At 70.7% G+C, this 57,671-nt stretch carries 43 protein-coding genes and 1 pseudogene (1 of these 44 cut by a window edge); 24 read left to right on the top strand and 20 right to left on the bottom strand.

Annotation, left to right across the window (positions count from 1 at the left end):
- Both AB0N89_RS19730 and AB0N89_RS19725 read left to right on the top strand, forming a co-directional pair.
- A protein-coding gene (locus AB0N89_RS19730) for a cysteine synthase family protein (protein WP_364206368.1) crosses the window boundary here: on the top strand, nt 1-317 show its final stretch. The gene continues 736 nt to the left of window position 1, outside the view; only the last 317 of its 1,053 coding nucleotides appear in the window; the start codon falls outside the window, past its left edge; the stop codon is at nt 315-317.
- On the top strand, nt 314-1,696 hold the full coding sequence (locus AB0N89_RS19725) for an MATE family efflux transporter (protein WP_364206366.1): 1,383 nt from the start codon (nt 314-316) through the stop codon (nt 1,694-1,696). The genes AB0N89_RS19730 and AB0N89_RS19725 overlap by 4 nt, the downstream gene beginning before the upstream one ends.
- On the opposite strand, the gene AB0N89_RS19720 is transcribed toward AB0N89_RS19725, so the two are convergent.
- On the bottom strand, nt 1,579-2,634 hold the full coding sequence (locus AB0N89_RS19720; RefSeq protein WP_364206364.1) for a hypothetical protein: 1,056 nt from the start codon (nt 2,632-2,634) through the stop codon (nt 1,579-1,581). The genes AB0N89_RS19725 and AB0N89_RS19720 overlap by 118 nt on opposite strands.
- A 138-nt stretch (nt 2,635-2,772) precedes the next feature.
- On the opposite strand from AB0N89_RS19720, the gene AB0N89_RS19715 reads away from it, so the two are divergent.
- Nucleotides 2,773-3,198: a Fur family transcriptional regulator gene (locus AB0N89_RS19715; RefSeq protein WP_364206362.1), complete on the top strand. Its 426-nt coding sequence runs from the start codon at nt 2,773-2,775 to the stop codon at nt 3,196-3,198.
- A 162-nt stretch (nt 3,199-3,360) separates the two neighbouring features.
- Nucleotides 3,361-3,723, top strand: a pseudogene (locus AB0N89_RS19710) (catalase-peroxidase); the annotation flags it as partial.
- A 30-nt stretch (nt 3,724-3,753) separates the two neighbouring features.
- On the opposite strand, the gene AB0N89_RS19705 reads toward AB0N89_RS19710, so the two are convergent.
- Both AB0N89_RS19705 and AB0N89_RS19700 read right to left on the bottom strand, forming a co-directional pair.
- Nucleotides 3,754-4,536, bottom strand: a complete 783-nt coding sequence (locus tag AB0N89_RS19705) for a GAF and ANTAR domain-containing protein (RefSeq protein WP_364206360.1) — start codon at nt 4,534-4,536, stop codon at nt 3,754-3,756.
- A 74-nt stretch (nt 4,537-4,610) separates the two neighbouring features.
- Nucleotides 4,611-4,988 (bottom strand): VOC family protein, encoded by a 378-nt coding sequence (locus AB0N89_RS19700; RefSeq protein ID WP_364206358.1) that lies wholly within the window; start codon nt 4,986-4,988, stop codon nt 4,611-4,613.
- 118 nt (nt 4,989-5,106) lie between these two features.
- Between AB0N89_RS19700 and AB0N89_RS19695 the strand changes: the two genes are divergently transcribed.
- Nucleotides 5,107-5,892: a SigB/SigF/SigG family RNA polymerase sigma factor gene (locus AB0N89_RS19695; RefSeq protein ID WP_364206356.1), complete on the top strand. Its 786-nt coding sequence runs from the start codon at nt 5,107-5,109 to the stop codon at nt 5,890-5,892.
- Here AB0N89_RS19695 and AB0N89_RS19690 read toward each other — a convergent pair.
- Nucleotides 5,882-6,640 carry a decarboxylase gene (locus tag AB0N89_RS19690; RefSeq protein WP_364206354.1) on the bottom strand — a complete coding sequence of 253 codons (759 nt, stop codon included), beginning with the start codon at nt 6,638-6,640 and terminating at the stop codon, nt 5,882-5,884. The genes AB0N89_RS19695 and AB0N89_RS19690 overlap by 11 nt on opposite strands.
- A gap of 140 nt (nt 6,641-6,780) precedes the next feature.
- Here AB0N89_RS19690 and AB0N89_RS19685 point away from each other — a divergent pair, with 140 nt between their 5' ends.
- Nucleotides 6,781-6,984, top strand: a complete 204-nt coding sequence (locus tag AB0N89_RS19685) for a DUF3072 domain-containing protein (RefSeq protein ID WP_364206352.1) — start codon at nt 6,781-6,783, stop codon at nt 6,982-6,984.
- Between the two features lie 52 nt (nt 6,985-7,036).
- Here AB0N89_RS19685 and AB0N89_RS19680 read toward each other — a convergent pair whose 3' ends face one another.
- The 5 genes from AB0N89_RS19680 to AB0N89_RS19660 all read right to left on the bottom strand — a co-directional run bounded on the left by AB0N89_RS19680 (nt 7,037) and on the right by AB0N89_RS19660 (nt 12,073).
- The gene (locus tag AB0N89_RS19680) at nt 7,037-7,162 is read right to left on the bottom strand and encodes a hypothetical protein (protein ID WP_005159680.1); all 126 of its coding nucleotides are present in this window, start codon (nt 7,160-7,162) and stop codon (nt 7,037-7,039) included.
- An 84-nt stretch (nt 7,163-7,246) separates the two neighbouring features.
- Entirely contained in the window at nt 7,247-7,678 is a 432-nt protein-coding gene (locus AB0N89_RS19675) for a pyridoxamine 5'-phosphate oxidase family protein (protein WP_364206350.1), read from the bottom strand.
- 64 nt (nt 7,679-7,742) lie between these two features.
- Nucleotides 7,743-8,504: a nucleotidyltransferase domain-containing protein gene (locus AB0N89_RS19670; RefSeq protein ID WP_364206348.1), complete on the bottom strand. Its 762-nt coding sequence runs from the start codon at nt 8,502-8,504 to the stop codon at nt 7,743-7,745.
- A 60-nt stretch (nt 8,505-8,564) separates the two neighbouring features.
- Nucleotides 8,565-8,909 (bottom strand): hypothetical protein, encoded by a 345-nt coding sequence (locus AB0N89_RS19665; RefSeq protein ID WP_364206346.1) that lies wholly within the window; start codon nt 8,907-8,909, stop codon nt 8,565-8,567.
- A 353-nt stretch (nt 8,910-9,262) separates the two neighbouring features.
- Nucleotides 9,263-12,073, bottom strand: a complete 2,811-nt coding sequence (locus tag AB0N89_RS19660) for a tetratricopeptide repeat protein (RefSeq protein ID WP_364206344.1) — start codon at nt 12,071-12,073, stop codon at nt 9,263-9,265.
- A gap of 500 nt (nt 12,074-12,573) precedes the next feature.
- Between AB0N89_RS19660 and AB0N89_RS19655 the strand changes: the two genes are divergently transcribed.
- Both AB0N89_RS19655 and AB0N89_RS19650 read left to right on the top strand, forming a co-directional pair.
- Nucleotides 12,574-13,779 (top strand): hypothetical protein, encoded by a 1,206-nt coding sequence (locus AB0N89_RS19655; protein ID WP_364206342.1) that lies wholly within the window; start codon nt 12,574-12,576, stop codon nt 13,777-13,779.
- Nucleotides 13,776-14,180: a hypothetical protein gene (locus AB0N89_RS19650; protein WP_364206340.1), complete on the top strand. Its 405-nt coding sequence runs from the start codon at nt 13,776-13,778 to the stop codon at nt 14,178-14,180. Before AB0N89_RS19655 ends, AB0N89_RS19650 begins: the two co-directional genes overlap by 4 nt.
- On the opposite strand, the gene AB0N89_RS19645 is transcribed toward AB0N89_RS19650, so the two are convergent.
- The gene (locus tag AB0N89_RS19645) at nt 14,081-16,195 is read right to left on the bottom strand and encodes a tetratricopeptide repeat protein (RefSeq protein WP_364206338.1); all 2,115 of its coding nucleotides are present in this window, start codon (nt 16,193-16,195) and stop codon (nt 14,081-14,083) included. The two genes, AB0N89_RS19650 and AB0N89_RS19645, sit on opposite strands and share 100 nt — an antisense overlap.
- A 276-nt stretch (nt 16,196-16,471) precedes the next feature.
- Here AB0N89_RS19645 and AB0N89_RS19640 point away from each other — a divergent pair, with 276 nt between their 5' ends.
- The gene (locus AB0N89_RS19640; protein ID WP_364206336.1) at nt 16,472-16,948 is read left to right on the top strand and encodes a TspO/MBR family protein; all 477 of its coding nucleotides are present in this window, start codon (nt 16,472-16,474) and stop codon (nt 16,946-16,948) included.
- On the opposite strand, the gene AB0N89_RS19635 is transcribed toward AB0N89_RS19640, so the two are convergent.
- Complete coding sequence (locus AB0N89_RS19635; protein ID WP_364206333.1) at nt 16,941-18,257, bottom strand: type VII secretion protein EccE; 1,317 nt, start codon at nt 18,255-18,257, stop codon at nt 16,941-16,943. The genes AB0N89_RS19640 and AB0N89_RS19635 overlap by 8 nt on opposite strands.
- 116 nt (nt 18,258-18,373) lie before the next feature.
- Here AB0N89_RS19635 and AB0N89_RS19630 point away from each other — a divergent pair, with 116 nt between their 5' ends.
- The 4 genes from AB0N89_RS19630 to AB0N89_RS19615 are packed head-to-tail and all read left to right on the top strand — an operon-like array spanning nt 18,374 to nt 24,776.
- Nucleotides 18,374-20,524 carry a fibronectin type III domain-containing protein gene (locus AB0N89_RS19630; RefSeq protein WP_364206330.1) on the top strand — a complete coding sequence of 717 codons (2,151 nt, stop codon included), beginning with the start codon at nt 18,374-18,376 and terminating at the stop codon, nt 20,522-20,524.
- Nucleotides 20,521-21,474: a MoxR family ATPase gene (locus AB0N89_RS19625; RefSeq protein ID WP_364206327.1), complete on the top strand. Its 954-nt coding sequence runs from the start codon at nt 20,521-20,523 to the stop codon at nt 21,472-21,474. Before AB0N89_RS19630 ends, AB0N89_RS19625 begins: the two co-directional genes overlap by 4 nt.
- Nucleotides 21,475-21,477: 3 nt before the next feature.
- Complete coding sequence (locus AB0N89_RS19620; RefSeq protein ID WP_364206324.1) at nt 21,478-22,605, top strand: DUF58 domain-containing protein; 1,128 nt, start codon at nt 21,478-21,480, stop codon at nt 22,603-22,605.
- Complete coding sequence (locus tag AB0N89_RS19615) at nt 22,602-24,776, top strand: transglutaminaseTgpA domain-containing protein (RefSeq protein WP_364206321.1); 2,175 nt, start codon at nt 22,602-22,604, stop codon at nt 24,774-24,776. Before AB0N89_RS19620 ends, AB0N89_RS19615 begins: the two co-directional genes overlap by 4 nt.
- Before the next feature lie 365 nt (nt 24,777-25,141).
- Here the strand turns inward: AB0N89_RS19615 and AB0N89_RS19610 are convergent, their stop codons facing one another.
- Nucleotides 25,142-26,557, bottom strand: a complete 1,416-nt coding sequence (locus tag AB0N89_RS19610) for a protein kinase (RefSeq protein ID WP_364206319.1) — start codon at nt 26,555-26,557, stop codon at nt 25,142-25,144.
- Between the two features lie 102 nt (nt 26,558-26,659).
- On the opposite strand from AB0N89_RS19610, the gene eccD reads away from it, so the two are divergent.
- Nucleotides 26,660-28,042 (top strand): type VII secretion integral membrane protein EccD, encoded by a 1,383-nt coding sequence (eccD, locus tag AB0N89_RS19605; RefSeq protein WP_364206316.1) that lies wholly within the window; start codon nt 26,660-26,662, stop codon nt 28,040-28,042.
- 4 nt (nt 28,043-28,046) lie between these two features.
- Nucleotides 28,047-29,477 carry a type VII secretion protein EccB gene (gene eccB / locus AB0N89_RS19600; RefSeq protein ID WP_364206313.1) on the top strand — a complete coding sequence of 477 codons (1,431 nt, stop codon included), beginning with the start codon at nt 28,047-28,049 and terminating at the stop codon, nt 29,475-29,477.
- Between the two features lie 92 nt (nt 29,478-29,569).
- Here eccB and mycP read toward each other — a convergent pair whose 3' ends face one another.
- From mycP to eccCa, 6 genes are all read right to left on the bottom strand, one after another.
- The gene (gene mycP, locus AB0N89_RS19595; protein ID WP_364206310.1) at nt 29,570-30,856 is read right to left on the bottom strand and encodes a type VII secretion-associated serine protease mycosin; all 1,287 of its coding nucleotides are present in this window, start codon (nt 30,854-30,856) and stop codon (nt 29,570-29,572) included.
- A 142-nt stretch (nt 30,857-30,998) separates the two neighbouring features.
- Nucleotides 30,999-32,228: a hypothetical protein gene (locus AB0N89_RS19590; RefSeq protein ID WP_364206307.1), complete on the bottom strand. Its 1,230-nt coding sequence runs from the start codon at nt 32,226-32,228 to the stop codon at nt 30,999-31,001.
- 10 nt (nt 32,229-32,238) lie between these two features.
- Nucleotides 32,239-32,673 (bottom strand): hypothetical protein, encoded by a 435-nt coding sequence (locus AB0N89_RS19585; RefSeq protein ID WP_364206304.1) that lies wholly within the window; start codon nt 32,671-32,673, stop codon nt 32,239-32,241.
- 9 nt (nt 32,674-32,682) lie between these two features.
- Nucleotides 32,683-34,053: a hypothetical protein gene (locus tag AB0N89_RS19580; protein WP_364206302.1), complete on the bottom strand. Its 1,371-nt coding sequence runs from the start codon at nt 34,051-34,053 to the stop codon at nt 32,683-32,685.
- A 40-nt stretch (nt 34,054-34,093) separates the two neighbouring features.
- Nucleotides 34,094-34,474, bottom strand: a complete 381-nt coding sequence (locus tag AB0N89_RS19575) for a hypothetical protein (protein ID WP_364206299.1) — start codon at nt 34,472-34,474, stop codon at nt 34,094-34,096.
- A gap of 98 nt (nt 34,475-34,572) precedes the next feature.
- On the bottom strand, nt 34,573-38,535 hold the full coding sequence (gene eccCa / locus AB0N89_RS19570) for a type VII secretion protein EccCa (RefSeq protein WP_364206296.1): 3,963 nt from the start codon (nt 38,533-38,535) through the stop codon (nt 34,573-34,575).
- A gap of 131 nt (nt 38,536-38,666) precedes the next feature.
- Between eccCa and AB0N89_RS19565 the strand changes: the two genes are divergently transcribed.
- The 6 genes from AB0N89_RS19565 to AB0N89_RS19540 all read left to right on the top strand — a co-directional run bounded on the left by AB0N89_RS19565 (nt 38,667) and on the right by AB0N89_RS19540 (nt 52,512).
- On the top strand, nt 38,667-38,990 hold the full coding sequence (locus tag AB0N89_RS19565) for a hypothetical protein (protein WP_364206293.1): 324 nt from the start codon (nt 38,667-38,669) through the stop codon (nt 38,988-38,990).
- 15 nt (nt 38,991-39,005) lie between these two features.
- Complete coding sequence (locus AB0N89_RS19560; RefSeq protein WP_364206291.1) at nt 39,006-39,308, top strand: hypothetical protein; 303 nt, start codon at nt 39,006-39,008, stop codon at nt 39,306-39,308.
- Between the two features lie 126 nt (nt 39,309-39,434).
- Nucleotides 39,435-39,803 carry a YbaB/EbfC family nucleoid-associated protein gene (locus AB0N89_RS19555; protein WP_364206288.1) on the top strand — a complete coding sequence of 123 codons (369 nt, stop codon included), beginning with the start codon at nt 39,435-39,437 and terminating at the stop codon, nt 39,801-39,803.
- Nucleotides 39,804-39,808: 5 nt separating this feature from the next.
- Nucleotides 39,809-40,126, top strand: a complete 318-nt coding sequence (locus tag AB0N89_RS19550) for a hypothetical protein (RefSeq protein ID WP_364206285.1) — start codon at nt 39,809-39,811, stop codon at nt 40,124-40,126.
- Nucleotides 40,127-40,141: 15 nt separating this feature from the next.
- On the top strand, nt 40,142-51,919 hold the full coding sequence (locus tag AB0N89_RS19545) for a hypothetical protein (RefSeq protein WP_364206282.1): 11,778 nt from the start codon (nt 40,142-40,144) through the stop codon (nt 51,917-51,919).
- A gap of 20 nt (nt 51,920-51,939) precedes the next feature.
- Nucleotides 51,940-52,512, top strand: coding sequence for a hypothetical protein (locus AB0N89_RS19540; RefSeq protein ID WP_364206279.1), 573 nt, complete (start codon nt 51,940-51,942; stop codon nt 52,510-52,512).
- Between the two features lie 17 nt (nt 52,513-52,529).
- Here AB0N89_RS19540 and AB0N89_RS19535 read toward each other — a convergent pair whose 3' ends face one another.
- Nucleotides 52,530-53,783, bottom strand: coding sequence for a HAMP domain-containing sensor histidine kinase (locus AB0N89_RS19535; protein ID WP_364206276.1), 1,254 nt, complete (start codon nt 53,781-53,783; stop codon nt 52,530-52,532).
- Nucleotides 53,780-54,445 carry a response regulator transcription factor gene (locus AB0N89_RS19530; protein ID WP_364206273.1) on the bottom strand — a complete coding sequence of 222 codons (666 nt, stop codon included), beginning with the start codon at nt 54,443-54,445 and terminating at the stop codon, nt 53,780-53,782. The genes AB0N89_RS19535 and AB0N89_RS19530 overlap by 4 nt, the downstream gene beginning before the upstream one ends.
- 159 nt (nt 54,446-54,604) lie before the next feature.
- Between AB0N89_RS19530 and AB0N89_RS19525 the strand changes: the two genes are divergently transcribed.
- Genes AB0N89_RS19525 through AB0N89_RS19515 form a run of 3 tightly spaced genes read left to right on the top strand, consistent with a single transcriptional unit; the run spans nt 54,605 to nt 57,579 of the window.
- The gene (locus tag AB0N89_RS19525) at nt 54,605-55,258 is read left to right on the top strand and encodes a helix-turn-helix transcriptional regulator (RefSeq protein WP_364206271.1); all 654 of its coding nucleotides are present in this window, start codon (nt 54,605-54,607) and stop codon (nt 55,256-55,258) included.
- Nucleotides 55,258-56,907: a right-handed parallel beta-helix repeat-containing protein gene (locus AB0N89_RS19520; protein ID WP_364206268.1), complete on the top strand. Its 1,650-nt coding sequence runs from the start codon at nt 55,258-55,260 to the stop codon at nt 56,905-56,907. The genes AB0N89_RS19525 and AB0N89_RS19520 overlap by 1 nt, the downstream gene beginning before the upstream one ends.
- Nucleotides 56,908-56,916: 9 nt before the next feature.
- The gene (locus AB0N89_RS19515) at nt 56,917-57,579 is read left to right on the top strand and encodes a response regulator transcription factor (protein WP_364206265.1); all 663 of its coding nucleotides are present in this window, start codon (nt 56,917-56,919) and stop codon (nt 57,577-57,579) included.
- Nucleotides 57,580-57,671: the final 92 nt, after the last annotated feature.

Genomic DNA, 57,671 nt, shown 5'->3' with positions numbered 1-57,671 from the left:
ACAGCGACGCCTTCGCCGGGGCCCGCGTCGTCGCCCGGCGCACCGGCGTGCTGGTCGGCGGCACCACCGGCGGCGCGATCCATGTCGCGCTCCGGCGGCTCTACGCGTATCCGGCCGGAAGTCTCGTCGTGGTGCTGTGCAACGACGCCGGGGAGAAGTATCTCGACTCGGTCTACGACGACGAGTGGCTGCGCGCCAGGGGAGTGCTCGACGAGCTGGCCCACCGCCGGGTGGACCGCTGGTTCACCACCTACGCCGAGTCCGTGCGCGTCGCCACGCGCGACAGGACGGCCCACGCGATGGCGGTGGGCGCGTGAGCACGGCGGTGGAGACCCGCGGCTACCGGGCGCTCGTCGCGCTGGCCTCGCCGATCGCGGGCATCCAGCTCGCGCAGGTCGCGCTCACCAGCGTCGACCTGGCCATGCTCGGACTGCTCGGCGTGACCGCGGTAGCGGCCGGTGGCCTGGCGATCCTGCTCTACAACCAGATCCGCACGATGTGCGTCGGCATGGTCACCGGCGTCGGGAACCTCGTGGCCGCGGCGGCCGGGGCGGGGGAACTCCGCACCGGGACGGACGGGCTCGACGAGCGCGCGCGGGACGAGATCCGGTCGCTTTCGCGGTCGGCGCTGCTCGTCGCGACCCTGACCGCGGCGATCGGCGCGGTCATCCTTTGTGGACTCGCGATGGCGTTGCCGGTGCTGGGCCAGAAACCGGAGATCGTCTCGCTCGCCAGGGCGATGATGTTCGCGCTGGCGGGCGGGCTGTTCCCGATGGTGTGGCTGAACGTGCTGCGGCAGTTCGCCGTGGGGCTGCGGCGCCCGGGGTCGCTGCTCGCGGTGACCCTCGTGTCGATCGCGGTCAACGCCGCGCTCGACGCGGCCTTCATCCACGGCTGGGCGGGCCTGCCCGAACTCGGCGTCACCGGGATCGGCCTGGCGACGACGCTGGTCCAGTTCTTCACCCTCGCCGTGTTCGCCTCGGCCGTCCGCCGGGACCCGCTGCTCCGGCCCATGGTGTCGCTCGCGCTCTGGCGCGCGGATCCCGCGGTGGTGCGGCGCGTCGTCCGTCACGGGACGCCGATCTGTTTCACCTACGGGTCGGAGGCCGCGATCACGTCGATCGCGACGATGCTGATGGGCGCCTTCGGCCCGGCGATGCTCGCCGCGTCGAACGTCGCGAACCAGCTCGCCTACATCGTCTACCAGGTCAACATCGGGCTGTCGCAGGGATCGTCCATTTTGGTCAGTCGCGCGGTCGCCCACGGCGAACGGCGTCAGGCCCCGGTGATCGCCCGGCAGGCGTTCACGCTTTCGTGGTCGTTCATGGCGGTGGTGAGCCTGGGCTACCTGGTGGTGCCCGGGTTCCTGGTGTGGCCGTTCCTGCACGACGAGACCGACGCCGTGGTGCTCGGGACCGCGTCGACCCTGTTGCTGTTCGCCGTCGCGCAGCAGTACAGCAAGGGGACCCAGAACATCCTCGTCGGCTTGCTGCGCGGGCTCGGCGACACCGTCTCCGGGCTCCGCTGCACGCTCGTCGGGTACTGGGCGGTCGGGGTGCCCGCCATGGTGCTGTGCGCTTATGTGTTCTCTTGGGGCGGGTGGGGTGTTTGGGCCGGTCTGTGCCTCGGTTTCGCGGCGACCGCCGTACTGCTCGGACGGCGGTTCGCGGGATCCGCGACCGGTGCGGCGCGATAGCAGTCGATCCGGTCGAGCAGGTCGCGCGACCCGGAATCGGTCGCGTGTCCGCGCAGCAGCCCCGCCAGCGGGGCGAGCCGGTCCTTCGTCCGGCTGGAACCGAGGCCGCGCGCCAGGTCCACGGCCTCGGTCCCGGTGCGGACGGCCTCGTCGAAATCGCCTTGGAGCGCGTGGTTCTGCGCGAGCATGATGAGGGTGAGCGCCAGGCTGCGGGACATTTCCGCGCCGTAGCCGTCGGTGGCGTCGCGGAGCCGGGAGATCGCCTCGCCGCTGTGCCGGGAGGCGACCGTCCGGGCCAGTTCGGTCAGGACGGTGCCGCGCATCGCGGCCATGTCCGTGGTGCCGAAGAAGGCTTCCCAGGGGCGCGCGGCCGTCCAGGTGTCGGCTCCTTCGAACTGGCTTTCCGCCCGCGCGAGGCTCGCGAGGGCGGCGCCTTCGTCACCGGCCATGGCGAGCGCCCACGCTTCGTTGACCGTCAGGATCGCCTGCGCCCGCCGGGAACCGGACCGGTGGGCGGCGGCCTGTCCGCGGCGGAGATGGCTCAGGCCGCCTTCGACGTCGTGATGGTGCAAAGCCAGCCGCGCGAGGCGGTAGCAGATATTGGCCACGAGATTGTCGTTCCCGGCTTCGGCGGCGAGATCGAGCGCGCGGTCGAACCGGATTCGCGCCGGTATCCGGCGGCCGATGTCGAATTCGGTCCAGCCGAGCAGATTGTGCAGATCGGCGAGCACGGTCAGCAACCGGGCGCGGAGCATACCCGGGACGGCGCCCCAATGGAGCAGGAGACTGACCGTTTTCACGACGTGCACCGCGTCCCGGCTGAAGGCGCCGCCTTGTCGGTAGTCCAAGGCGCGCAGCACGTCGACGGCGTTTTCGAGGCACTCGACGTCGGCCGTCCCGACTCGGCGCGGCGACCCGCCGTTTCCGGTGTTCGTCATGAATCCACCCCGCGCGAAGTCGTGCCCCACCGGTTGAATTACCCGAAGTTGATCCTTTTCAAACAGGCGGACCCGGCCGCGGGATTCGCGCCTGCTGTGATTTGACCGAGTCCAGACACGCTCCTATCGTTTTCGGTGATGTCCGACTTCGAGGCTCGGCTGCGGGCGGTTTCGTTGCGCGTGACGCGGCCTCGGCTGGCCGTGCTCGCGGTGCTGCGCGATCATCCGCACGTCGACACCGAAACGGTGATAACGCTGGTGCGTGCCGACCTCCCCACGGTCTCGCACCAGGCGGTCTACGACGTCCTGAAGGCGCTCACCGAAACCGGTCTGATCCGGCGCATCCAGCCCGCCGGCGCGCTCGCCCGCTACGAGACCCGGGTGGGGGACAACCATCACCATGTCGTGTGCCGTTCCTGCGGCGCGATCGCGGACGTCGACTGCGCCGTCGGCCACACCCCCTGTCTCACCGCCTCCGCCGATCACGGATTCGCGATCGACGAGGCGGAGGTCGTCTACTGGGGTGTCTGCCCCGGCTGCGTGGCCGAACCCGTTCAGCGATGATTTCGCCTGCCCGGAAGGAAGAAAATGAGTGACACACCGGAGAAGGGCTGCCCGGTGGCCCCGGACTCCGTGACAGCGCACGGAAGCGAGAGCGAGAACCCGGCGATCGACGCGCCCACCCCGAAATCGGGCGGCAGGCCGCGCCCCAACAAGGACTGGTGGCCCAACCAGCTCGTCCTCGCCGGTGGCCTGCGCTCCCTCGGGATCAACCACGGCGGCACCCGGCACGACGTCCTCACCGACCGGCCCGGCGTGCTCACCAACGACTTCTTCACCCACCTCCTCGCGCCCGGCACGCGATGGAAGGTGTCGGAGTCCGAGGAGAACGTGTACGAGATCCGCGACGTGGCGACGGACAAGGTGAAGTGGACCGCCACCGCGGTCGACCTCGTCTTCGGCTCCAACTCCCAGCTGCGGGCGCTTTCCGAGGTCTACGCGGGCCAGAGCGCGCGCGAGCGGTTCGCCGCCGACTTCGCCGCGGCCTGGACGAAGGTCATGGAACTCGACCGGTTCGACCTGGCCTGACCCTCGCGTTTCGACGGGGCCGTCACGCGCTCAGGGGACGTCGAGTTCGGTGTGCCGGTCGGCGAGGGTCTTGGCGAGCTCGGCGAGTTTGACGTTGAGGTCCTGGGAGGTACGGCGCAGCAGGTCGAAGGCCTCGTCGGCGGTCAGGCCGCGCCGTTGCATGAGGATCCCTTTCGCCTGCCCGATGACGTCGCGCGATTCGACGGCCCGACGGAGATGGTTCGCCTCCAGATCCGCCCGGCTGACGGCGCCGGTGCTCGCCAGGGCGAGCGAACCGTGCGTGGCCAGCAGCAGCGCGGTGTCCTGGGCGAGGACGTCGAAGGCGTCGGGGCGATGGCTGTAGATGTTCAGCGCGCCGGGCAGTTTCGGCGGCTTCGCGTCGGGCACCAGGACGGTGGAAAGGATCGCGGTGAAGCCGTGCCGGACGGCGGCGCGGGAGAAGTCCGGCCACCGCTTCTCCACGGCCAGATCGTCGCTGCGGACGTGACCGGGGCTGCCGCTGTCGGCGGCGTCGACGCACGGCCCGGTCCCGGCGCTGTACTGCACCTCGTCGAGCTCCAACGCGGCTTCGCCGGTCGACACGGGGGTGTGGAAGGTCCCGTCCGGGGACCGGAGGGTCACCGACACCAGATCCGCGCCCGGGACCACCCGATACGCGGCGTCGATGACCTGTTCGAGCACCTGGGCCGGGGTCGACGCGGCCAGCAGCAGGCGGGTGAGCTCGACGAACTGCTCGGACAGCGGGCCCGTCGGCACGTCACCGCCCGTGCCGAATTCGGCCTTGTCGCGCCGCCAGAGTCGTTCGTCCGCCATCAGTGACCACTTCAGTAGGGTTCAAGTGTTCGTCAGCGAATACCCCGGGCCGTCTTCCCCTAATCCGTGCGGAATCAGGGATCGACGCGCTTGCGCAGCAGGCAGAACACGTTCCCCTCGGGGTCGGCGAGGACGTGCCACGACTCCTCCCCGGTCTGGCCGACGTCGGCGGGGCGCGCGCCGGCGGCGAGCAGCCGCTCCAGCTCCGCGTCCTGCTCGCGATCGGTGGGGTTCACGTCGAGGTGCAGGGGGAGTTTGCCGGGCTTCGGGTCGTCGCTGCGGCTCAGGATCAGGGTCGGCTGCGGTCCGCCGAACCCGGTGCCGGGCGGGCCGATCTCGATGTCTTCGCCGTCTTTGCCGATTTCGACGTAGCCGAGCACTTCGCACCAGAACGCGGCCATCCGGACCGGGTCGGCGCAGTCGAGGATGAGTTCGGTGATGCGGCAGGCCATGCGGCGAGGATAACCGGGTTCATCCGCTTTCGATGTTTGCCCGGCCCCGCCCCCGGGTATTGCCGGAACAGACAACGGGAGCAGGGCCACCCAGGCGGAGGGACGGGATACAGCTTCGATGAACGCGCTGTCCCTGAGGGAAAAGCGACGGAGTGACGACTACTCGCACTGCCGTCCCCTGTTCGAGGAAATGGCCGCCTTGCCTGTCGGCCATCCGGAGCACGCCCGGCTGCGTGAACAGCTGGTTCTCGAGCTTCTGCCGATCGCGGAACACATCGCCGTCCGGTTCAGCGGCCGCGGCCAGCCGAGGGAGGACCTGATCCAGGTCGCCCGGATCGGGCTGCTGAAGGCCGTGGACCGCTTCGATCCCGCGCAGGGCGGCGAATTCCTGGCTTACGCGGTGCCGACCGTGATGGGCGAGGTCCGGCGCTTCTTCCGCGACACCGGCTGGGCGGTGCACGTCCCGCGCGGGATGCAGGAGCTGCGCACCCGGCTCTCCCGGGGGACCACGGAACTGACCCAGGTCCTCGGCCGCGCGCCGACCCCCACCGAACTCGCCGATCATCTGGACCTGGACGTCGACACCGTCCGTGAAGGCCTGCTCGCCGCGAACAGCTACCAGACGTCGTCCCTGGACAAACCGGTCAACGAGACCGAGGGCACGCTTCCCTTGTCCGACGTGGTGGGGGAACTGGATTCCCGGTTCGAGCTCATCGAGGACCGGCACACCGTGGTCCCGCTGCTCAAGGGGCTGTCGGAACGGGATCGGGCGATCATCGTGATGCGGTTCTTCGACGGCCTGACGCAGTCGCAGATCGCCGCGCGCCTGGAGATTTCGCAGATGCACGTGTCCCGCCTGCTCACGAAGATCCTCCAGGACCTGCGGGGCAGGCTCAACGCTTAGCGAACAGTTCGCCCAGCCGGGGCAGGCGCGGTGGCCCGCCCAGTGCTCGTGAGGCTTCCCAGAGGGTGACCGCCGTGGCCGTCAGGACGGGTTTGCCGACGGCGGTTTCGAGATCTTCGAGCAGCGGCGTCGTGTGCAGGGCGGTTTCCGGGATCAGCAGCGCTTCGGCGTCGGGGTGGTCGGCCGCGGTCGCGAGTCCGGTGACGCGCCGGCCGTCCCAGGCGGCGAGAGCGCGGTCCGAGGGGGCGTCGGCCGAAACCGAATGAACCGTGGTGACGCCGGCCTCGGCGAGAAAATCGGCGAAGCTCGCTGTCGTGTCGGGGTGATAGACCGAAGCGAGCGCGACCTTGCCGACGTCCAGGTGGGCGAGCGCGGTGAGGAAAGCCAAGGAGGTACTGCTCGCGGGCACGCCGAGCCGGTCGCCGAGCACGCGTGCTTGTTCACGCGCGCCTTCGAGTCCGTGGGTGAAGCTGCAACTGGAGCAGGCCCAGCTGACGACGTCCGGCCGCGTCGCGAACCGCGCGGCGGCCGAGAGCCGGTCCGGTTCCCCGAGTTCCCGGACGGCTTCGTGTTTTCCGGCTTGGTCGAGATCGTCGAGCCTGCCGATCTCCTCGCCCCATGGGACGTAGGCGAAGTCCACGACGAGACCAGGGTCGAGTCGTGCCGCCAGCGCGAGGAAGTCGTCCTCGCCGCAGTCTCGCGTGGGGTAGAGCAGTCCGATGTGGCGACTGTGGCGTCCGGGTCGCATGGCCACCGGGTACCCGGAGCGGCCCCGCTCACACCGACGGGTGGTGTGAGCACGCCACGGAGGGGGTATCAGGAGCCGTTCGCCGGTCCCGCCGATGGTGGCGGCCGACAGGCGAGTGAACTGACGGAAAGGAACACGTCGTGGTGGACAGCCCCCAGCCCAACCCCGAGAAGGACCCGGAGGAATGGACCACCGGCGACGAGCCGATGACCGGACCGCAACGGTCGTATCTGCGGACACTCGCGCAGGAGGCGGGTGAAGAGCCGCCCGGAGAGCTGACCAAGGCGGAAGCGTCGGAGAAGATCGACCAGCTCCAGCGCGAGACCGGCCGCGGTACGGACTGAGGCGGTGAGACGGTGATCCGGGTCCGTGCCGGATCACCGTCTCACGACCCGCTCACTGGCAGGCTTCGCAGTCCGGGTCGTCGATGCGGCAGGCGGCGCCGTCGGTGAGCGGGAAGTCGAAGTCGTCCAGCGCGGGGACGGCCAGCGTGGTCTCTTCCGGCGTGGCGGTAGCGGACATGTCACTCCCTGAGGTACGGAACGGGTCTCATCTCTCTGTAGCGCTGAAGATCGCCCGTCATTCCGTGACCCGCGCCACAACGGGTCAGACGGCCGCCAGCTCCTTGCCGGGCAGCAGTCCGTTGGGGATGTCGGTGACGCGCCAGGACTCCACGGTCAGCTGGACGGTCGCGATCGGGGTGTCCAGGAACGGCGCCACGTACGGCACCTTCGCCACGAGCAGGTCGCGGGCGGTCTGGGCCCGCTCTCCGTCCAGGATCTCGGCGCGGACCATCGCCTGGAGGAACGGGTCGGCGGGCGAGCCGGTGGAGACGATGACCGAGGCCACCGGGTTGCGCCGCAGCGCGGCGAGGGTGCGGCCCCGTTCCTCCAGCACGAGGACAAGGGTGAACAGGTCGGACTCGGCGAAGAAGACGCCGTTCACCCAGGGGCCGGATTCGCCGGCGGTGGCGAGGTACAGCGACTGGTGCGCAGCCAGTGTGGTCCGCGCGAGGGCGGAGACATCGGTCGTGGACATGGCGACAACTAGAACCCGGAGTGCCCGGTCGGCCAAATCGGACCATCCCATCGGGCGATGTTGGCTACTTAGTGGCGGAATCCGCCGCCTGGAACAGCGCCTCCGCCTCGTCGACGGCTCCGGCGAGGACGCCGGGATCCGCCCGCAGACCGGCGACGATCGCGTCGACTTCGCGCAGCCCTGCCCGCCGCAGGAGCTGTTTCTCGTTGGTGACCCACTCGCCGCGGGCGGCCAGGACCGCGTGCGCGGTCTCCATCGCGGCGGTGGCCAGCGCGCCCGCGACCTCCGTCGCCTGCCCGCGCGGGACGAAGGCGCCACGCGTGTAGCGCAGAGTCAGCTCCGCGCGACCCCGCCACATCGGCGGAGCCGTCTCCCGCAACGCTTCCGGGTACTCCGGCCGCGGCAGGTCACCGCGCAGCACCCGGTTGACGGCGAGCTCGGCGACCGGCAGATAGCTCGGGACGCCCGCGAGGTGGAACATCAACGGCTCCCAGTGGAACCGGCCTCGCCGAGCCTCGGCGAGCTGGTGTTCGACGGCGTCGAGGTCGCGGTAGTGGACGTCGACCGGCTTGCCGTCGATCGTGAGCCACGCCCCGCCGTTGAACACGCCGCCGCCCCAGGCGCCGAGCTCGGAGACCTCGCCGACCCAGCCGACCGCGCGCAGATCCGCGGGATCGAAGCCGCCGCGGTAGTAGACGGCGAAATCCCAGTCGCTGCCGGGACCGTGGGTGTTCTGGGCGCGTGATCCGCCGAGGGTGACGGCGTGCACGGCGGGCAGCGCGGCCAGGTTACCGGCCACGTGGGCAAGGAAGATCTCGTCGTTCATCGCGCGGACGATCTTAGTGACGCCCCCAGGGGAACGCGACGAGATTTCGCGCCAAGTGGATCAGAACGAGATGTTCCCGTGGACGTCACGGGCTTGGACGACCTTCCCCGACACCGTGCCGGAGACCGTGTTCACCACGCCGCCGGTCTCGGCCCGGTTGCCGCTCACCTGTTCCCATTCACGCCGAAGCCGTTGCGCGAACTCGGGATCTTCGGTCTCGGTCGCGGACAGCCGAGCCGCCAGTTCCCGGACCTCGGTGGAATCCTCCGCGGCGCCTTCGGCGGCTTCGAGGACCGCCGTGGCTTCCGGGTCGTCGGAGAACTTGTCCTTCACCAGCTTGTACAGACCGACCACCGAACGGGCCGCGAGGGCGGCGGCGAGGGAAATGAGGACCGGTTCAGGCATCGGAGCGCTCCCCGTCGGTTCCGGTCGGGCACGGTCGTCCTCACAGTACCGGGATCCGAGGGCTTGCGGGTGCCCGGACCGAGGTCCGGGCACCCGTCGTTTGTCAGCAGTTCCACCAGGTCGCGACGACCGCGAAAAGCGTAGGGATGTCAGGGAGCGCAGCGAGAATCGCAGGGATGGACAACGTACTCCTCGGGAAAGTGAAAATGCCGGGCGTTTATTGCCCGACGCGGCATGTTAGGCAGTAACCGCCCGCAACCGCAACACCGTGGACGTACGCAGAGTTGTTCGACCATTCGGGTAACACTCGTTCGACATGCACCTTTGGTGGAGAACGGGTTACAGAAGCCTTGCTACGACCGCAAGTGATCATCCTTTCGGGGAAAAAGTCTCCCGTTCGGGCGAGGAGGCGCCGGCAGTGCCACGGTGTCCTCGTCGCCCGACCTCGCCGACGGGACGACCGGATCCGGACCGTCGATCTCGGCGACGAGGCTGTCGAGTTTCACGGCCTTCCGTTCCCGGCCGGTGTCCCGGTAGAGCCCGGCCGCCTGCCGCCACACCCATCGGGCGTCTTCGCGATTCCCGCGATCGGCCAGAATCCGTCCCAGCGCGGCATAAGCCCTGGCCCGTCCGTTGACATGGTTCGCGCGTTCGGCCAGTTCAAGGGCGTGCTGGGCGTGCCGCATCGCGTCGCCGTCTTGTCTCCGGGCGTGCGCGAGTTCGGCCGTCACGGTGTAGAGCCGGGTCGCGGTCGTCAACCCGACCTGGTCCAGGAGTTCGTGGGCTGAGCGCTGATGCGAATCCGCGGCGTCCAGGTGCCCGAGCGTGGTGTACAGGTCGACCAGTGCCGTGTGGGTCGTCACCGTGCCCGCCACGTCGTTCGCCTCCCGGCGCAGGTCGAGCGCGAGCCGATAGTGGGGTAGCGCCTGGTGATGGAGGTCGAGCTCCACGAGCGCGTCGCCCAGTCGATGGGCGGCCACGGCGTGCCTTTCCCTGTCGCCGATGGATTCCGCGAGCCGCAGGCATTCCCGGAAGGTGGAAACCGCCTCGCGCAGCCGCCCGGAGTACTGATGACGGCGTGCCAGGTTCAGCATGACGGTCACTTCACCCACCGCGATCCCGAGCTGCCGGGACAATTCGAGCGCTCGGCCGAAATATCGGTCCGCGAGGTCGTAAGCGCCGGTGATCAGGTGGATCTCCCCGAGATCGTTCAAGGACGACGCCTCCGCCTGGACGTCGTGATCCGCGACGGCGGAGGAAATCGCGGTGGTCATCGTGCTGATGCCGTCTTCGTACAACCCGTAGCGCTTCAGCGTGTCGATCAGGCAATGCGGCAGCCGCCAGGCGTAGCCGTGCAGGCCTTCCTTGGCGGCGTGGTGCACCACGGACACGAGATTGGACCGCTCCAGGAGGCTCCAGCGCAGGGCTTCGGAGACGTCGTCGAAGCGGTGGGGAACGCAGCCCGGTTCGAGGGGCGGCATCGGCGGCGCCTGACGATGCGGGAACGCGGTCCGCCGCGCCGCGTCCGCGCTGTGCAGGTAGTAGGACAGCAAGCGCCGCCGGGCCGCGGCGAATTCGTGGTCGTCCCGGACGAGGATGGCCGCGTACCGGTGCAGGAGGTCGTGCGTTCGGTAGCGGTCGAGGTCGGCGGGCTGGAAGACGAGGTGAGCCGAAACCAGCGAGTCCAGGGCCCGCTGGGTTTCCCGGCGGGTGGTGGCGGCCATCGCGCTCAGCGTCTCGATGCCGATCTCGGTTCCGGGGTGGATGCCCAGCAGCCGGAAGACGCGGGCGCCTGCCGACGGTAGCGCCCGGTACACCAAGGAAAAGGCCGAGTCGAGGCTCGCGTCCGCACTGTCGCCGTCGTCGCCGATGTGCAGCAGCGTGTCGGGATCGCGCAGCTGGCCGACGAGGGTCGTCAGAGTGGTCCCGGCCTGGATGGCGGCGCGTTCGGCGATGAGGGTGAGCGCGAGCGGGAGCCCGTCCCCGATGTCCGCGAGTTGCGCCACGGCCTCCGGTTCCCGCGCCGTCCGGGCGCCGATGCGCCGCACCAGGAACTCGGTCGAGTCGGGCGCCGGCAAGGTGGTGAGGGTGAGATTCCGGACGCCGTGGCGGACCGAAAGCGCGGTGAGACGGCGGCGTGAGGTGATCACGACCACGCATTCGGCCAGGGCGGTGAGCAAGGGGCGGACGTGCGCGCTGTCGGCCGCGTTGTCCAGGATGATCAACATCGGGTGTTCGGCGAGCAGGGAACGCAGTTTGGTCTCCCGTCCCGCCGGTCCGGTGATGGACTTGACCGGATAGCCCAGCGCGTCGAGGAGAGTGTCGATCACTTCCGGCACTTCCACGCGCGGCGCCGCGCCGTCCCCGTGGAGGTCGATGAAGAAGGTGCCCAGGGTATGCCGCGCGCTGGTGCGGTGGGTCCATCGCACCGCGGTGGCCGTCTTCCCGACCCCGGCCGCGCCCACGAGGGCGACCACCGCGGGATGTGGCGGCCCTTCGTGTACTCCGGTGAGCTGGTCGAGCGACGCCAGGATCGCTTCCCTGCCGGTGAAATCGGTGATGTCGCGGGGCAAGCGGCGCAGCAGGAGTGGAACGTTCGGCTCGCGGTGTGGCGCGGGAAGCCAGGCGGCGGGCGGCTCGGGATCCGGGAAGGAATCCTGGAAACGGCGCAGCTCTTCGGCTCCTCTTTCGTCACCGTCGGCGAGAAGTTTCCGGCGCGCCAAGAAGTAATATTCGGTGGCGTCGTTGTGCCGCCGGAGTTTGTGCAGCAAGGTCAGCCGTCGTCGCGCGAGGCTGACGATGAAACCGTGTTCACGTTGGAGATCGTTGAGCCTGCGAAGCGCGGGGTCGAACTTCTCCAGTCCGATGTACGCGTCGATCAGCAGGCCGTTGGCGGGTATCCATTCATCGGCGACGACGGAATTGCGCCAGTTCTCCGCCCATTCCGTGTGCACCTCGACGAGGGGAATGTCGCGCCAGAGAGGAAGCGCGTCTTCGAGAAGCGAGCGTATTCGTTCATGGTCGTGTTCGCGGGCCGCCTGGTGCGCGGAAGTGATCAGTTCGCTGAGCCGGAAGTAGTCGATCGACTTACGGTCGACAGTGAGCCGGTAACCGCCGCCGGTGTTGTCGAGTCTCGCGTTCGCGTCGCTCTCCTGAAGGGTCATGCGAACCCGGTTGGCGTAAGTATGCAGTGTCGCACCAGGGTTTTGTGGTCTCCGGTGGTCCGGCCAGGCTTGCCTGACGAGCGTCTGGATGGGAATGTGCCGTCCTGCCTGTGCGAGCAGGACGGCGAGCACGGCGTGTTCTTGCGCTCGTCCCCATTGCACGGTCAAATGACCGTGCATCCGTACGATTGTCTGGCCGAGAAATCCGAGTGAAATGAGCTGCTCCACGGGGCCTCCCCTCCCAAGGTGTCACCGAAGTGACCCGCGCTCCCGCGATCGAGTTTCGCAGGTGGATCCGGATCTGGCCAGGTCAGCGAGGTGACTGACAGGCATCTGTCCTGTCTCTGGCATGTCGTGAAAGGGCCGTGTTATTCCCGGAACAGGGAGTTGAACGATCAGGCCGCCACTCTTTTCCGTAGTGACGATGAATCACTGAAACGAGTGGAGGCGGTAATGGCGGAGCGACTGCGGATTTCGTCGATCGCGGGACGGGAGCGGTGATGACCGGGACCTCTTGGGCGCGCGTGCCGGGAAGCCGGACGGCCGAGCGATGGTTGACCCGGACGGGTTGCCGCCGGGTGCTCGCGGTGGTGCCGCATCTGACGGCCGGTACCCGCTTGACGGACGTGTTGCCTCTCTTGGAGGCGGACAGCCGGGTGCAGATCGCCTTTTCCATCCCCGACGGCCCCGACGCCTGGCCCGGTGTCGACGAGTACCTGCGCCGGTCGGGCTGCCTCGTCCTGCCGTGGCACCAGGCGCGGCGGATGAGCTTCGACCTGGCCCTCGCGTCCAGCCATGTGGGCATTGACGAACTGGAGGCGCCGGTGATGGTGCTTCCCCACGGCACCGGGGGAATCCGGTCGCGGGTGAGCCCTCAGACGACGGAGCTCCGCGGACACCCCCGGGATTTGCTCGTCCGCGACGGCCGGGTGGTCCCGGAAACGATGGTGTTCGCCCACGAGGACGACGCCCGGCGGATGTGCCGGGCCTTTCCCGAGGCGGCTTCACGGGTCGTCGTCGCCGGTGACGTCTGTTTCGACCGGATGCGGGCCAGTATGCCGCTGCGGCTGCGGTACCGGGACGCGGCCGGTGTCGAAGCCCACCAGAAACTGGTGGTGATCAGCTCGACGTGGTCACCGCATTCCCTGTTCGGCGGGAACCTGGACCTGGTCACCCGGCTGGCCACGGCACTGCGCGGTCCCGGGTACCGGGTGATGGCCGCCCTGCACCCGTTGACGTGGTCGGCCCACGGAACCCGCCAGGTTCGCGCGTGGCTCGCGGAGGCGCTCGACGCCGGGATCCGGCTCCTGCCGCCCGACGAGGGCTGGCGGGCGGCACTCGTCGCGTCGGACTGCGTGATCGGTGACCACGGCTCGGTGACGCAGTACGCGGCGGGGCTGGGGAAACCGGTTCTGCTCAATCCCGGCTCCGTGCTCGACGTCCGGAAGGGCAGCCTCGCCGACCGGCTCTGGAAGGCCGCTCCCGTTCTCGACCCGGCGCTGTGCCTGCGAAGCCAGGTGGACGCACTCGTCGCCGCGGGATCGCGGCATCGCCTTTCGGCCATCGGGAAACGGATCACCTCGATGCCGGGGGAGGCCGCCGTACGGCTGCGCGAGGAGATCTACCGGATACTCGGGATGCCCGAGCCGGACCGTCCGGTGTGCGTCGCGCCGGTACCGTTGCTCACCCGGGAATCAGGGACATGAGGGCACGGGTGTGCGGCGCCGTGGTCGAGGTGCGGTGGACGGACGAGTGCGGGCTGCCGGACCACGTGCTGGTGGCGTGGGCGGGCCGGACGCCCGAGGCTTGGCTGCGCCGAGCGGATCTGGTCGTCTGTTCCACGGCACCGGACGACGCGTGGCGGCACGCGGGCGATCTCCTGACCGCGTTGCCCGGGGCCCTGGTGGTCATCGCCGGCGGCTTGATCCGGTTCCGGGATCACCGGCGGGTCCCTGCCCCCGATCCGATCCGGGGAGCGACCGGACCCGGGATCACCGGCTGGCCCCGCTACCCGGGAGGCGGTTCGGAAGAGGGTTCGGTTTCGTCCGCGATCGCGGCGATCCGCGTCTCCACCCGGCGCGCCTTGAGATCTCTCGATCTGCGGTAGATCTCCAGCGCCCGCCGGAGATGGGTGCGGGCTGCGTGAGCGTCACCCTCACGCAGCTTGCTTTCAGCGAGGCTTTCGAGGGCTTCGGCGTAGTAGGGATCCGCGCCGGAATCACGCAACGTCGCCGCCGCCGCTTCCAGCAACCGAGAGGCTTCGCCGACGTGCCCCAGGGTGAGATGGGCGTTGCCGAGCCGGGTCAGGGCTCGTGCGTGGAGCACGTCGTCACCGATCGCCAGCGCTTCGGCGGCCGAGCGCTCCAGATGACCGATCGCCTCCTGGGGCCTGCCCAAAGCCGCACTGGCTTCACCGATACGGCGTAGATGCAGGACCACTCCGCGATGCTGTCCCGATCGCTCCGCGAGCCGCAGGGCGCGGGTGAAGCACTCCAGCGCGTGCCGGTGATCTCCGGTGCTCTGCGCGGCGACGCCCAGGTGTTCCCACGCGGTCGCCTCGCCGTCGATGTCCTCGACGGTTCGCGAGGCCTTCAACGCGGCCGTGAACTGTGTCCGCGCGTCTTCGAATTTCGCGGTGTTGAGATAGGCGTAGCCCAGTTGGATGTGCATACGCGCTTCCGCGGCGGGATCTTCGCAGTGCCGGGCGGCGTCCACGGCCCATTTGTGCGTCTTCTCCCACTGAGGGAAATGCTTGCGATAAAGGAAGAAACCCCAGAGGCCCTCGCAGAACTGCCAGACTTCCTTCCACCAGCCTTCGTCGACGGCCGCGTGCATGGTCGCGACGACGTTCGCGAGTTCCTGTTCCACCCAATCCAAGGCGTCCCGGGCGCCGGAGAACTGCGACGGCAGCTTCCGGGCGTGTTCATGGCGCGGGCTGAGCCGATGACGATGCGGGATTATGACGAGGTCCGCCACGGCGACGTTGTCGAGATACCAGTTCAGCATTCTCCGCAGCGCGCTGGACCGGGTCGACCCGTCCTCCTGTTCGGCCGCCTGCTGACGCGCGTGCACCCTGGTCAGGTCATGGAACTGGAATCGATCGGGTCCGACGTCGGTCAGCAGACTCGAGACGACCAGGGAATCCAGGGCGTCCTCGGTCGCGATCGCGGGGCGGTCGATCGCGGCCGAGGCGAGGCCGACGCCGAATTCGCGGCCGGGGTGGAGGCCGAGCAGCCGGTAGACCCGTGCGGTCTCGGCGTCCAGTCCTCCGAAGGAGAGGTCGAAACTCGCCTGCACGATCGCCTCGTCGGCGATACGGAGGGCGGACAACCGGCGTTTTTCGTCGGAGAGCACGCCGACCAGGCGGGAGATCGGCCATTGGGGCCGCGTCGACAGCCGCGCGGCCGCCACGCACAGGGCGATCGGCATACCGCCGCAGAGCGCGACGAGCTCCCGGGCGCGTTCCGGTTCGGTGGTGACCCGCTGCGTGCCGACGGTGCGTTCGAGCAGCCTCAGTCCGGCGGCTTCGTCGAGCGGTGCGACGACGAGGACTCGCGCGCCGTCCATGGCGAGGGCGCCGAGCCGCCACCGGCTGGTCACGACGACGACGCTGTCCGGAGACGCGGGCAGCAGCGGCCGTACCTGCGCGGCCGAGTCGGCGTCGTCGGCGAGGACGGCGAACCTCTTCCCGGCGGTCACCGACCGGTACATGGCCGCCTGCTCCGCGAGTTCGGCGGGCACCTGCTCGGCGGGCACTCCGAGCGCGCGGAGAAAACCGCCGAGCACGTCGTCCGGAGTGGTCGGCCCATCGGCGCTGAAGGCGCCCAGATTCACATAGAGCTGGCCATCGGGAAAACGGTCCACGTGATTCGTGATCCAGCGTGACGCGAGCGCGGTCTTCCCCATTCCGCCGGATCCGGTGATGACCGCCAGCGCCGGTCCTTGCCCTTGATGGTCGTCGAGCAACCGGTTCAACGCGGCCAGTTCCTGCTCCCGGTCGGTGAACGACGCGGACACCGGGAGCAGTTGACGCGGGACGACCGGTTTCGCCCCTTGATGAAGGAAGATGTCGCCGTGAACGGCGCCGACCTGTACCGAGGTTCCGGAGACGTCTCCGGTCACTCTGTTCTCACGTCTGTCGCCTGATTCCATTCCGAGCCCCACCCCCTGCACCGAGTCTGGTCACCCGAGGCCCGCCGCGGTACCGCCCTAACAGCGAAGCTCCGTGTGATTTCGACTACTGATCGGCGCGGATCGGGCCTATGGCGAGCTCTCTACCGGGTGGAGATCGTGGCGGATGTTGCACTCGCGCGTCATGCCACTCGAACGGTGTACGTATTCGAGGCGTGCGCCGCACTCGGCCCTGCGGGAGCGTGTTCACGGCCGTACCCTCGGAGGATGACCACGATCCCAGGACGGCTCCGCGCCCCGCTCGCGTTCCTCCCGTTCCTGGCCGCGGTCGCGGTGGCCGCGATCGTGGGCGGGCTCGCCGCGGCCGACGCCCGATCCGTCTACAGTGGACTCGAACTTCCGCCGTTCGCGCCGCCCGCCTGGCTGTTCGGTCCGGTGTGGACGGTGCTGTACATCGGGATCGCCTTCTCCGGCTGGCTTTACTGGAAGTCCGGCGGCGAACGCCGGGCCCTGGCCTGGTACGCGGCGCAACTGGTCCTGAACGCCGCTTGGACGCCGCTGTTCTTCGCGGCCGGCGCGTACGGCCTCGCCCTGGTCGACATCGTCCTGCTCGACGTCGCCGTCGTCGTCACCGCGCTGTACTTCCGCCGCTCGTCCCGGGTCGCGGCCGCGTTGCTGCTGCCGTATCTCGCCTGGACGCTGTTCGCGACCGCGCTGAACATCGGGATCGTCGTGCTCAACTGACCCCGATCGGCAGCGTGGCGGCCACTCCCTTGGCGTGCCTGCCGTCGAGCCGGTCCAGCACGAGCCCGCCCCGGCGGGCGGCCAATTCCAGGTCCCGCACCGCGTGTTCCACGGCTTGCGGTCCCGCGGCGGCGACCCGGATCGCCGCGCTGACCCGGGGTTCGGTCTCGGTGGCGCCCCGGCGCGCGGTCACGGCGAGCGTCACGGCGGCCCGGGGAGCGGCGGCGAGCAGACGGCGTGGAAGGTCCGCCGCGAGCGCCGGGGACAGCGCGTCCCAGCCGTCGAGCCGGAAAGTCGCCTGGCAGATCGCACCGCTGTGCCAGAACCGCCAGTCCTCCCGGATGCGCACCCGCCCCGCCGTGACGTGCGCCAGCGAGGCGAGCGTGCCGAGGACCTCGTTCTCGGCGAGCGCCCGCACCGGCAGCCCGTCGCGCCGGAGCTGACGGCGTACGCGCCGCACCGTGTTCCCGAGCGCCTGCCGCACATCGGCGTCGCGATGGACGTCGACGGTGCGCAGCGCCTGCAGCGCGACCCAGCCTCGCGGCGGCCGTGAGCGGTCCGCGCCGACGTGGTGGATGACTTGGGCGGCGACGGCCAGATCTTGTTCGCGCGAAGGCGGCAGCACCGTCAGCGGTGATGGCATCGGCTGCTCGCGCGCGGCCGATTTCGGTTGCAGCACAGCGGTGATCCCGTCGGCGCGGCTGACCATGAACACCGTCTCGTCGCCGATCTCGCCGGTGGTGCCTTCCGCTTCCGGCGACACCAGGCGCAGCAGCGCCCGGCCCGCCTCGCCCGCGTTCCGGAGGTCCTGGTCGCGGTCGCGCAGCAGGTATCCCGACGCCGAACCGAGCCACGCGTAGAGCCAGCGCCCGCGAATCCGCACGGCGGTCAGCGCGAGAACCGCCACGGCGGCGGTGATCACGGCGGCCACCAGCGGCCAAGGCCGTCCCGCGACCAGGACGAGCGCGACGAGGACGAGCTGCCAGCAGATGATCTGCGGCACCCCGATCCCGCCGAACCGGCCGGATCGCCGCGCCGGAGCGGGTACCACCGGACTCGGTGGCGGCGAACCGTACGCCGGCGCGGGAACGGGCGCCGGCCCGGTCCACTGCTGCCGTTGCCCGGCCTGGCGTGCCGCGTTCAGCGCGTGCAACGCGGCTTCACGCGCGGCGGCCCGGGCCGACGGCGCGGCGTAGGCGAGTGGATCGGGCAGCGCTTGGGGTCGCGCTGAGACCGGTACCGCTTGGGGAAGCGGCGGGGGCGGCGCGTGGTACCGCCCGCTCGTCCTGGCCGCGCCGGATTCGGTCATCGTCCTGCCTCCTCGCTTTCCGCCCCAGCCTGTCCGGCGAACATGAGGTTTCGATGACACAGGCCCGAGACAGGCTGTTTCATCGAAATTTCATGGTGGCTCTCTAGCTTGATCGCGTGAACACCGATGAGCGGGACACGAAGCGCCTCAGCGTCGTGGCCAGGACACGGCTGGCCGTCGCGCTGGTGGTCGCGGGCTGCCTGGCGCTGGTCGGCCTCGCGGTGACCGGACAGGCGGCGACCCCGGAACGGCTGGAATTCGTCCAGGTCGGGCACTGGGTCTACAACGACGCCGCCCAGTCCGCGTTCCACGTCGACGGCTCGACGAGCCGCGTCGACGCGCGGGCGGACGTGCCCGGCGCCGCGAGCGGCAGCCAGGTCGTGCAGGGGGACGATTCGGGTTACGTGGTCGAGCGGAACCGCATCACGGAGTTCGACAAGGCGACCTTGAGCGTGGAGGAGTCCACCCCGCCGCCCGCGCCGGAGACGCCGTTCGTGATGGAGATCGCGGGCGGGCCTTACCTGGTCTACCGCAACGCCGGGCAGATCGTGCGGCTCGGCGACCCGACCGCGACGGTGCCCGCAGGGGGGCCGCTGTCCCGGCCGGTCGCGACCTCCGACGGCACGGTGTGGGTGCACCGCGTCGACAACGGATCGCTCTGCGAACTGCCCAAGGGCGCCGCGGTCCTGACCTGCACCGCGCAGCTCCCGCCCGGACACGGCGGCGGGCTCACGCTGGTCGGCGACCGGCCGGTCGTGCTCGACATGACCGGCGACAGCCTGCACCGGGTCGGCCCGGACGGGCTCGGCGAGGCCCTGCCGCTCGGCATCAAGCTTTCGCCGTCGGCGCAGGTGGCCAACAGCGCCGCCGGTGACCGGCTGGCCATCGCCGACCCGGAGCGCAACCAGCTCCACCTCATCGACGTCAGCGGTCTCGACCAGGACCGCCAGTCCGCGAAGCCGATCTCGGTCGAGCTGACCAAGGGCAGCCGGTTCAACGGCCCGCTCTCTTCGTCGAACGTCGTCGCCATGGTCGACGAGACCCGCGGTGAAGTGCTCACCTACGACGCCACCGGCAAGCTCAAGTCCACCGCGAAGGTCCCGAGCCAGGGGACGGCGCCGAGGCTCGCGAAGGGCGAGGACAACCGGATCTACGTCGACAGCGCCGACGGCTCGCACGTGCTGGTCGTCAACGGCGAGGACGGTTCGGTGGTCGACGTCGACGTCGACAAGGCGGCCAGCAGCCAGACCGCGGGCGCGCCGTCGGCCGAGCCGGACCCGTCCGGCGAGCAGGCCCCGCCGCAGAAACCGCAGCAGGGGCAACCGGCGCCGCCGAACACCCAGAAGGCGATCCCGCCGGTGGCGAAGGCGACTCCGCCCGGCGCGCCGAAGAAGGTGAGCGCGACCGCGGGCGACGGGTCCGTCAAGGTCTCGTGGAGCCCCGCCTCGGACAACGGCGCGCGGATCACCGGCTACCGGGTGACCTGGCCCGGTGGCTCCACCCGGGTCGGCGGATCGTCCCGGGGGACCACGATCTCCGGGCTGACCAACGGAACCGCGTACGTGGTCAGCGTCGTCGCGGAGAACTCGGCGGGACTCGGCGTGAGCGCCAGCGCCAAGGCGGTCACCCCCGGACCCGCGAACCGTCCCGCCGGCGCGCCGGTCGTGACCGCGAACGCCACCTCCGGCGGGAAGGTGTCGGTCAGCTGGACCCAGCCCGACCTCCGCGGCGGCACGCTCGTGCACTACCTGGTGAGCGCGACCGGCCAGGGCCAGCGCACGCTTTCGGCGACGTCGACGGAGTTCACCGGGATCACCGGTACCGCGACCGTCTCGGTCCGCGCGGTCACGAAGTTCGGTTCGGGGTCCGCGCTCACCGGGGCCACCGGCAGCAGGAAGGTCACCGTGCCGGTGCGTTCGGATCCGCCGACCATCACCATCTCCAACGTCAGGGTCGGGACGACGGGCCTGATCGTCTCCGTCAACGCCGACGGGAAGGGCGCGCCGGCGACCTGCCAGGCGAAGTTCGGTGACGCTCTCTCGGCCTCGAAGACCTGTTCGGGTGCCACCAGCCTCAACATCAACAACGTGATCTACGGCGGCGCCATCACGGTGACCGCGACCGTCAAGACGACCGGCGGCACCGGCACGGACAGCTGGACCGGCGTGCCCAGCGCGGGCGGCGGCGCCCCGGGTGGCTCACTGCTCTGGCTCGGCCCGATCGCGATGGTCGGTGTGCGCCGACGAAAGGAAAAGGAACTGCTGTGACGCTCACACCCAGGGTCGCCTACGAGCAGATCGCCGAGAACGTGCAATCGGTGGTGCGCGGCAAACCGGAGGTCGTCCGGCTCACCATGGCGGCGCTGTTCGCCGAGGGACATCTGCTGATGGAGGACGTGCCCGGCGTCGGGAAGACGACGATCGCGCGCTGTGTCGCCGCCAGCATCGGCGGCCGGTGGAGCCGGATCCAGTTCACGCCCGACCTGCTGCCCGGCGACATCACCGGCGTGATGGTCTACCACCAGAACGCCGAACGCTTCCAGTTCCACCCCGGCGGCATCTTCGCCAACGTGGTGCTGGCGGACGAGATCAACCGGGGTACGCCGAAGACACAGGCCGCGCTGCTGGAGGTGATGGCCGAACGCCGGGTCACCGTCGACTCCGTCGGCCAGGCCGTGCCGAGGCCGTTCCTCGTGGTCGCCACGCAGAACCCGATCGAGCTGGAGGGCACCTACCGGCTGCCCGAAGCGCAGCTGGACCGGTTCCTCATGCGCATTTCGGTCGGCTACCCGGATCTGGAATCCGAGATGCGGGTGGTGATGGGGGACTGCGCCGGGGTGACGCCGGACGAACTGAAGCCGGTGCTGAGCATCGCCGACGTCCAGTCCGTCATCGACGAGGTCCGGAAGTCCCGTCTGGCACCGGAGATCGTCAACTACGCGGTCCGGCTGGCCGCGGCGAGCCGGTCGCATCCGGACGTCCGTTACGGCGCGAGCCCGCGTGGCAGCATCGCGCTGATCCGGGCGGCACAAGGGCTCGCGGCCACTTTCGGACGCGACTTCGTCACCCCGGACGACGTCAAGGACGTCGCGCATCCGGTGCTCGATCACCGGCTCGTGCTGACCCCCGACGCGGAACTCAACCAGCGGCGGACCTCCGACATCGTCGACGAACTCCTGGGCGCGACCGCCGCTCCCATGGCCGCGATGGGGAGGTAGGCCGTGCGGCTCACCCGCCGCGGCGTCATCGTGCTCGCCTTCGCCGCCGGGTTCTACGCCCTTGGCGAGCTGGCCGGGTACACGTTCTTCCGTGCCTTCGCGGGGATCGCGGCGGGCGCGGTGCTGATCGCCCTGGCCACCACCAGGTTCCGGCCGCGGGTGGAGATCGGCCGGACCGTCCGGCCGGACCGGGTCGAACGCGGGAAACCCGCGCTGGCCACACTCGTCGTGCGCAACGCCGGATCCCGGCGGCACGGCGGTTTCGCCGCGGGGGACGGGATCGGGACCGAGACGCACAGCCTGCGCGTCCGCCCGCTCGCGCCCGGCGCGGAAGCGACGTACCACTACGAGCTGCCGACGACGGCGCGCGGGAAACTGCGGGTCGGCCCGCTCGTCGTGCACCGGCCCGACCTGTTCGACCTCGCGCGTGGCGATCAGACCGTCGGGAGCACCGCGTGGCTGTGGGTGCATCCGCGGCGGCACGCGGTGCGGGCGGCGCAGGCCGGGCATCCGCGCCACCACCACGAAGGCCCGATCACCGACCCGCCGTTGCGCGGTTCGGCGGATCTGCGCGCGGTGCGGGAGTACGTGATCGGCGACGAGGTCCGGCATCTGCACTGGAAGGCGACCGCCCGGACCGGACGGCTCATGGTGCGCGAGTACGCGGATCCGGCGCAGCCGCGGTTCACCGCCGTGCTGGACACACGGCCCGGAGCGATGAGCCCCGCCGTTTTCGAGGAGGCCGTCGAGGTGGCGGCTTCGCTGTTCTACGCGTCGGCGTCGGCGGGTCAGCACTGCCGCCTGATCACGTCCGGGGGCGCGGACACCCTGACCGACAGCGGGGTCCGCGCCGCGAGGACGTTGCTGGACGAACTCGCGCTCGTCGCGCAGGACGCATCGGACAGCGCGCCGCTGCTGCCCTCGGTCCTGGCCGCCGCCGAACGCCCCGGCGGGGTGCTGGTGGTGATCACCGGTCCGGACACCGACCTCGGCCACGCGGCGCGCTGGCGGCCCGACACCGTGGTCCGGCTCGGTGACCTCAGGCCGTCGGCGGGCTCCGGCGGTGTGATCATCGCGGTCGACGCCGCCGGCGCGGCGGCACAGTGGAACTCCTTGGTGGGGAAGGCATGAGCGCGGGATCCGACCGGATAGCGGTCGCCGGGCTGCTCGGCGCGACCGGCGTCGCGGGACTGCTGTTCACGCCGGTGTTCGGCTGGGGGCCGCTGCTGGTCCCGGTGCTCGTGGTCGTCCTCGTCGGCTACGGCTGCGTCGAGCTGACCGCGAAGTTCCCCAAGCTGGTTCCCTACCGGCCGTTGCTCGTCGCGCTGCTCGGCATCCTCGGGCTGATCGAGACGGTGCTGACCACGACCACGCTCGCCTTCCTGCCCACTCTCGCTTCGCTGCAAGGAGTGGCGCGTGGCTTCACCGAAGGCTGGCAGCTCACGCTTCAGTCCACCTGGCCCGCGCGGCCGGTTCCCGACCAGCTGCTGTTCGTCCCGCTGGCGGTGCTGCTCGCCGTCGTGCTCGGCCTGGAACTGTTGCTGCGTCTGAAAAAGCCGCTCGTGGCGTTGGTGCCGAGCCTGGCCGTGGCCGGACTCGCGCAGGCGTATCAGGCGATGACGGGCATCGCCGCGGCGGCTGCGGCGCTGGCGTACACGCTGCCCGCCGGGCTGATGCTGTGGGCGGGCCGTCGCACCAAGCCGGTGAGCCGGGCACCCGGCGGACAGCGGTTCTCCTGGCGGGTGACGGGATCGGCGGTCTGGCCCGCACTGTCCACAGTGGTCGCACTCGCCGCCGGTGCCGTGGCGCTCGCCGGTGTCGACCCGGTCGGCCGCGATCCGCTGACGCTCAAGGACACCCAGGCCGCGCCACCGCCGCGGGGCAGGCTCGGCAATCCGCTGGACGAGATCGCCCAGCGGCTCACCCGACCGAACGAGGAGGTGTTCCGCTACCGTGGGGACACCCCGGTCGATCAGTGGCGCTTGATCGTGCTGAACGGATTCGACGGCGCGAACTGGCTGTCCGACTCCCGGCTCCAGCGGCTGGGCGCGGGTCTCGACGGCGCTCCCGACGGCACGGGCGGCAGCGCCGAACTGAAGGTGCGCGGGCTCGGCGGGCCGTGGCTGCCGAGTCATCAGGGACTGACCGGTGTGGACGGGTTGACGCCGCTGGTGGACCAGTCCGCGGGCACCCTGCTGATGGAATCGCCGTCGCCCGAACGGAACTACCGGCTGAGCTGGTCCTCACCCGACGTCGATCTCGGCTCGGGAGAGATCGACGCGCGGGCGCCGGGCGGGCTGGGCGGACTCGGCGCCGTGCCGCCCGAGGTCGAACAACTGGCCAAGGACGCCGTACGCGGTCTGCGGCCGACGTTCCAGACCGCGCTCCAGCTGGAACGCTTCCTTTCCACGAACTACGCGCTCGCGGCGGGCTCGGACGAGCTGCCGACCGGGCACGGCTGGCCGCAGCTGCGGCATTTCCTGCTGGAGAGCAAGCGGGGGACGAGCGAGCAGTTCGCCGCCGCGTACGTCGCCCTGGCACGGATGAGCGGCATTCCGGCGCGGCTGGTCGTCGGGTTCCGCGGTTCGGCCGAGACCGACGGCGGGATGCACGTCGTCCGCAACCGCGATGTCCTGGCCTGGCCCGAAGTCGCGGTCGCCGGGGCGGGCTGGGTGGCGCTCGACCCGACCGCCGCGGCGAACAAGTCGGGACGCGATCAGGCAGCGTCCGGCAAAGCCGTCGCCCGCGCGCGGGCACAGCTGCCCGCCGAACAGGAACTCAAGCCGCCGCAGCTTCCGCCGGGCACGCCGTCGGACACCGCCGAGGACCGGAACACCGACATGGGCGCGGGCTGGTGGTGGGGCTCGCTCGCCGCCGTGATCGTCCTTTTCGGACTCCTGTGGCTCCTCGGGGTCCCGGTGGCGAAGGTTGTCCGCGCTCGTCGTCGACGGCGTCGGTCCGGTGCCGAAGGGGTGCTCGGCGCCTGGGACGAGATCCGCGACCGGCTCCGCGCGCACGGCGTGCCGTTCCGGATCGGGATGACCCCGCGCGATCTCGCCGAATCGGCGGGCTCGCTCGCCGGGGAAGGGATCCGCGAGCCCGTCGCCAGGCTGGCCAAGGTGCTGGACGTGACGCTGTGGTCCGGCGTTCCGGTGGGCGACGGCGCCGTCCGGCGGGCGTGGCAGGAAGTCGGCGAAGTGCGGCGGGGGCTGGCCACCCGACCGTTCGCGGCTCGGGTGCTGGCGGCACTCGAGCCGCGGACCCTGGTCCCGATCAAGGGGAGGGGCGGGAAAGAGGGCTGAAGGGCGTTTTCCCCGTATGCCCTGCGGGGAAAGCGCCCTTCGGCTCGTCTTGGGCGCGCCTGGGTGGTTCGGCCGCGGCTGCCCCTCATCGGCGGCCCAAGTAGTGAAGGCCTCCTTCCCGACCCTGAAGGTAGTGAAGGAGGCCTTCACGGACTTTGCGGATCGCCACGTTCGCCCCACACGCGCCAGCAGTCACACCGGCCGCGCGCGAAGGCGTGACTCGCGTGATCAGGAACGGAACTCGCGTGATCAGACGACGATGACCGACTTCGCCGTCTGATCACGCGAGTTCCGTCTCTGATCACGCATGATCGCCGTCTGATCACGCGTGATCGCTCATCTCGCCCACTCACGACCCACCCGGGTCACGGCTTGCAGCGGGCACCGCGGATCGGGACCGGCTCGGTCGTGTAGATGTGGCGGCCGTCGGTCGCCCGGAGCTGGAAGCAGTACCGGCGCGCCGGGTCGACCGGGATCTCCAGGCTGCGCTGGCGGTGGGCGACGAGTTGCTTCGCCTCCAGACGCTCGCCCGCCATGATCACGACGAAGTCCAGTTCGCCTTCCGCGGTCCAGGTCAGGTGCACGTGATCGCTCTGGTCCTGCGGCGGCGCGAGCGCCAGTTTGACGTCCGGCGCGGGCGCGGAAGCCGGTGACGGCGGCGGGATCGCGGCCGCGACCGGGACGGCCTGGCCGCCGATCTCCGCCGGTCCGAGGAAAAGCGGCACCACGGCGATCCCGGCGACGAGCACTCCGGCGCTCGCCAGCGCGACGGGCCGCCAGGGAATCCGCCGTTCGGTCTTGAGGGGACCGCTGAACTCGCGGATCAGCGTGCGCCCGCCCGACGGCGGCGCCTGCACCACCTGGACCGGTGCCGCGGGGACCGGCGGGGCCGGGGCGGCGGGCCGGCGGACCTCGGCGAAGTCGTCGAACTCGACCTCGGCGTCTTCTTCGCTCGGGGCGTCGGCGGATTCCGCGCCGGCGACCTCGCCGCCGGGCACGCGCAGCTTCGTGAAGAGCCGGGCGAGCGACGCCACGTCCCGCGGCCGGTCGGCCGGTTCCTTGGCCAGCAACCGGAGGATCGTCGCGGAAAGTTCGTTCGGGACGGCCGGATCCCGGATCGGCGCGACCGGTTCCCGCAGCACCTGGAGGATCCGCTCGCCGGGCTGCTGCCCGGTGTGCCGCGGAAAGGGCGGTGTGCCGGTCAGCGCGGCGTAGAGCACCGCGCCGAGTCCATAAAGGTCGGACGCGGGGGAAAGCGTGTCGTCGCGCAGGGTTTCCGGGGCGGTGTACTCGACCGCGTACATCGGATCGCGCGGGAAACGCCGCCGCAGAGCCACTCCGAAGTCGGCGAGCACGAACTCGCCGGACGCGCGGTACAGCACGTTGTGCGGGCTCACTCCGCCGTGCAGGACATCGGCCCCGTGCGCCGCGGCGAGCGCCGACGCGATGGCCGCGCCGAGGGCGAGAACGTCCGGAACACCCAGCCGGGTACCGGAATCCAGCAGATTCGCGAGGGAACCCGGGCACAGCTCACGGCGGAAACCGGACCTGCCGTCGGGATGGGTCAGGACTTCGTCGATCTGCGCGATCGACCTCGTCGACCGCACCGCGGCCAGCGCCTTCCGCTCGCGTTCGACCCACGACGTCGTCTCGCGGTCGAAGGAGCCGGGGAACATCTTGACCGCGAAGTCGTTACCCGTGACGGGATCCCGGCCCGCGTACACGGTGGCGACGGGGCCCTGGGCGAGCAGCCTCGGTCCGCCGGTGGTCTCGATGTCCATGTCCCCATTGTCGCCCAAGAAGCCCGCATCCGTCGTCCTTTCCCGGCGGCAGGTTCCTGCCGTGACGGCCCGGCGGCGCCGTCGGCGGCGGACTCTTTCCCCATGCAGACTGCCGGCCTGGTCAGGGTCACCATCACCACTCCACACCGGCGCATCGACATGGCGCTGCCGGAACACGCGTCCGTCGCCGAAATCCTCCCCGGCCTGCTCGCGCGGGCGGGCGAGGGGATGGCCGACGACGGGGTCCCCGGCGGCGGCTGGCAGTTGCGCCGCGCCGACGGGACGGCCTTCGACCTGGACCGGACGCTGGGCGCGCATCGGGTCCGGGACGGCGAGATCCTCCATCTGACACCACGCCGCGCCGAATGGCCGGAGCCCGAGTACGACGACCTCGTGGACGCGATCGCCACCGGCTCCGGTCGCACCGGGAAGGCCTGGGGACCGCGGCACACGCGGCGGACCGGGCTGGCCGTCGGCGCGATGGCGCTGTCGTTCGGCCTGCTCGCGGTGCTACGCGCCGGTCCGCCGTGGACGTCCCCGGCGGCGTGGGCGCTGGCGGTCTCCGCGCTGCTGCTGACCGCGGGCGTCCTGCTCGCCCGGGCGTTGCGCGACGCCGGGGCCGGCGCGGTGATCGCCGCCGTCGCGCTTCCGTTCGCCTTCGCCGGCGGCGGTCTGCTGCTGGCGGGCGACGACCCGATCGGCGAGCTGTCCGCCGGACATCTGCTGCTGGGGAGCGCGGCGCTGCTGCTCGCGGCCGTCGTCGGCCATCTCGGGGTGATCGCCGCGCCGGAACTGTTCGCCGGGGCGGCCACCGTCGGCCTGCTCGGGGTCCTCGGCGGCTGGCTGGCCACCTTCGACGATCTGGCGGGCTACCGTTCCGCGGCGGTGATCGGCGGCGGGGTGCTCGCGCTCTCGACCACGTTCGCGCCACTGGCGCTGCGGCTCGGCCGGGTGCCGATGCCGGTGCTGCCGCGATCGACCGCGGACCTCGTCCGCGACGACCCCCAGCCGCCGCTCGACCTCGTGCACGCGGCCGTGGCCAGAGCGGACGCGCTGCTCACCGGCATGCTCGGTGGCGCGGCGGTCGTCGTCATGTACTGCCAGCTGCAGTTGATCCGCGGCGACAGCGAGGCGGCCGTCGTCCTCGTCGCCTTGCTCACGGCCGGTTTCCTGACGCGGGCACGGCTGTACCCGATCCTGCGGCAGCGCTCGCTGCTGCTGGTGACCGGGATCTTCGGCGCCGGTTGCCTGCTCGCCGGTCCGCTCATGACGGATCGCTCGCTGCTGCTCGTCCTGGCCGGGCCGCTGTCGCTGGCGGTGGCCGCGGGCGTGATCGCCTCCGGCGTCGTGCTGAGCACCCGCGCCGCGAACCCGTACCTCGGCCGGATCGCCGAATACTTCGAGATCCTGGTGATGATCGCCGTCGTCCCGGTGGCGTGCTCGGTGCTCGGCCTGTACGGCTACGTGCGCGGACTGGGGGGCTGAAACCATGGCGTCCAAACGAGATCAGCTGCAGGCGTACCAATTCCTGGTGCAGCGCGCGATCTCCGCGCTCGTGACCAGGGAGACCGATCCGGAGCAGCCGCCGTTCCGCCGTCCGTCCGGCGCCACGTTCGCCGGGATCGCGGTGGCGATCGTCGCGCTGGCGTGCGTCGGGGTCTACGGGATGGTCGTGCCCGGCGGGAACAACGCGTGGCGCAAGAACGCCGCCGTCATCGTGGAGAAGGAGAGCGGCACCCGGTACGTCTACCTGGACGACCGGCTGCATCCGGTCGCGAACTACGCGTCCGCGTTGCTGCTGCTCGGCGAACACGGCACCACGGAACGGGTTTCACGCGATTCGCTCGCCGGAGTCCCGCGTGGGCCCCGGATCGGCATCGCCGACGCGCCGGACGGCTTGCCCGGCCCCGAAAAGCTCCTCACCGGGGCGTGGTCGTTGTGCTCCGCGCCCGCGAGCGACCTGGCGGGCAGCCGGATCGAGGAATCGGTGCTGCTGGCCGGTGTCCCGCCGTCCGGCGGCGGGGAACTGGGAGACCAGGCGCTGCTGGTGGAATCGACCTCGACCGGCGACCGGTTCGTCGTCTGGCGCGGGCACCGGCACCGGATCGACGACTACGGCGCCGTCGGCACCGGTCTGGCGCTGACCGCCGAGCCGTGGGCGCGGGTCGGCCGGGCGTGGCTCGACGTCCTCCCGGAAGGCGCGCCGATCGGCCCGCTCCCCGTGGCGGCGGCGGGCGAGGCGTCCACCGCCGTCCCCGGCCGGACGGACGTCCGGAACGGGATGCTGCTGATGGTGCAGACCTCCGGCGGCGGGCAGCAGCACTACCTCGCCGAACGGGACGCCCTGCGGCCGATCACCGAGCTGCAGTACGACGTCCAGCGCGCGAGCGCCCAGATGATGGCCGCCTACCCCGGCACCGAACCCCAGACCGTGCCGCTGCCGCCCTCGCTGGCGACGATGTCGCGGCAGCTGGACCCGATCCAGGCCGAGGCGGGCGCGGCACCCGCCGCCCGTCCGGCCATCGCGCGCCTGCGGGATCAGGACACCACCGTGTGCGCTTCCTTCGGCGACGGTTCCACGGCCCCTTCGCTGACCGTCGATCCCACTTTGCCCGCCGCGGATCCGATGTCCACCACCGCGCGCCGGACCGCCGGCGGGACCCCGCTCGCGGACCGCGTCCACGTGCCGCCGGGCAGCGCGATCCTCGTCGAGGCGATGCCTTCGGCACAGGCTCCGGCCGGGACCCTGACCGTCGTGACCGACATGGGGCGCCGTTATCCGCTGGCTTCCCCCGATGTCCTGAAGATGCTGGGGTACCCGTCCGCGCGTCCGGTGCGGTTGCCCGCTGGTCTGGTGGCGCGGCTGCCCGAGGGACCGAGCCTCGACCCGGCCGCCGCCCGGAGGCAGACGCTGGGATGAGATTTCCGGCGACCGTGGCCGGACGCGATCAGGGGCTCGGCATTCGGCCGAGCCCCTGATCGCGTCCGTCGTCGGTGAGGCGAAGGAGAACGTCACTCCCCGGAGAGCAGGAAGATCTGTTCGGGAGGTTCGACGACGGCCGGTTCGGCGGCCGGGACCGCCGCACGGCCCGGGCGCCAGCCGTGCCTGCGTCCCCGCGGCCGGAGCACCGCCACCAGCACGGCGAGCACGATCGCGCCCGCCACGGCGACGGTGAGCCATTTCGCCGCCGTCGCGTCGTCCTCCCGGGCCGCGGCCCGGGAGAGCTGTTCCCGGTCCGGCGGTACGGGAACGAAGGCGGGCAAGGCCCCCGGGGGCTCGGTGTCCATACTGTCGGTCACCGCCCGGTAGGGGTCGACCACACCGGCCCCGAACGCCTGACTGCGCACGCCGCCGCGTGCCGGGTTCGCGGTCGCCATCAGGCGGCGTGCCACTTCCGGAGCGGTCAGCCGCGGCCAGGCGGACCGGACCAGCGCCGCGGTTCCGGAAACGAACGGCGCGGCGTAGCTGGTGCCGTCGGCGTACACGTGCCCGCCCACCCTCGTCGGAGCCAGCACTTTGGCGCCTGGAGCGACGATGTCCACGTAGCGGCCGATCTGGGAACCGGACATCCGTGCGCCGTCGATGTCGATGGCGCCGACACCGAGCACCCCGTCGTAAGCGGCCGGATAGGACGGAAGTTCGGCGGTCGATTCGCGCTGCGCGTTGCCCGCCGCGGCGACCACCAGCGCGTCCCTGGACACCGCGTACGCGACCGCGTCCCGGATGACGGCGAAGTCGTCGTGACCGGCCAGGGAAAGATTGATCACCTTCGCTCCCTGGTCTGTCGCGTAGCGGATGCCGTTGGCCACCACCTGAGGATCGATCCGGAGGGACCCGCCCTGGGCGTCGAAGTCGCGGTCGCTGATCCGCACCGGGAGGATCTCCGCGTCCGGGGCCACGCCGTAAAAGCCGACACCGGGCACCGGATCGGCGGCGATGATGCCCGCGACGCCGGTGCCGTGTGACACGCAATCGAACGCGCCGGGAAGCGAACTCGCCAGATGGAAGTCCCGCCCGGCGTGGACCTTGCCCGGTCTGGAGAGCTGCGGATGATCGGCGTCCACGCCGGAGTCGACCACCGCGACCAGGACCCCGGAACCCTTGCTGTACGGCCACACCCGCTGTGGGGCAAGCGATTGCTGTGCCCACGGCTGTGCCCGTACCGGCGGCCGCGCCGGCTCCGGATCGCTGCAGGCGCCGGGCGGCGGCGCCGCGTGCGCCGTCCCCCCGCCGCTGAGGGCCTGAACGGCCACCGCGGCCAGAACGGCGGCGGCGGCGGGCATCCGGTGTCGTCTCATGGTGTCATCGTCCGGTGGGAGGCCTGAGCGGACGGGCTCGTGGCCACAACCGGCCACTCGAAAGGTGCCACGTGCCAAGGGAAAGACGACGGCCGGGGGACGGCGGGCGATTCCCGCTGTCCCCCGGCCGTCGTCGTTCGGCTCATCGCGTGGGGTGCCACATCTCCTGGTCGAGCAGTTGTACCGAGGTGGACTCCGACTCCCCGGTGCGCGGGCGTTTCGGTTGCCGGAGGCCGAATGCCTGGTCACCGCCGCCGGAGCGCCCGCGAAGTTCGGCGGGCACGCCCTCGGTTCCCTCGGCCGTCTTCCTCGACAACCCGGCGCGGCCGGTCGGCTGGTTCGCGGAGCCGGGCTGAAGGGTTCCGGGTGGGGCGGACTGACCGCCGCCCGGCGGCATCATCGGCGGTGTGCCACCACCGGTGGCCGATTTCCCCGTCGTACCGGTGTTCGTCCCGGCCGCGGTGGGGGCACCTTCGGCGATGTTCTGCGCGGTGGCGCGTTTCGCCACGGCCGATTTCGCCATCGGCAGGCCGCCGGTGCCCGCTCCGACGGCGCCGAGCAGGCCGAGACCCGAGGCGACCGGCGCGCCGGACACCGGGGGCAGGCCCGCGCCGGGAAGGCCGGCGGGCAGGCCGGTCGTTACCGGTGGCAGGGTGGACGTGAGGCCCGCCAGGGACGGCCCGCCGCCGCCGGACCAGCCGGGCACGTTCTGGCCCAAAGCCGACGCGTCGAGTCCTGCCGAGCCGCCGGTACCGCCGGAAGTCAGCGACGAACTGAGGTCCTGCAACTCCTGCAGCGTCGTCATGCCCGCGGTGGCCGCCTTGATCACGTCCGCCGGGGAGTTGCCTTCCGCGGAAACCTGCTGCGCGGGCAGCACCTCGGCCGGGTTCCGCACGCCCGACGCGGCGACCACCTGGCCGATCGACAGGTCGAAGTCGGCGGCGAGCGCGTTCATCGCGGTGGCCGACAACTGCTGGAAACCGGCCGCGGCCGCGAGGCCGGCGCCGAACGGGAGCCCGACCACCGCGAGGTAGCTTTCGTGGAAACCGGCGACGGCCGCGGCGGCTGCCGGGATCGCCGCGGCGAGCGTGGTCAGCGCCGCGGCGGGCTGCGCCGCGTCGATCCGCTCGCCCCACATCTTCAGTTCGGCGAGGGTCCGCTGTGTCTTCTCCTCCATCGCCCGGCCGTTCTCGTCCGTCCACTGTGGAGACAGCTCGGCCACCCTGGTGTGCAATTCCACCTGGGCCGCGCCGATCCACTCGCGCACCTGGGTCCACATCCGGGCCGCGTCGTTGAGCACCGAGATGTTGCCGTTTTCGGCATTGACCATCTCCACGTGCATTTCGATGGGAAGCATGTTGTAGGGGATCACGGTGCGCTCCTCAGACCGAGTCGGGCCGGACGGTGGACGACTGCGCGGCCGCGCCGGTGTCACTGCCGTCACCGGTGGCGAAGTCCGCCTGGTCGAGCGAACTCGCGGTCTGCTTGAGGATCGACAACCCCTGGTTCGCGACCTTGACCGTCGCACTGGCCAGTTCCAGCGCGCTGGCCACGTCGGCGGCGGAGTAGGCGCCCGCCGCCGCGCCGACCTTTCCGGAGTAGGTCACCATCTCCTCGGTCATCTTGGCCAGCAGCGCGGCCATGCTCGCGGTCGCCGCCTTGTCCAGCAAGGACATCGCGACGCCCTCGAACAGACCGGTCAGGTTGGGCATGGTGCCCAGTCGCTGTCCCAGCGACGCCGGGATCTCGGGCGCGGTGAGGTGCTGGGAGAACGCGCTCATCGCGGCCGGGTTGCCGTTGATCTCTGTTCCGGGCATGTGCCCTCCTCAGTGTCCGGAGCGGAATTTCGCCGCGCTGTCGTGGTGGTTCACTTGCCACAGCTCCTCGTCGAGCAGCTGCACCGTGGTGTTCTCCGGGTCCCATCGGCGCCGCGGCGCGGCGGGCTGAGCCTTCCGTTTCCCGTTGACCGCCCGGCCGAGCAGCGGGACTCCCGGTGTTCCCGCGGTTTTGCCGCGCTGCCGCCCGGCGGGCCGTTCCGCGTCACCGGGTTTGACACCGCCGTTCTCGCCTTTCCCGGCTCCGTTGTGCGGCATCATCGGCGGTGGCATCCCGCCCGCGCCCGCGGCGCTCCCGGTCGAACCGCGGCCCAGCCCGGACGCCATCGGCGCGGCACCCGCGTTCAGCCCGTCCGACGGCAGCGAACTTCCCGTACCGGCGCCCACACCCGGGTGCGTTCCGGCGCCGCCGCCCGCACCGGCGCCGCCCGCACCGGAAAGCCCCGCCGTGTCCGGCATTCCGGCCAGCGAGGGAAGGCCGGACGTGCCGGCGTCGGAGTAACCGGCGTAGTCGGAGTAGTCGGAGTAGTCGCCCAGTTTCGACGGGTCGATACCGGAAAGGTCGGGGAGATCGGGAGTGCCGCCGGCCGAACCGCCGAGGAGCTGCTCGGCGGCCGACAAGGCGTCACTCAGCGCGCTGATGGTTTCCGTCGCCTGTTTCACCGGGTCGGTGGTGGTGGGGTTCTGCTCCTTCGGCTGGCCGGGAGTACCGGGGTCCGGTGATCCCGGATCCTCCGCGGGAGGATCTCCCGCGTTCGGCACACCGGCGCCGTCGGTGCCGGGCCCGGAGTTCGGGTCGTAACCCGGTCCCGACCCGATTTGGGTCGGTCCGTTCCAGGGACGGCCCCGGGCCGCGAGCATGGCGTGCCCGGTGCGGACGTACTGCTGCGCGAGTGCGTCCAGCACGCCGCCGACTCGCTCCTGGGCCCTTTTGGCTTCCTGCGTTTGCTCATCCGGGTCGGTCTTCGCGTTGACCAGCGCGACCCAAGTGTTGATGACGGGCCCGGTCGCCTCCATCTCGGCCAGCAGTATGCCGATCTGCTGGGTGAGATGGGATTCGTCGATGCTGCCGGTGGACCTCTTCGGCTCGCCCTCCGGTGGTTGTTCCTGCCCTCCCCAGGAACCGAGCCCCGACTCGGAGGCCTCGTCCACCCAGGCGACGAACGACCGTCCCACCTCGTCGTCCCAGTTGGGGCCCCGAAGATCGTTGGTGGCCTTCCGGAGGGAGGCGTGCGTGTCGTCGACCCACATCCGGGCCTGTGCCCACATGTCCCGGGCCGCGGTCAGCGCGGGGTAGGTGTTCAGCATCTCCGCCTGGAACATCTTTACCTGGATGTCGAAATTGACGTCTTTGTAGGTCATCGTTCGATTCCTGTCGGGGCGTCGTGGGCGGCGTGCCGGGTCACACGAGTGGTCCCGACGGATTCCCCAGATACGGGATGTCCGGTGGCACCACCGCCGGAGCGCCCGTCTCCTCCTTCTGCGGGCGGCTGGTCGTCGCCAGCACGGCCGACTGGGCCGCCTCGCCCGCGTCCCGGTAGGCGATCGCGCTTTTCCGCGCCATGGCACCGAAGATCTGCACGCCGGGGCCCGCCTTCTCCAGAAAGGACTTCAGCGCTTCGGTGATGTACTGATCGGCGCCGGCCAAAGCCGCGCATTCCGCCAGTCCACCGCACTCCTTGATCGGCTCCCGATCGATCGACGGCGCGGACCTGATCTCGCCGTGCACCACGTTCGCGAACGATTCCAGCGCCGGAATCCACACGTCGACCTTGCCGCTCATGTACCCCTCCAGTGCGTTCCTCGGATATTCGTGTTCTCCCAAGCCAAACATCGACGGCGGCCGCGATGACGGCTCCGGCAGGTTCCGGCCACGGCCCGCTACACCCGGGGCGGGAGCCAGGCGAGCTGGACCAATCCCTTGTGGCCACGGCGATCCACCAGCCAGCCCCGGCCGGGCGGGAGCACCTGGGCGCGCATGCCACCGAGCAGCGGACCCTCGTCCCGGTCGCCGGACATCATCAGACCGGGCGTGCCGACCTCCCGGAGCCGGGAGAGGAACGGTTCGAACAGCCCGCGGCCCGCGCCCCCGGAGCGGCGGGCGAGCACCACGTGCAGGCCGATGTCCGCGCCCTGCGCCACCAGCGGCAGCAACGGCATCAGCGGATGCTTTTCGTGTGTGGCCACCATGTCGTAGTCGTCGACGAGCACGAAGATCTCCGGCCCGTGCCACCAGTTCCGTGCCCGTAGCTGGTCCGGTGTGACATCGGCGCCGGGCAGCCGTTTCGCCATCGACGCGGCGACCTCGGCCAGCAGTTCACCGCTGTGCGCGTCGTTGGTGCCGTAACCGAGCAGATAGTCCTCGCCGACCTCGCCGAGCAGCCCTCGCCGATGATCGACCAGGATGATCCGGGCCTCGCTCGGCGTGTACGCGCCCTCGATCCGGCGGGCCAGCGTGCGCAGGAACGTCGTCTTGCCGGACTGGGTGTCGGCCAGCACGAAGAAATGCGGATCGGCGGCGAAGTCCAGCCGCATCGGGGAAAGGTCCTTCTCGTGGATGCCGACCGCGAGCCCGGCTTCGGCGCCGGTCCGCTCGTCGGCCGCGGGCAGTTCTTCGAACGGGAACGTGCCCGGCAGCAGCCGGACCGGTGGCGCGGACTCGCCGGGCCAGGCGGACCGGACCGCGTCGACCAGGGCACCGATCCCGCCGATCAGGTCCTCGGCACGCGAAGACCCGTCGATCCGGGGAAGCGCCACCAGAACCTGGTGCTTGCTCATCGAAATGCCCCGGCCGGGGGCGCCCGCGGGCACCCCCATGGCGGCACGCCGGTCGATCAGCGAGTCGATCGGGTCGCCGATCTTCAGCTCCAGCCTGCTGGCGAACAGGTCCCGCACGTTCATGCGCAGGTCGAACGAGCGGGAACAGCTCACCAGCAGATGCACGCCGTAGGAAAGGCCACGCGCGGCGATGTCGCCGACCAGCTCCTCCAGCTGGTCGAACTCGGTGCGCAGGGTCTGCCAGCCGTCGACGACCAGGAACACGTCGCCGTGGGGCTGGTCGGCGAAGTGGCCCTCGGCGCGCAGCTTGCGATAGGTGACGATGCCGTCGATCCCGTGTTCGGCGAACAGCCGTTCCCGCTGCGCCAGCACGGAGGCCACCTCGGCGACGGTGCGGCGTACCGCGCCGGTGTCCAGCCGCCCGGATACCCCGGAGACGTGCGGAAGCCCGGCGATCGAGGCGAGCGTGCCGCCCCCGAAGTCGAGACAGTAGAACTGCGCCTCGCGCGGAGTGTGGGTGAGCGCGAGACTGCCGATCAGCGTGCGCAGCGTGGTGCTCTTGCCGGTCTGCGGCGCGCCGATCACCAGCACGTGCCCGGCCGCGCCGGACAGGTCGAGCCGCAGCGGATCGCGGCGCTGCTCGTAGGGCCGGTCCACGATGCCGATCACCGGACGCAGCCCGCCCGGCCGCTCGGTGGTCAGACCGCGCGCGGGATCGATGGTGAGCGCGGGCAGCAGCGCGTCCAGCGTCGGCGACTCGTCCAGCGGCGGCAGCCACACCTGATGGGCCGGTGTGCCCTGGCCCTGCAACCGGTCCACCAGGATGTCCAGCAGCGTTTCGCCGACCGCGGTGTCCTGGTCCGGTTCGGGGGTCTCGGGTTCGTCGCCGGTGTCCGGCTCGGCGGCCAGATAGTGGGTGGTGTACTCGCGCAACACCAGCTGTTCCTGCGGGGTAAGGGAAGCCGCGCGGCCGGTCTGGCGCTGGTAGACGCCGGAGACGTAGGCCGAGCGGAACCGGTCGAGCTGTTCGGTCCCCACCTTGAGGAAACCGTGGCCGGGAGCCCTCGGCAGCCGGAACGCGTCCGGCATGCCGAGCACCGTCCGGCTCTCCATCTCCGAGAACGTGCGCAGCCCGATCCGATAGGAGAGATGTCCTTCGAGGCCGCGCAGCCTGCCCTCGTCCAGTCGTTGCGACGCGAGCAGCAGATGCACCCCGAGCGATCGGCCCAACCGGCCTATTTGGACGAACATGTCGATGAAGTCCGGCTTGGCGGACAGCAGCTCGGAGAACTCGTCGCAGATCACCAGCAGGGTCGGCACCTCGGGAAGCGGGGCGCCCGCCGCACGGGCCTTCTCGTAGTCGCGCAGCGAGTCGAAGTTCCCGGCCGCGCGCAGCAGTTCCTGCCGCCGGATCAGTTCGCCGTTGATGGCGTCGGTCATCCGGTCGACGAGATGCAGTTCCTCGGCGAGGTTGGTGATCACCGCGCTGGTGTGCGGAAGCGAGTCCAGCCGGGTGAAGGTGGCGCCGCCCTTGAAGTCGACCAGCGCGAAGTTCAGCGAGCTCGGGGGATGGGTCGCGGCCAGCGCCAGCACCAGCGTCCGCAGCAGCTCGGACTTGCCGGCACCGGTCGCGCCGATCAGCAGGCCGTGCGGGCCCATGCCGTCCTGCGCGGACTCCTTGAGGTCGAGCTCGAGCGGTGCCCCGTCCGGATGGATCCCGATCTTGACCCGCAGGCGGTCCCGGTTCGGCCGGGGCGTCCAGGTGTCGGCCGGATCGAACTCGTACGGGTCGCCGAGTTCGAGCAGTTCGGCGAGGCCGAGTTCGCTGGTCATCGGCGCGTCGCCGCGCACGCCCGCGGTGAGCCGCAGCGGAGCGAGCTGCCGGGCGAGCCCTTCGGCGGCCACCGCGCCGAGCGCGTCCGCCTGGCCGAGCGGGACCTCGCCGTCGATCGTCTCGCTGACCAGCTCGCCGTCCTCGGTCACGTCCAGCACCACGGTCGTGCGATCCAACGCCCTCGGCGGCATCGTGGTCAGGTCGACCACCGTCACGCCCTCGACACCGCCGCCGGTCATCAGATGGTCCGACCCGGCCATCGAGCCGCCGTCCAGCACGACCACGAGCTGCGGACCGGAGACCCGGGTTTCCACCTCGGGATCGAACCTCGGACGCCTGGCGAGTTCCTCTTCCAGCATCGACTCCAGCGCCGGAATCGTCGGTGCGACGAGGCGAAGCGGGCCGAGGGCGTCGGTGCGTTCCGGGTGCAGCGCGTGCGGCAGCCATTTGATCCACTCCCAGTCCGCGCGCTCCTGCCCGCCGACGCACACCGCGATCCGCAGGTCGTCGGGAGAGTGGAAGGTGGCCAGCTGGGCCAGCATCGCCCGCAGCGTGCCGAGACTTCGTGTCCGGTCGCCGCGCAGGTAGATCCGGCTGAAGCCGTTGACCGCGATCCCCAGCGGCAGCCCGTCGATCGTGGTGTACGTGGTGATGAACCGGCGCAAAGCCGAGGCGGACAACGGTTCCAGCTCTTCGAGCGGTTTGGTGTCCGGCGAGACCAGGGTGACCGCCGGTGCCTGCGCGCCGGTGCCGATCCGCGCGATGCCGAAGTCCGGATCGTCCTTGCGCCGCTCCCACAGCCGGTAGCTGGCGGCCAGCGACCACAGCGACACCGGATCCGGGTGCAGGTACTCCATCGCGTCCCGCTGCCCGCGCACCGAACGCCGCAGCCGCAGCCGGTGCTGGGCCAGCTGGCGAAGATACTTGCGCCGGGCGTGCCCCATTTCCCGTTTGCTCGGGCCGCCGCTCTGCAGGAAGCCGGTGACCACCATGCCGAGCATGCCGACACCCATCAGGCCGTACACGACGAACCGGATCGATCCGTTCATGCTGCCGGACATCATCAGCATCATCCCGCCCATCATGGCCACCATCGGCACCACGGTGAGCACCTGCAGCCATTGCCGCCCGGGCGGCGGCGGGATCTCCGGGGGTGCCTGCAGGATCAGTTCGCCGGCGGGCAACTCCGGTGCGGGCCTCCTGGCCGGCCTTTTCACCACGATGGTCGTCACACCGCGATCGTGGGCCGCTCCTGGCACGTGCGGGGCGTGATGGCAGGAACGTGCCGGACCCGCTGATCGCGCCGCCGCCCTGGCTAGCTTGAGGCGTAAGGAGCTATTTCGGCGGAGAAGAGAGGAAAAGTATGAGCGACGGTCTCGTCGATATCCAATTACCGGTCGTGCAGAACCTGATCAACAAGACCGATGACAGCCTGCAGCAACAGTTCGCCGCGCACCGCGCGCACGCCGCACGCGATCTCGACGCCCTCAACAACGGGCTGGGTGGCGGGGTGCAGCGCGCCGGTGTCAGCGGGAACCAGAGCCGTGTCGACCTTTTCGGCAACCAGGTCCATCCGTTCGCCCAGCAGCTCGTCGATTCGGGGAACTCGGTCGTCAAGGTTTCGGCCGGAGCCGCGGCCGACGCCGCGCAGGCGATCATCTCCAAGGCCATCAACCCGTCCGCCTAGCAAGGAGGCTTCCCTATGTCGATGGATGATCACTACAAGACCGTGTACAGCGTCATGGACACGGCCAAGAACGACATGCACAAGATGGCCACCGGTCTCCGCCAGGCGACCGAGGACGACCTGAGCAACATGCGCAACGTCATGGGGTGCTCGTGGAACGGGCGCAACAGCGAGGAAATGGGCATCAAGTACGCGGAGGTCTGCAAGAACACCGGTTCCTACGCGGACGACGCGCACGCCACCGCGGGGTCGTACGGCAACGTCATGAACATCGCGCAGACGTGCGAGACGCAGGTCAGCAACATCATCGGGATCTAGCGGGTGCGCGAAGGAAACCCCGGCGGGCCGACACCCGCCGGGGTTTCCTTTTGGCCGGAACAGGCCAGCCGCGCCCCGCGCCCCCGCGTCCGCGTGAGACTTGTCCTACGTGCCAAGGGAGGAACTGTGGAGCCATCGCTGAAACCGGACCTGTACGCGGACTACGAGCAGCTGGCCGAAGATGTGCGGCTCATGCAGCGGCGCATGGCCGGGATCCGGGCCACCGCCGAATCCGGCGACGGGTTGATCAGCGCGACCGTCGGCGGTGCCGGTGAACTTCTCGAACTGTCGCTCGACCCGCGCATCTACCGCACGGCCGACTCGGCCGCCTTGGCCAAGGACATCACCGACACCATCCACGAGGCGGCCGGGTTGTCGGCCGAACAAGGACTGGCCATCGCGGCGGGATTCCTGCCACCCGGGATGGACGCCGACGCGGCGGATCTCCGGTTCGACCCGGTGCTGCGCCGCCTGGAACGGGGCGACGGCCGATGAGCGGAATGGACAGGGACAAAGACGGCAAGATCGACATCTTCTTCGTGCCGACCCGTCAGGAGCTGGCGAACCTGAAGGCCGCGGGCGCCGACTTCGAGACCGAGTGGGCGAAGTGCCGCAAGGCCATCGAGGACATCACGCCGCTGCTGGGTTTCGGGAAGCTGGGGGAGGCGTTCCAGGACTGCGCGGACAACACGCCCGATCTCGTCAAGAGCACGAACGGGGTCAAGGACAACTTCGTCAACTTGGCCGGCAACGCGGAGAAGGGCGTCAAGATCTACGAGAGCGCGCAGACCGAGGCGACCGACCAGCTCGGTTCCTGAGCGGGTTCGCGGACTATGGCCGACTTGTGGAGCATGACGGTCGCCGCGTGGGAGTGGATGGGCGGCGTCGTCGACGACATCTGGCCGCCGGACAACCCGCACGCTGCCGACGACCTCGGGGACGCGTGGGACAGGGCCGCGACGTTGCTGGAAGCCGCGATCACCAAGTCTTCGACGGTCCACGACCGGCTTCGCGAAACCTGGCCTGACCCGAACGGCGCCTTCGTCCAGGCGCGCATCAGGGAGGCCAACGACGGAGAGTACGGCGGCGGCGGATCCGGCCACCGGGATCTCGTCGTGAGCATGCGGAAGATGGCGACCTTCTGCCACAACTACGCGGATCAGATCGAGCGTGTGCGCAACCAGATCTGGTCGGAGATCATCCACGCCAGCGTGGAATTCGCCCTCATGGCCGCGATTCCCGGCGGCCCCTGGATGTTCGCCGCCCGCATGGCGAAGCGGATCGCCGAGATGGTGAAGATCGCCAAGACCATCGCCGAGGCGGCGAACAAGCTCGGGAAGTTCGGCAAGCTGGTCACGGTCGTCGCACGCGAGGCGGGCGACGAAGTCATCACCAACGGTTTCGAGCAGGGCCTGAACATCTGGCAGGGCAACCAGGACGGGTTCAGCTGGAAGGAAAGCGCCACCAACGCGCTCGGCGGTGCCATCGGCGCCCCGGTCAGCGGCATCGTCGGCGCGCCGTTGAAGGGCGCGGGCGCCCTCGCCAGGAAAGTCCCGGGTGCCAAGAACGTGCTGGACAGCGGCCTCGGCAAACACGCGACCACGGCGGTCAGCTCGGCGAGCACGAACGCGGTGTCGTCGCCGATCTCCAGCTACGCCGCGCAGAGCATCATGGACGGGAACGGGGTTCCCACCGATCTCGCCGGGTATGGGCAGTCCATCAAGGACAACTGGCTGACCTCCGCCGCGATCGGCCCGATCCGGGGGAACACGCACCTCGCCGGTGAGCAGGTGATGGAAGCCAGGCTGCGCGCCTCGGAGTCGCGTATGGACCCGGGGAAGACGGACATGGAGACGTCGTTCCAGGGCCCGCCCCCGAACGACCCGCCGGGTGAGGTGAAAGCGCCGGAGTCGGCCGCCGCCGGCGCGGCGCAGGGCGGCAGCGCGGCCTCGGTGGAGCAGCGCGACCCCGGTGCCGCGGCGGGGCAGGGCGAGTCCGGGACCGGCAGGCCCGGTGGCACCACCGCGGACCAGGGCGGAGCGCAGGGTGTCGACGGTGGCGGCCGCGACGGTTCCAGCACCATGTCCACCGTGGACAGTCCGGCCGCCGGTGCGCGCTCGCACGCCGGGGTGGGTTCGACGCCGGGGCAGGCCACGGTCGGTGCCGGGGCGTCGCAGACGGGGCAGAGCTCGGTACCGCAGGCCACCACCGTCGGGGCGCCTGCCGCGACCGCGGTGTCCGCTCCCGGTGTCACGCCGTCGGCGACCGTCACCTCGGCCACCCAGGCTCCGGTCCAGACCACTTCGGTGGCGCCGGCCACCCCGTCGACGGGCTCGGCGCAGGCGGGCACTTCGACCGCGACCACTTCGGCCCCCGCCGCCGCACCCCAGGCCGGCTCGCAACCCGGCGCGGCGCAACCGGCTTCGGCGCAGTCTCAGGCCACGTCCGCCCAGTCCGCTTCGGCGCAGCAGCAGGGTTCGACGCCGGTGAGCCCGAACCAGGGCGCCGCGGCGAAGTCCGCCAAGGCCGAGCCGGAAGCCGATCGCGCGGAGACCGCTCCGGAGCCGGACGACGACGGCCCGAATCCGCCCGAGTCCGAAACCCGGGAGCAGGAGGAAGTCGCGGAATCCACCGTGGACGATTCGGCCGGGGAACCCGGTGGGCGTCCCGGGAACGAGAGCGGCCAGGTCCTGGCCGCCGCCGCGCCGGCCGCCGCGGTCCAGCAGGAGCAGCGGCCCCGGCGACCGGCTCCGGCCCGCCCCGCCGCACCGGGGCAGGTGCCCGCCCACACGACGACGCGCCGGGCCGCGGAGTCGCGGCGCACCCAAGGCGAACCGCCCGCCGAACCGCCCCGGCGGCCACCCGGCCCGCCGCCCGGCACCGGCGAGTCGCCGGACGTCCCGGACGGCGTGCCGTCGCGGCTCGCCGCCGTGTGGGACCTGTTGCCGTCCACCGCGCGGCAGGCGATCACCGAGCTGCTGAGCTCGGTCGATCCGGACGCGCTGGCCGATCAGGCGCACGAGTTCGCGGCGCGCCTTTCGCCGGGCAGGATGGACCGTTCGCTGGGCGAGATCCTCGCCGAGATGTCGGCTTCCGCGCGGCGGGACCTGGGCGGGCGGCTGGCCGCCGAGGCGACGGTGCACCGGTCGTGGGGCGCCTTTCCGGCCGCGAGGGAAGCGATGTCCGAGCTGCTCGGCCGCGTGCACCCGGCGGAAGCCGCGGCCACCCTGGCCCGCCTCGCGTCACTGCTCGCCAGACCACCAGAACTGGCCGAGGCATGGGACGCGTTGTCGCCGCCGGCGCGGGAAGCGGTCGCGGGCCTCGCGGCCAAGATGAATCCGGACAAGCTGGTGAAGCGGCTGACCGATCTCGCCGGGAGGGTTTCCCCCGGGCCGAAGGGGCGTTCGCTCGGTGAGCGCGTCTCCGCGATGAGTGCCGACCAGCTCGCCGCGTTCGCCGAACAGGTGACGGCCGTGGCCGACCGGATCCCGGCGAGGAAGGCGGGCGAAGAGGCGGCGACTCCGGCGGACCTGGCCAGGGCGAACCGGGGCAAGGGCCTTCTGCTCGAAGCCGCGGAAATCCAGGCCAAGCTGGAAGAGCTCGCCGCGCTCGGCGTGGACGTTCGCGTCGCGGAGGAGGGGCTGCGGGAAGAGCTGGGCAAGGCGCGACGGGTGCTGGACGGCAACACCCAGGTCCCGAAGACCGCGCTCGATTCCAACTACGAGAACGTCCGCGCGAAGTACGCCGCGGCCGACGTCGCGCTGGCGCTGGCCGAACTGGACGAGTCGCTGCTGGTCCGGATCGGGTTGTCCGGACTGCGGATCACCGGCCTGGAGGTGCCGGTGGACGAGAGCGGGCGGGCCGGTACGGAGGCCAGGAACAACGACGGGACCGACATCGACATTCGCGGCGAGCTCGGGGACGGCACCGAGGTCCGCTTCGAGGTCAAGGACCGGACCGCGCTGTTCGAGACCGACCTCGAACAGACCGCGAGACAACGGGAACTGGCGGGGCCCGGCCCGAAGGTCGTCCTGGTCGCCACCAACCGGGTCGACCCCGGATTCGCGGAGAAGGCCGTGGAGAAGGGCGCCGACCGGGTCATCCAGTACGACGGTTTCCAGGTGTTCATCGAGGTCGCGGCGAAGGGAACGGAGGGCGAGCCGACTCCGCCGACCCCACCCGCGCCGCCACCGGACCGGACACCCCCGGGGACCGGGCAAGGACCGCCCGCGCCGGAACCGCCGTCGGCCGCGGCGCAACGGTTCTACCATCCGGAGAACCCGGAGCGGGAGAAACATCCGACGCCGAGCGCCGATGTCACGGACGCCGAGCTGGCGTCGAGCAGGCACAGTGAGCGTGCGCTGCGTGCGCTGATCGGCAAGTCGCGGCTGGCCTGGAACGACCTCCGGTTGCTGCTGCTCGAACACGGCCTGCTGCCCGCCGACTCACGGCCGTTGCGCCTTCGCGACGTGGAACGCGTCCTCGACGGCGCGCGGGTCCGGTCGCGGATCGCCCCCGCGTTGCGAGCCGCGTTCGACAACGCGATCCAGGAGTTCGAGCGGCTGGCCCGTGGCGAGACACCCACGATGAATTCGGAGTCGTCGCGGAACCGGGCCTGGCGGATCCGGAAGGAGATCCGCGACGGCACGATGACTCCCGGCAGGCGCGAGCGCTTTCTCCGGGAGATCTTCGCGGACGACGTTCTCGCCCGGCAGCAGGAGATCCTCGGCGAGCACTTCGGCCGGTACCGGTTCAGCGCCGGGGTGCCGTTCGGCCTCGACGGGCGCGGGGAGAACGGTGACGGACGTTCCCACTACGCCGGTTCCGCGGTCCCGGACCTCACCCTCGAACTGCATCCGGCCGTCGATCCGCGAACGCCGGGATCGCCGGTGGTGGTGCAGGGCTACCACCTGGGCGCGGGCACCGAACCGTCCGCTTCGGACGTACACCGCGAGGACACTTTCACCCGCGCGCTGTTCGAACCGGAGATCCTGACCCCCACCTCGGCTCTGCCGCCGATCGAAACGCGGCCCGGCCGCACCGGACGCGACCGCTGGTCCGCCCTCGGGCGGATCACCTTCACCGGCCTGCACCTGCGCAAGGGCCTGGCGCTGATCGACGCGCTGATCGAGGCGGACCGCGCCTCGCGGCCCCAGCGGCAGGCCCTGAGGCACGCGCTGGAGCGGTACGCCAGGGCCGCGGCGCGCCTCGACGAACGACTTCCTGACGTCAAATGGCTCGTCCAGCGGGGAATCGAGCTCACCGGCACCGGTCAGGACCAGCTGATCGACGCGGTGGCGTCGGCCTACGGGATGTCCTCGGCGATGGTCGCCGCACTGGTGACCGATCCGTCGCTGCGCTCGCGCGTGCCGCGAGACCTGATGCCGTCGATTCAGGAGCTGGACGACTTCTCCGAGGTCCTGAGCAAGGCGCGAACACACCACGAAGAGCTGCTGAGGCAGACCGAAGACACGGCGAGGGAACTGGAGTTCGCGGAGCGCGAATGGCTGCGGGCCAGGGACGCCACGCTGGACGAGATGACGCGGATCGGCGACGAGGCGGTCGCGAACGGGCTGCCGGAATGGGCACGTCGCAGGGCCGCTGCCGGATTCGTCGCCGAGCTCGGGTCGGTGGCCACCCGGGCGCGGGTCGGCCCGGAGGACGATCCGGCGGTACCGGAACCGGCGCGCCCCCGCGGCTGGAGCGTCCGGGACCTCGCGGGGATCCGCGCCACGCTCGCCGCCGCGACACGGGCGGTGGAGGAGTCCCGGTACGCGGCGGAAGTCGCCTACCACGCGGCGATGGCCGAACTGCGGTCGGCACGGGAGGACGTCCGCGCGCTGACCGGATGGGTGCCGCATCTGCTCGCCGCGGGGGACCGGACCGACGTCGCCGAGGCGCTGGGCCTGCCGGTCGGCAACGCGGCCGCGCATCGGCTGCTGCCCGGCGCCGAGTCCGGTCCTCCGCTGGAGGGAACCACCGCGGACGTGCGGGCCGAAGTGGCCGCGCGCCAGGACCGGCTGGAGCGGGCGACCGAACGGATGCGGCTGGCCGACGCCGCTCGTACCGAGGCGCACGCCGAGTACGTCCGGGCGCTGGTTCCGGCGATCGAACGGGCGGCGGGCCGGGGTCTGTCCACTGTGGAGATCGCCAGGATCGCCAAACTGCTCGACAGCGAGGTCGCCGGCATCACCCGGCGGGCGGAGAATCCGCCGTCGAACCGGAAGCCGGTGGTGGACAGGTACGTCGACGCACGCGGCTGGCTGATCGGAGTGGGTGACCGGGTCACGGGCCGCGAGGCCCTCGCCCCGAGCCGCGGCGCCCGGTTCGCCGCGCTCGATCCGGACAGCCCGGACTACGCGGCGAAAGCGAGGGAACTCGGCGTCGACGAGGAACTCGCGAACCGGCTCGGCAAACCCCGCCCGGTCCACTTCTTCCACGACGTCCACATGCACCCCAAGGGGTACGACGCGGGCAGGCTCGACTATCGGGACCTGGTGAAGTGGCTGATCGCCCAGGGACTGCCGAACATCCTGGTGGCGTCGCCGATCCCGCAGAGCGGACTCGGCGTGATCGGTGGCTCCAGCGGTTCCTTCTACTACGCCCTCACCAACGTGGTCCGGATGACCACCGTCTTCGGCAAGAAGATGCTGGGCCTGCACGGCCAGCTCTCCGACCTGCGCTTCTTTTCCGCGCGCGACCGCATGACGGAAGAGCAGAAGTCGCACTGGTTCCCCGGCGTTTCCGGGGCGAGAGTGGACGTCCCCGGGGTCGGCGGCTACCTGATGGCGATGGCGATCCTGTTCGGCGACGCGGCCCGCTACCTCGCCGAGACCACTTTCGTGAAGGAAATGGTCCAGTCGATGCTGGGGCGGCAGGCGAGCGAGGTGATCAACCCCGAGTGGATCGACTACTTCGGAAAGCTGATCGCCGCGGCGGAACTCGTCCGGGAATCGATCCACCAGGGACGGATCGCGCCGGAGTTCTTCGCCACATACCTGGCCGACGGTTCGCCGATGGCCGAGCTGTTCCCGGTGGACGGCGGCCCGAGCGCCCTGACCGAGATGGACTTCTACGACTCTCTCCTCGCGAACGCCGGGCGGATCAAGGCCTTGCTGAAAGCGGCCGGACTGCGCGCCGAACTCCGGAGCATGCCGGACGCCCCGCCGGAGATGTACAACGCGAACACCGTCGAACTGCTGGAGACCATCGCCGCCACCGGGCAGGTGCTGATCCTGCACGACGACATGGGGCTGGCCAGGTTGCGCGGCAACGGGATGTACGTGGCGAGCCCGTCGGACGGGCGCAATCTCGGGCCGATGGCCTATCTCCTCCAGCAGGAGCGCCTCGCCGGCGTGAGGGTGATCTGGGCGCATCTCGGCATCGGGCACTGGACCACGCTCACCGTCGACCACATCGAGCGGTTGCAATGGCTGCTCGACACCACGAACACCGCCATGGACATCTCCTGGAACGTCCTCGCGCAGCACGCGAAAGCGGCCCCCGAGGTCCGGGAGGCGTTGATCCGGTTCCTGATCGTGAACCAGGATCGGCTCATCTTCGGCACCGACACGGTCAATCCCCAACCTGGTGCGCACTATGTCCGCCACCGCAACGAGATGGACCCGCTGTTCGCCGAGGCCGCGCGCAGGCCGGGTGGAGCGGAAGCGGTCGCGAAGATCCTGCACGGCAACTTCGCCCGGCTGCACGACGAGGCGGGCCGGCGGGTCACCGCGTTCGTGTTCAACGAGATCCTGTCCGGAGCGTGGGACGGGTTCGTCGAGTCGTTCGGCCCGCACTGGCAGCGCAAGGTGGACGAATGGGTCGAGGCGAGGATCGCCGAGGGCTGGGTCGCGGATCCCGCCTATCAGCCGCGCGGCCCGTTGTCCGGGCTGGACCTCACGGACGGGCAACGGGCGAAAGACCAGCCGTGGCTGGCGAATCCGCAGTTGCGGACGATGAAGCTCTGGTACACGGCCGCCGATCCGGGACGCGACGCGAACGCCAATCCGCTGCGACTGCAGGCGGCCGCGGCGAGGATCTCCGCCACCGAAACCGCGGCAGGGGTCAGATCCGCCTTCGGGACGCTGAAGCGGCGCTGGGCCGAACGCGGTGGACTGCGACCGGTGAGCGGTACCGACGCGCTGCTCGGTCACCCGGTCACCACCCAGGCGCTGCTGGCGGGCGAGCGCATCAGGGCAGCGCTGGCCGCGGGGGAGATCTCCCGTGCGCGACTGGCCATGACTCCCGGACGGCTCGCCACGCTGCCGTTGGCGCCCGCCGAACGGGACGCCATGCTCGCGTCGCTGATCGAGAGCGTGGAGAGGACCGAGCGAAAGCAGCTCGCGGCGCGGGAGGAGATCGCCGGTCTGCGATCGGCCTGGCTCGGGCGCGACCTGAGGGGCTGGGCGGTGGCTGGCGCCGCCGCGGCGACCGTGTTCGGGGTCGGCGCGACGATGGGCGTTCCCTTCGCGCTGTCGGCGGGGGTGAGCGTCGTCGCGGGCAACGCGGCCTTCGTCGTCCGCGGGATGCTCAACATCGCGAAGACCGGGCATGCCCAGAGCAACCGGGTGAGCCTGGAAGGGATGCTCGAACGCGGCAGGCTCGACCAGCGATCGGCCGAGGCACTCGCCAGGACGATCCGCGACTACCTCGAGTACGACGTCAGCCCGCTCGGCTTGTTCGACGACATCCTGGAGGAGGTGCGGGGCGAGGTCGAGGTGAGGACCAGGCGGTTCCTGATCAACCTGCAGGCCATCATCCACACCCCATTGGCGATCGGGGAACGTCCGTCCCAGCGGCAGGAAGACGTGAGCCTCGAGGTTTCGCGCTATCTGAACGAGGTCGGCAGGCCGTACGGCGCCGCCCCCGAGTCGATCACCAAGATGAACCCGCACGCGGGCAGGCTCGGCAAGGTGATGGCCTCCGGCCTCGCCGCCACCTTCCTGGTCAACCTGCCGGTGCACGTCGCCCAGGCGACCAGCCTGACCGGGCTGGCGGCGGCGGTCGCGGGGACCTACGCCGTCGCGGACGGGCTGTTCCTTTTCACCGCGCTGTCCAACGCCATCGGGGGGATCGCCGGCTACGACAACGCGCTCCGGCCGCTGTATCGCAGGATTCAGAACGCACTCGCGTTCCCGGTGCTGACCGTGGCCAACGGCATGCTGGTCGCGCTCGAGGCGAGCCAGGGGGAGTGGCTGAAGGCGCTCGCCGCGACGACCCTGACCGGCGCCACCTTCTACATCTCCAAACTCGGTACGGAGCTGGAGCTCCGGCTCGGTCGCCAGGCCGCCCGCAAGGGCCCGGCAGCCCTCTGGGTCACCGCGTCCTCGTTGGTCGGACTGGGCATGATGGGCCTGTCCTCGGCGCCACTGGTCGCCGCTGCGGGTACCGCGCTCGCCGTGTCCGGCCCGGTGATCTACGTCGTGCGCGCCGCCTGGAACCGGGCGTACGACGCGTACCAGGCGCGGACTCCCTCGGGACTCGTGTACACGTCGAACATCCCTGTGCTCGGTGTCGGCGCGGCCGTCGATCTGAGCCTTCCGCAGGCACCGAAGCTCATCGAGCCGTCACAGCCGGACAACGACCCCGACGACCCCGGCACGCCGGATGAAGATCCCGGTGGTGCGCCGTCGCCGGGGCCGACGCCGCCGACGCCACCCCGTCCCGCCGGTCCGTCGAACCTTCCGGATCCCGGGACGGATCCGCCGGGGCCGAGCGGCGGGACGGCCATTCCGCGCACGATGCCGCCGGGCGACGGCCCCGCCGGCCTGCCGGCCTCGGATTCGTTGCCGTCGCAGGAGAATCCCGATCCCGTGGGGGTGCACGCCGACGCGAGGCACGCGCTGGGGCGCGCCGTACCCGACGCCGGTATGCGAGCGGTCGAGCGCTCCGCGGACGGCCGCCGCCACGAAGTGGACACGATCGCCGCGGCTCGCGAGCAGTTCGCGCGGCTGCACAAGGATCCCGCCGCGCCGAAAGGCATCGACGACGTGATCAACCCCGGGCCGTCCGCACCGGGCGATCCGGGGAGAAACGGCGTTCCGCCGGGCGGACGGCGTTGGCAGGTGTACCGCGATCTCGCGGCGCTGACCCGCGGGACGATTCCGCCCGGCGCCGAACCGGCGTGGCATCGGCACACCCGGGGGATCGTGACGGCGGCGACGAACATCGTCACCGGCCCGCCGTCGCCTCCTTCCGGTCTGACGCGCTGGGTGTCGTTGATCGAGACGGCGTACGGCATGGCGCACAACGCGCGACAGCTCTCGGCCGGGGCCACCTACGATCCCGAGCTGGTGCGGTGGGCACAGGAACATCCAGACGCCCTGAAGTACTTCCGGATGCCCGAGCTCTCGCCGCTGGCGAGGACGAGCGAGGTCAACGCCCTGCCCGCGATCCACGCGGGGGTGGTGACCCCGGCCGAGCAGGCGTGGCAGATCGAGAACCATCACTCGCTGCTGCCCTGGGTCAACCCGAACTTCACTCGTCCCGACGCCTACGCGGAAGGCTGGCAGACCAACGGGCCGCAGGCCGTCGTCGGCTATTTCCACGGGATGCTCGGCGAGGAGATGCGGGTCGAGCCGGTCCGGCCCGAGGATGCCTCACGAGTGGACGGAGAGGCGTACGTCGCGGAGCGACTCCACGGGGTCTGGGAAGCCCACGACAGCTATGACAGCGTCATCGACGAGATCCACGGCGCGTGGTGGTCCGCGGCGAGTCCCTCTCCGTTGCCGCCGACCGCGGCGCTGCATCTGACCTGGTCGCGGTCCGGACCGATCGTGGAGAAGTGGGGACTGGTGCGGTGGACCGAGGGCGGGGTCGTGTTCCTGTCCCCGGTGCCCGGAACCTTGATGCTGCTGCCGGAGAACCCGCTCTCGATATCCCTGTTGCCGATCACCTACGGCGAGGCGGCGGAGATCCGCCCGGTCGGGCCGCCGACGGTGCCCGAGGCGTCCGTGCGTCCCGCCGATCCCGGGCAGGTCGCGTGGGCACTGGGCGAACTGGACGCCGGCCTGCTGGCCGGGCTGGGGCTGCCCGGCCTGGTCGTCGAAGGCGTCGACGCCGACCGTCCCGCCGTCCTGCACGGCACTCTGGCCGACGGGACAGTGGTACGAATCGCCGTGGTGGACGGCGGATCGCCCGGTTTCGACGCCCTTTCCGGCCGGATCATCAGGGACCGGGCGGTGGCCCCGCCCGGTACGAAACTGGTGTACCTGTTCGCCGCGACGCCCGCCGCGCACCTGGCCGAAGGGATGGTCGGGGTCGGCGCGGACGTGGTGCTGCGCCAGGCGGGTTCCACGGGCTTCGAAGTGGTCGCGGCCCGGAACCCCGCCCCGGCACCCGATCTGTTCAGCCGCCGGGCCGCGCGAAGCAACCAGGACATCGTCGACAGTGGCGAGGGCCTTCCGCGTACACAGGAGACCGTCGCCCGCGCAGCCGAAGCCGCCGGGATCGATCTCGGCGGCGTCCGAGTCCAGCTGGTCGAGTCACCCGAGGTGATCGAGTACCTCGACGAAGTGGGCGCCTGCGCGTCCACCCCGCCGGAGTCGGCGGGCGAGACCATTTGGCTGGGCCCGGCCAGTTTCGCCGACGTCGAGACCCTGGTGGCGGTGCTCGCACACGAAATGACGCACGTGCGCCAGCTTCGAGCCGGGAGCACACCGACCGAGCGGACACGCGAGAGTCTCGAACAAGAGGCGGAAGCCGCCGAAGGGCCCGCCTTGGAAAGGTTCCGGAATCATGACGAGCACGCTGTTCGAGGTGGAGAAGACCTTCGACCTGCCGGGCAGGGACGGGATCCTGGTGATCGGCCGGTTGCGGCAAGGCACGCTGGAGGGCGATTCGAACCTCCGGCACCGGACGACGGGCGCAGGGGTCCGGGTCCTCGGCCTGGAGTTCACCGGCCCGAACCAGCGGGGGACCGACCGCCGGACGATCCGGATCGACCGGCGGGACGCGGAGCAGGTGACCCCGGGATCGATCCTGACGGGCCGTCCCCCGATTTCCTGAACCTGCCGCCGACGACCTTTCACCCGCTCCCGTCCCGTAGCGACGCGGTGATCGAGCCGGAGCCGGAGCCCGCGGAACCCGAGGCCGACCGGATCCCGATCGAGGAGGTTCCCGGCCCGCTGCACCGGGACGAGCCGTTGCCGTCGTCGGAACTGCGAACGTCCTTCCGGGGCGAGGACGATCCGAACGATCCGAACCGGGCCTTCGCCCCCGAGGTCGTCGAGTACTTTTCACCCGAGCGCAGGGAGGAGCACCGGGTTTTCGTGCGGGACGGCAAGCTCTATTGGGCACGGGACGGCTCGCCGCTGGACACGTCCTCCGTCACGGGGCCGTTCGGCAAGTCGATCTTCGCCATGGATCCGGACGGGAACCTGTACGTGTCGCTGACCTGGGTGTCGGGCCGGCTGCACCATTCCAGTTTCCTCGCCGGGGCGCCGGTCGCCGTGGCGGGCCACATCGAGGCGGTGAACGGGAGGCTGACCAAGCTGACCCGCGAGAGCGGGCACTATCAGCCGGAGAAGGAGCAGCTGGCGACCGGGCTGGACATCCTTGCCGGGCAAGGCGTGGACGTCTCCGGGGTGGACACCGGTCTCTGTTTCTAGACGGAAGGGAAACCAGGAAAGTGCAGTTCCCGTGGCGCGGATACGTCAACCAGCTCACCTACGCGGCAGATCTGCGGCACCGGGCGGACGACGAGTTCGTCGAGCGGGTCGCGGACGAGCTGATTCGCCAACGGTTCTTCACGCTCCCCGTGGCGGACTACCACCGGGCGGCCACGGCGGCCCTCGGATCCGCGGAACGGATAGCCGACGAGCAGGGTGACGAGGACGTCACGCGCGATTTCCTCGCTCGGCTCGTGCGGGCCCTCGACGACCGCGGGCCGTGGCCCGAACCGCCCTACTCGACCAGCGGCACCGGCGAGTGGACCACCTTGCGGGACGCACCCGCGGTCGCGCGCGTCCCGCTGACCGACCGGCAGATCGAAGCCTCGCTGAACCGCGTCTTCGCCGAGGAGCCGCCGGGTGCCGGCGACGTGCGGGTGCTGATCCTTCGACTGAGCACCGGGCAACAGGTCGCCTTGCGTGCTTCGCGTCCCTTCGACGAGCCCGGTGTCGACCTGCTGACCTACGACGATTCAGTGTCCACTGTGGCCGCGTTCGGCGAACTGACCGGTATCGACGTGGAACCCGGCTGAGGCGCCGCGGTTCCCGGTCAGGACGCGCTGACCGGGAACCGCAGTTCGAAGATCGCGCCGCCCTCGTCGGCGTTGTAGACCGCCAGGGTGCCGCCGTGCGACTGGGCGACCCAGCGCACGATCGACAGCCCGAGCCCGGAAGAGCCGCCGGTGCTGGCGAACCGGTCGAAGGCGTCGTCGGCCATCGTGGTGTCGATACCCGGCCCGTGGTCCGCGACGGTCACGGTGCCACCGGCGACGGTCAGGTGCACGAACGCCTTCGCGCCCGGCTGGCGGCCGTAGCGCACGGCGTTGTCGAGAAGGTTGCCGATCGCGCGTTGCAGCAGCGCGGGATCGCCGTTGACCTTCGTGGGCGCGGCGGTGACGGTGACTTCGGCGCCTTCGGTCGCGGTGTCCTCGACCACGCCCACCACCAGCTGGTCGAGCCAGATCGGCTGGATGCTCAGCTGTTCCACGCCCGCGGCGAGCCGGGCGCGGACGAGCAGGTCGTCGATGATCCCGCCCATTCTCGAGGCGAGACGGACGGTTCTCGGCAGGAGTTCCGCCGACTGGGCGGGATTCGCCATCGCGGTTTCGGCGAGCGCGCGCAGGGCGGCGACCGGGGTGCGGAGGTCGTGCGCGGTTTCGGCGAGCAGGACTTCCTGCTGCTGCAAGGCCGCGGCCGCGGGGCGGATCGAACGGCCGGACAGCAGATGGCCCGCGAAACCCAGGACCGCGACCAGCAGCACGGTGCCGCCGACCACCAGCAGAGTGAAGCGCGTGTGCGCCGAGTCCTCGGCTTCGGTGGGCTGCACCGCGACGACGGCCGCGAACGCCTTGCCGTCGCGGTCGCGCAGCGGTTCGGCGCGGACCTTGACCATCGCGCCGTCGGCGCCCCTCTGATAGCCCTGCACCAGCTTGCCGCCTCGCACCGCTTCGGTGGCGAGGTCGTTCATCAGCTGCGTGCTCGTCGGGACGCAGGTCGCCCGTGAGAAATGCGGCTGGAACGCGGGAGCGCCGCCGGGCAGGATCGCGAACTGCGGGCAGCGGTCGTTCAGCACGTCGGTGTTGACCAGATCGAAGCCGACGGTGCCGTCGAAGGAGACCAGCCTGCTGACCGACGACGTGACCTGCGTCAGGGCGGCGTCGATTCGTTGCTCGCCCTGGTCACCGTCTTCGTTCACGAGCAGCCACGCGAAGAGGACCAGCCCGGCGGTGTTCATCACGGTGAACAGGGCGGTCAGCGTCCAGCGCAGCCTGCGCAGCCGCTCGGCCGAGGAATGGGTGTTCATCGGCTGCCCAGCCGGTAGCCGAGCCCGCGGACGGCGTGGATCAGTTCGGGTTCCTTCAGCTTGCGGCGCAACCGCTTCACCACCACATCGACCACATTGGACATCGGATCGGCCTGCGCGTCCCAGCAGTGCTCGATCAGATCGGCCCGCTGCACCGGCAGCCCGGCCCTGGTCAGCAGGTATTCGAGCACCGCGTACTCCTTGTTGGTCAAGGTGAGCAGCACGCCCGCCCGGCGCACCTCGCGCCGCGCGCAGTCCATCACCAGATCGTCGTGGTGCAGCACCGAGGGCCGGTCGAACGCGGACCGGCGGCACAGGTTGGCCACCCGCTCGGTCAGCTCGGCCATCACGAACGGCTTCACGAGGTAGTCGTCGCCGCCGTGCTCGAACCCGGCCACCCGGTCGGAGAGCGCGTCGCGGGCGGTGAGGAACAGCACCGGCGCCCGCCAGCCCAGCTGTCGTCGCATGTGGACGTATTCGATGGCGTCGCCGTCCGGCAGCATCCGGTCGAACACCACGCAGTCGTGGTGCGTTCCGCGCAGCAGCCTGTCCGCGGTCGTGATGTCTCCCGCGTCGTCCACGGCGAACCCCGCCGAGCGCAGCTGTGTGACCAGCGCGAGCCGCAGATTCTCGTCGTCTTCGACGACCATCACCCGTGTCATCAAAACCTCATGTTCGGACAGCGAAAGTGGACGCGTGCAGTTCCGCGGTGCCCCTGAACGCTAACGCGTCGGGTGGCCCCGCCCGCCCGGACGGCGGGAACTGGCATGAACAGGACGTCGTCGGCGGCACCGCGCCGGGGGAAGAGGGAGGTACCTGCGATGACCGTGCAGACCGGCCAGCTCAGCCTGGTCACGGGATCGGGCCCGGGCGGCGACCGGGCGGGCCTCGGCGAGCTGCTCGCCGAGGCGACCGGCGAAGTGCTCGTCATGAGCACGGGGACGGACACCGCGTTCCAGCGGATCGCGCTCGCGAACGTGCGTCCCGGCGTACGCCACAAGGTGCTCTTCCCCGATTCCGCGCGGATGTCCGGCGCGCTCAACCGGCTTTCGCGGGCCGGGGCCGAGGTGCGGACCGACGCCGAGGTCCCGATGGACGCGCTGGTGATCGACCGGACCTCGGTCGTCCTCCCGGCGGACGGCAGGCAGGCCGGTTCCGCGGTGTTCCGGCTTCCCGGCGTGGTCACCGCGACGGTCGGGCTGTTCGAGCGCATCTGGCAGGCCGCCGCCCCGCTCGTCCCGCTGGAGCTCCCGGATGACGGGAACGCTTCGATCCTGACCTGCCGTGAGCAGGAGCTGCTGACGCTGCTCTTCTCCGGCACGACCGACGAATCCGCCGCCGCGCGGCTCGGCGTCTCGGTGCGCACGGTGCGCCGGATGGTCGCCGACATCATGAACCGGCTCGGCGCCCGCAGCCGGTTCCAGGCCGGCGCCAAGGCCGTCGACCGCGGCTGGCTGATGGCGAAGGCGGGCTGATGACCACCTCGACTCCCGGTCGTGTCCTGCTGGTGGCACGACGGCCCGGCGCGTATCCGACCATCGGCGACGCTTTGGCGGAGGCGTCCGACAACGCCGTGATCACCATCGAGGGTGGTGACTACGCGGAAACCGTGGAACTGAGCGGCCTGCGGGTGACCCTGGCCGCGGCGGGCGGCGCCACCGTCGTCGTCGACGGCAGGGGAGCCGACCGGCCCGTTTTCCGCGCCATCGGCGGAACGCTCGTCCTCGAAGGGATCGAGATCCTGGCGGACGGCGCGTCCGCGATCCAGTCCCACGACACGGAACTGACCGTCCGGCGCTGCACCGTCACCGGCGGGCGCGGACCGGCGATCGCGATCCGCGGCACGACGGCGTTCACCGTGACCGGCAGCGTGATCTCGGCGGCGGAGCAGGGGATCCTCGTCGACGGCTCGCCCGGCAGGATCGAGGACACCACCGTCGAAGACGTGACAGGGGACGGGATCACCCTCGGGCAGGGCGCCGATCCGGTCGTGGCCGGCTGCACGGTGACCGGAAGCGGGCTGCGCGGCGTCTACGTCTACCAGTACGCCCGGCCGCGCATCGAAGGCTGCGTGATCTCGCGCACCGGTCACGAAGGGATCGCGGTGGCGCACCACGGGATGCCGGTGATCGAACGCTGCACGATCACCGACACCCGCGGTCCGGGGATCGCGTTCGCGTCCGGCTGCGGAGGTGAGGTCTCCGGCTGCCGGGTCGCCAACACCGCGGAACCCGGGATCGCGATCGCCGAAGGAGCGACGCCGACGGTCAGCGAAGCCGTGGATCCCGGCACCGTGGGGGACAGCGCCCTGGACGACATGCTCGCCGAACTCGACGCGATGATCGGACTTCCCGAGGTCAAGGAAGAGGTCCGGGCGCTGGTCGACGAGTTGCAGGTCAACGAATGGCGCCGCCGGGCCGGGCTGCCGGTCGGCGCCGCCGGGCACCATCTGATCTTCGCGGGCGCGCCCGGAACCGGGAAGACGACGGTCGCGCGGATCTACGGGAAACTGCTGAAGGCGCTGGGAGTCCTGCCGGTCGGCGAATTCCACGAGGTGACCCGCCGCGAGCTCGTCGGGCAGTACATCGGCCACACCGCGGAGAAGACCGCGACCGTTTTCGAGGAGGCCAAAGGCGGCGTCCTGTTCATCGACGAGGCGTACACGCTCACCCGGCTCGCCGGTTCGGGCGGCGACTTCGGCCAGGAGGCGATCGACACCCTGGTCCCGTTGATGGAGGACCATCGCGACGAGGTGGCGGTGATCGTGGCCGGGTACACCGACGAGATGGTCGACTTCCTCGCGGCCAACCCCGGTCTCGCGTCCCGCTTCGGCAAGACGATCGAGTTCGAGAACTACAGTCCCGCCGAACTGCTCGCCATCTTCGGCCGGATGGCGGCCGCGGGGGACTACGAACTCGATCCCGCCGCCGGCCCGGTGCTCACGGAACACTTCCGGCGCGTTTCCGGGGACGCCAACTTCGGCAACGCGCGGGACGCGCGCCTGCTGTTCGAGAAGGCGCGCACCGCTCAGTCACAACGTTTGCGCCTGTTGGGCCGGATGCCCGCGGTCGAAGACCTGCGCGGGTTGCACGCGGCCGACGTGGAGGCCGCCATCGCACGATAACGTGTTTATGTGCGGGTGCTGGTGACCGAGGACGACGAAAACTTGCGGGTGGCGCTGGAATTCGCCCTGCGCGGCGACGGTTTCGCGGTGGACACCGCCGCCGACCTGCCCGGCGCGGACGAGGCGCTGACGGTGAACGCCTACGACTGCGCGGTGTTCGACCGGATGCTGCCTTCGGGCGACGCGTTGCTTTACGTGCGGAACCGGCGCAGCGCGGGATGGCCGATGCCGGTGCTGTTCCTGACCGCACGCGACAGCGTCGCCGACCGGATCGACGGGCTGCGCGTCGGCGGCGGCGACTACCTGGTCAAACCGTTCGCGATGCCGGAACTGATCGCCAGGGTGCGCAGCCTGTGCCGCCGCGACATGGCCGGGCAGGCGGTGATCCTGCGGTGCGCCGACGTCGAACTCGACACCGGCAGGCACCAGATCTCGCGGGCGGGCGTGCTGCTCACCGTGACCCGCAAGGAGTATCTCGTCATGGAGCGGCTGATGGCCGCGTCCGGGCGGCCGGTCTCGCGACGGGAACTGATCCGCTACGCGTGGGACGAGATGGCGGATCCGGCGTCGAACGTGCTGGACGTCGTGATCGCGCGGCTGCGGCGGAAGCTGAAGGATCCGCCGCTGATCCACACCGTGAGGGGATCGGGCTACCGGATGGCGCAGGTTTAGCGGCCAAGGCGGCGATACCGGCGTCGGTCCAGTGGGTCGTGAGCCGACGCCGCGCGCCGCCTGCAGCCACGTCTGCTCGGGGATGGGGAGCG

Origin of the sequence: Amycolatopsis sp. NPDC089917, assembly GCF_040684635.1 — a bacterium.
Lineage (GTDB): Bacteria > Actinomycetota > Actinomycetes > Mycobacteriales > Pseudonocardiaceae > Amycolatopsis.
The sequence above is the reverse complement of the archived record's forward strand: the minus strand, read 5'-3'. Positions and strand labels throughout refer to the sequence as shown.

Bases quoted from the DNA above. Each gene is read 5' to 3' on its own strand.
- AB0N89_RS19705 (WP_364206360.1), bottom strand. From the start codon at position 4,536: ATGGCGGACGAACGACTCTGGCGGCGCGACAAGGCCGAATTCGGCACG.
- AB0N89_RS19675 (WP_364206350.1), bottom strand. From the start codon at position 7,678: ATGTCCACGACCGATGTCTCCGCCCTCGCGCGGACCACACTGGCTGCG.
- AB0N89_RS19700 (WP_364206358.1), bottom strand. From the start codon at position 4,988: ATGGCCTGCCGCATCACCGAACTCATCCTCGACTGCGCCGACCCGGTC.
- AB0N89_RS19580 (WP_364206302.1), bottom strand. From the start codon at position 34,053: ATGACCTACAAAGACGTCAATTTCGACATCCAGGTAAAGATGTTCCAG.
- AB0N89_RS19520 (WP_364206268.1), top strand. From the start codon at position 55,258: ATGACCACCTCGACTCCCGGTCGTGTCCTGCTGGTGGCACGACGGCCC.
- AB0N89_RS19715 (WP_364206362.1), top strand. From the start codon at position 2,773: ATGTCCGACTTCGAGGCTCGGCTGCGGGCGGTTTCGTTGCGCGTGACG.
- AB0N89_RS19650 (WP_364206340.1), top strand. From the start codon at position 13,776: ATGAGGGCACGGGTGTGCGGCGCCGTGGTCGAGGTGCGGTGGACGGAC.
- AB0N89_RS19550 (WP_364206285.1), top strand. From the start codon at position 39,809: ATGGACAGGGACAAAGACGGCAAGATCGACATCTTCTTCGTGCCGACC.
- eccB (WP_364206313.1), top strand. From the start codon at position 28,047: ATGGCGTCCAAACGAGATCAGCTGCAGGCGTACCAATTCCTGGTGCAG.
- mycP (WP_364206310.1), bottom strand. From the start codon at position 30,856: ATGAGACGACACCGGATGCCCGCCGCCGCCGCCGTTCTGGCCGCGGTG.
- AB0N89_RS19525 (WP_364206271.1), top strand. From the start codon at position 54,605: ATGACCGTGCAGACCGGCCAGCTCAGCCTGGTCACGGGATCGGGCCCG.
- AB0N89_RS19695 (WP_364206356.1), top strand. From the start codon at position 5,107: ATGAACGCGCTGTCCCTGAGGGAAAAGCGACGGAGTGACGACTACTCG.
- AB0N89_RS19560 (WP_364206291.1), top strand. From the start codon at position 39,006: ATGTCGATGGATGATCACTACAAGACCGTGTACAGCGTCATGGACACG.
- AB0N89_RS19610 (WP_364206319.1), bottom strand. From the start codon at position 26,557: ATGGACATCGAGACCACCGGCGGACCGAGGCTGCTCGCCCAGGGCCCC.
- AB0N89_RS19665 (WP_364206346.1), bottom strand. From the start codon at position 8,909: ATGCCTGAACCGGTCCTCATTTCCCTCGCCGCCGCCCTCGCGGCCCGT.
- AB0N89_RS19635 (WP_364206333.1), bottom strand. From the start codon at position 18,257: ATGACCGAATCCGGCGCGGCCAGGACGAGCGGGCGGTACCACGCGCCG.
- eccD (WP_364206316.1), top strand. From the start codon at position 26,660: ATGCAGACTGCCGGCCTGGTCAGGGTCACCATCACCACTCCACACCGG.
- AB0N89_RS19535 (WP_364206276.1), bottom strand. From the start codon at position 53,783: ATGAACACCCATTCCTCGGCCGAGCGGCTGCGCAGGCTGCGCTGGACG.
- AB0N89_RS19565 (WP_364206293.1), top strand. From the start codon at position 38,667: ATGAGCGACGGTCTCGTCGATATCCAATTACCGGTCGTGCAGAACCTG.
- AB0N89_RS19615 (WP_364206321.1), top strand. From the start codon at position 22,602: ATGAGCGCGGGATCCGACCGGATAGCGGTCGCCGGGCTGCTCGGCGCG.
- AB0N89_RS19640 (WP_364206336.1), top strand. From the start codon at position 16,472: ATGACCACGATCCCAGGACGGCTCCGCGCCCCGCTCGCGTTCCTCCCG.
- AB0N89_RS19720 (WP_364206364.1), bottom strand. From the start codon at position 2,634: ATGACGAACACCGGAAACGGCGGGTCGCCGCGCCGAGTCGGGACGGCC.
- AB0N89_RS19575 (WP_364206299.1), bottom strand. From the start codon at position 34,474: ATGAGCGGCAAGGTCGACGTGTGGATTCCGGCGCTGGAATCGTTCGCG.
- AB0N89_RS19545 (WP_364206282.1), top strand. From the start codon at position 40,142: ATGGCCGACTTGTGGAGCATGACGGTCGCCGCGTGGGAGTGGATGGGC.
- AB0N89_RS19680 (WP_005159680.1), bottom strand. From the start codon at position 7,162: ATGTCCGCTACCGCCACGCCGGAAGAGACCACGCTGGCCGTCCCCGCG.
- AB0N89_RS19690 (WP_364206354.1), bottom strand. From the start codon at position 6,640: ATGCGACCCGGACGCCACAGTCGCCACATCGGACTGCTCTACCCCACG.
- AB0N89_RS19585 (WP_364206304.1), bottom strand. From the start codon at position 32,673: ATGCCCGGAACAGAGATCAACGGCAACCCGGCCGCGATGAGCGCGTTC.
- AB0N89_RS19655 (WP_364206342.1), top strand. From the start codon at position 12,574: ATGACCGGGACCTCTTGGGCGCGCGTGCCGGGAAGCCGGACGGCCGAG.
- AB0N89_RS19530 (WP_364206273.1), bottom strand. From the start codon at position 54,445: ATGACACGGGTGATGGTCGTCGAAGACGACGAGAATCTGCGGCTCGCG.
- AB0N89_RS19670 (WP_364206348.1), bottom strand. From the start codon at position 8,504: ATGAACGACGAGATCTTCCTTGCCCACGTGGCCGGTAACCTGGCCGCG.
- AB0N89_RS19660 (WP_364206344.1), bottom strand. From the start codon at position 12,073: ATGACCCTTCAGGAGAGCGACGCGAACGCGAGACTCGACAACACCGGC.